This is a genomic window from Salinifilum aidingensis, assembly GCF_054782015.1.
In genome coordinates, this window is the sequence record NZ_BAAGTH010000018.1 from 55793 (window position 1) to 109122 (window position 53330).

The following is a 53330-nucleotide window of genomic DNA, read 5'->3' on the forward strand; positions in this document are numbered from 1 at the left end:
GGGCCTGCGCGTCGAGGACCTCGACCGGGCGCTGCGCGCACCCGGCGCGCCCACCCCGCTGCTGAAGGACGACACCGGAGGCGTGCTCGTCGGCGAGGGCGTCGTCGCACCGATCACCGGGCAGGTCTACTGCGACGACGCGCGGGTGCTGCACGGCACCGCGCTGCGGTTGGTCGTCACCCCGGATCCGGAGGCCGCGGCGCTGCCCGAACCGACCGAGGACCCGATCGGCGAGAACATCGCCCCCATCATGGACGGGGTGCGGGTGTTCGCGGCGCGGCGCGGTCTGCTGCGCCGCCGCACCTCCTCCGCGCGCGGACGCGCCGTGCAGCTGGCGTTCGAGGAGACCACCGTCCGGCACGACGGTGTGGACCACCCGCGTCCGATCAGCAAGTGGGTGTGGCACCGGCACACCGAGGACCTGCTGCTGGCGCGGTGAGCGACCCGCCCGCGGCGGAGGCCCGGCAAGACCGGCCGACCGGACGACCCCTCCCGAACGCCGCCGCGGAGGCCCCGCGCGACCGCCGGCCGGGCCGCACCGTCACCGCACCACCCCTCCCGAACGCCGCGGCGAAGACGCGCGGCCGAGGGGCGGTGCGCGATCTCGGATCCAGCCGCGGTGCGCGACCTCCCCTCCGACCGCCCCGGGTTGTCGGTCCCGGTGGCCCCGTCCGGAGGCGCACCTCCCCGGCCGTTCGCGAAACCACGTGGCAGGAGGACCCGCTCCCCAGTGATCAACTTCGACCGGCACGGCTCCAGTGGATGCCGCGCGCTGCGTTTCGCGCATTTCGCGAGAAATGCGCGAACAACCTGATCGGGCGAGGCGGGGAATCCGGGACCGCTCCTGTCCCCGCCCCTCCGGGCGAGGACACCGCGACGAGGTCGGCACTCCGGCGCAGCGGTGGCCGCCACTGGCGTTTTCACGTCATGTCACCGCCCGATCACACTTCGGCATTGCCCTGATCAACCGGATCGGTCATGGTCGATGCGCCCACCGACCGATCCGACGGAGGCAGCCATGAGGAAGCGCGCCGTGGCCGCAGCGACAGCCCTCCCCATCGCCGCAGCACTGGGCCTGAGCACGACGCAGCCGGCCGTGTCCGAACCCCCCGGCATTCCCGCACCGGACGAGGCCCGGGGCATGCTCTCCGAGCTGCGGGTCGCCCCGGAAGGCCCCATGGACGGCTACGACCGGGACAAGTTCCCGCACTGGAGCTCCGGTCCGGACAACTGCGACACCCGCGAGCAGGTGCTGCGCCGGGACGGAGACGGCGTGGAGACCGGGGACGACTGCTATCCCACGTCCGGCACGTGGACGAGCCCGTACGACGGCCGGACCTGGAGCGAGCCCTCCGACGTCGACATCGACCACGTGGTGCCGCTGGCCGCGGCCTGGCGCTCGGGTGCTGCCGAGTGGACCAACGAGCGGCGCTCCGAGTTCGCCAACGACCTGGACAGCCCGCAGTTGGTGGCGGTGACCGACTCGGTCAACCAGGAGAAGGGCGACGACACGCCGGACGAGTGGATGCCGCCGGAGAACGGCTACCACTGCACCTACGCCTCGATGTGGATCGCCTCGAAGCACAAGTGGCAGCTCACCGTCACCGACGGCGAGAAGAGCGCGCTGGAGGACGCCCTCACCACCTGCTGAGGACCGCCACCTGCTGGGTCCTCCTCATCGAGTCCCCCCACTCGCCGAGGGCCCCCCACTCGCCGAGGGCCATCCACACGCCGAGGGCCCTCCACTCGCCGAAGGCCCTCCACCCGGCGAGGGCCGACATCATTCCCCCGGAGGCGTGCTGATCATTTGTCGCCCACCCGAGTGGGGACAGCTTCCAATTTTCATGAAAATTGCGTTCTCTGGAACGAGTCCAGATAGTCAGCGGGGCTCGACGTCCTCGGGGTCCACGTCCTCCGGGTCCGTGCCCTGGGGTTCCGCGGTGTCTTCGTCCGGGTGCAGCGGAGGCAGCGCGGCCAGGGCCTCGGCCCGGCCGAGGCCGGTGGCCTGGAGCAGATCCACCACGATCGAGCGGACCTGGAGAACGACCACCTGCATCGAGTAGTCGCCCTCCCCCAAGAGCTCCACAGTGGACTTCCGAGCCACCGAGCGGGCCGCTTCCCGCGCCTGCAGCGGATCGCTCCCGCTGGCCAGCTCGTCGCGCAGCAGCGCGACCGCCCCCGCGAGCTCCTCCAGCATGGCGGGCAGCGGACGCGGCACCGGTTCCTCGTCGCGCAGCGCCGCCAGCGCCCGCCGCGCCAGCACGCGCGTGTTCCGCAGCGCCCGGTCGATCGGTGTCGCTGCCACGTCGTAGCGCTCCAGCTCGCCGCGGCGGCGCCAGCGGATCGGCGCGTACCGGGCGATCTCACCGCCCGCCTGCAACGCCGAGCGCATCGCGTCGACGTCCTGCTGGCTCCTGCGCGCCTGGGCCAGCACGTCGGAAGCCATCGCCACGTCCTGCCGCGCGACCGCCCCCCCGACCCCGCGCAGCGCGTCCGCCAGCGCACCGAGCACGACACGCCCGTTGCGGTGCGCCACGTTCAGCGGGTTCGCCGGCAGCAGCAACGCGACGACGAGGCCGACGACACCGCCCACCGCGGCATCGACCATCCGGGTCCACCCGCCGGCGGTCGCCGGCGGGAGCAGCGTGGCCACGAGCACCGAGGACGAGGCCGCCTGCAGCACGATCACGCTGCCGCTGTCCAGCAGGACGGCCGCGCTCATCGCCAGCATCACCACGAGCGCGATCTGCCACGGTCCCGTGCCGATCAGCGAGATGAGCAGGTCCCCGACGCCGACGCCGATGCTCACCCCGACGACGAGCTCCACGGAGCGGCGCATGCGCTGGCCGAGGGAGACGCCGAGGGAGATCACCGCCGCGATGGGCGCGAAGAACGGTTGCGGGTGGCCGACGAGCTGCTTCGCGATGAACCACGCCAGACCGGCGGCGATGCCGGCCTGCACGATGGGCAGGCCGGTGCGCAGCAGGCGGCGCACGCGCCGGCCGAAATCCTCGCGGAGCCGGTCGTGGCCGGCCTGGAAGTTTCCGGTCACGGACCCCATTCTCGATGACGTGGTCAGCTCCACGGCGGGACCACCGGCCCACAGTGATCCCCGCCGCTCCCGCGGTGGCGGAGGGCACCGGACGCCGCGCTGCTCCCCGGACCGCCGTGGCGGCCCCCGCGGAGGGAGCGGCAGCGCCGTCCCCCGCGAGTTCGGCCACCGCACGAGGACTGCGCGCTGCTCCACCGCAGCAGCGCCGGACGCCCGGCGGATGCCGCGGTCACCCGCCGTGGCGGCCCGCGGGGGAAGCAGCGCGGCACCGCGGGCCGACGTCCTCAGACGCCCGTCGCGCTCACCGCTTCGGGGTCGCTGTCGGAGAGCAGCTGGTGGCACCGCTCGAACTCGTCGTCCTCACCGATCGCCCGGGCCGCGCGGGCCAGCGCCGCGATCGCGCGCAGCACGCCCTGGTTCGGCTCGTGCCGCCACGGCACCGGGCCGAAACCCTTCCAGCCGGCCTTGCGCAGCGAGTCGAGCCCGCGGTGGTAACCGGTCCGCGCGTACGCGTACGCCTGGATGTGCTCGCCGTTCGCCAACGCCGCCTCGGCCAGGGCGGCCCAGGCCGCGCTGAAGGTCGGGTGGTGCGCCGCGACGATCGCCGGGTCCGTGCCGGCGTCCAGCTCGGCGCGCGCGTCCGTGTTCTCCTCCAGCAGGGTCTCCGGCGGTTCCAGCAAGTTCCTGCCCTGTGTCATGCGCCCATCCTGCCAGCCGGTCCCCCCGGGGCGTGGCCCGCGGGGCCGCGTCCCGGGGGAGCCTCGCGCACCGGTGTCAGCCGGTGATCCTCCGCCCCGTGGACTTGAGCATCCCGCACGCGTCGGCCACGCGGGAGGCCATGGACCGCTCGGCGGCCTTGAGGTAGCTGCGCGGGTCGTACTTCTTCTTGTCGCCGACCTCGCCGTCCACCTTGAGCACGCCCTCGTAGTTGGTGAACATGTGGTCCGCGATCGGCCGGGTGAAGGCGTACTGGGTGTCGGTGTCCACGTTCATCTTCACCACGCCGTAGGACAGCGCCGCGTGGATCTCCTCCAGCTCGGAACCGGAGCCGCCGTGGAAGACGAGGTCGAAGGGCTTGTCGTCGCCGGACCGGCCGAGCTTGCGGGCGGCCACTTCCTGCCCCTCCTTGAGGATCTCCGGGCGGAGCTTGACGTTGCCCGGCTTGTACACGCCGTGCACGTTGCCGAACGTCGCCGCCAGCAGGTAGCGGCCCTTCTCGCCCGCGCCGAGCGCGTCGACGGTGTGCTCGAAGTCGCCGGGCGCGGTGTAGAGCTTCTCGTTGATGTCGTGGCTGACGCCGTCCTCCTCGCCGCCGACGACGCCGACCTCGATCTCCAGGATGATCCTGGCCTTGGCGGACTCGGCGAGCAGTTCCTCGGCGATGCTCAGGTTCTCGTGCAGCTCGACCGCGGAGCCGTCCCACATGTGGGACTGGAACAGCGGGTTCTGTCCACGCTGGACCCGCTGCTGGCTGGTCCGCAGCAGCGGCCGGACGTAGTCGTCCAGCTTGTCCTTCGGGCAGTGGTCGGTGTGCAGCGCGATGTTCACCGGGTACTCGTCGGCCACGACGTGCGCGTACTCCGCCAGCGCGGTGGCACCGGTGACCATGTCCTTGACCTTGCTGCCGGACGCGAACTCGGCACCGCCGGTGGAGAACTGGATGATGCCGTCGCTCTCCGCTTCGGCGAACCCGCGCAGCGCCGCGTTGAGCGTCTCCGAGGAGGTCACGTTGATGGCCGGGTAGGCGAACTCGCCCGACTTCGCCCGGTCCAGCATCTCCGCGTAGACCTCGGGGGTCGCGATGGGCATCGGTGGTCCTCCTCGCTGAGATGATCGAGTGGCGCGAGCCGCACCGCATCCTGCGCGGGCCGTTCACCCGGAGCGGTCGGAACTCGGCACAGCACTTTCGGCTGACGCACCCCGCCGCGGACCCGGCGCACCGGCCCGGCCGAGGCACGGTTAACACTGCCCCAACCGGGGGTGGGGTGGAAAGCCGGTGATGCGATTCAGAGCCGCGCAAGTCCTGTGGACATGTTCACACGCCCCGCTGGCGGGGCCGGAGCTCGCGCTCCGAGCGCGTCACCGCGCCCAGGAGCCCGTGACGACGTTCCACTCCCGGATCGTCGTGCTCGCGAGAACCCCCGCCGCGGCGTAGGGGTCGGCCTCGAGGACGGCGCGCAGTTCCGCCGCGTCCGCGACCTCGTAGATGAGCATCGCCCCGGTTTCGTCGGCGAACGGCCCGCCGGCGAGCACCACGCCGCGCTCGGCCAGGTCCCGGCAGTACTCCCGGTGCTCGGGACGCACGCGCAGCCGCTCCTCGCGGTCCGCGCCGTACTCCAGCTCGACGACGTACGTGGCCATCTCCGCCTCCCGGTTCCGCCTGTGCCGTCGGGTGCACGCTACCCGGCGGAGTGATCCCCCCGCGATCACCGGGTAACGTGGCCGTGTGCGGGACGACGAGCACGCGGCCGAACGAACCGTGGAGCGGACGCTGAGCAAGCTGCGCGCGCTGGACGCGCCCGCCGAACCGGAGACGGACCGGCCGCTGACCCTCGAGGACCTGTACCACCAGCAGCGCATGCGCATGGTGCGGCTGGCCATCCTGCTGGTCGACGAACCCACCACGGCCGAGGACGTGGTGCAGGAGGCGTTCACCGGCCTGTACCGCAACTGGTCCGGTCTCCGCGATTCCAAGGCGGCCGTGGGGTACCTGCGCACCGCCGTGATCAACGCGAGCCGCTCGGTGCTGCGCAAGCGCAAGACCGCGCGCGAGTACCAGCCGCCGCACCAGACGCACGCGCGTTCGGCCGAGTCGCTGGCCATGCTCACCACCGAGCACCAGTCCGTGGTGACCGCGCTGGGCAAACTGGCGCGGCGGCAGCGCGAAGTGCTCGTCCTGCGCTACTACGACAACCTCTCCGAAGCGGAGATCGCGGAGGCCACCGGTCTGTCCCGCGGTGCGGTGAAGTCGACGGCGAGCCGCGCGCTGAGCGCGCTGCAGAAGGCGATGGAGAGCTGACCGGTCGCTGGTACCCGGCGGGCGCACCGGGGGTGCGGCGTGCCGGCCGCGTGGTGTAGACCAGTACTCGCGAGGGTTCCTCGCTGCGGTTCCACGCGCCCGACCCCGGAGGAGGCACAGCACGGTGCACTCGCGCGACCTGGTCCTCACCGGCGCCCGCGTCGTCACCCCGGACGGCGTGCGCCCGAACGCGTGGGTGCACGTGGCGGGTGAGGAGATCCGCGACGTCGGCACCGGAGCGCCGCCCGCCCCGGCCACGCGGGTGGAGCTCTCCGGCGGATGGCTCGTACCCGGTTTCGTCGACGCGCACTGCCACGGCGGCGGAGGGGGATCGTTCACCACCGCCGACGCCGGGCAGATCCGCACCGCCATCGACGCGCACCGGCGCCACGGGACGACCACGATGCTGGCCAGCCTCGTCTCCGCCCCGATGCCGCGGCTGCGCGAGCAGCTCGCCGCCCTGCGCGAGTTCGTCTCCGGCGGCGAGCTCGCCGGGGCGCACCTGGAGGGCCCGTTCCTCGCCGCGGCCCGGTGCGGCGCCCACGCACCGGCGGTGCTGACCGAACCGGAACCGGAATCCGTCGAGGAGCTCCTGGCGGCCGGCGGTGACGCCCTGCGCACGATCACCCTCGCGCCCGAGCTGCCCGGGGCCGTCGAGGCGATCCGCCGCATCACCGACCGCGGGGTGCGCGCCGCGGTCGGCCACACCGACGCGCGCGGTGAGCACGTCCTGCCCGCGGTGGAGGCCGGTGCCCGCATCGCGACGCACTTGTTCAACGCGATGCCGCCGCTGCACCACCGCGAGCCGGGACCGGTCGGCGAGCTGCTGGCCGACGAGCGGGTCGCCGTCGAGCTGATCTGCGATCTCGTGCACCTGCACCCGGCGGTCGCCCGGTTGGCGGCGAGCGCCGCGGGACCGGCGCGCACCCTGGCCGTCACCGACGCGATCAGCGCCGCCGAGGCCGGCGACGGCACGTTCGACCTGGGCGGGCTGGCGGTCACGGTCGACGGCGGGCAACCCCGGCTGGACGACGGCTCCCTGGCGGGCAGCACGCTCACCATGGACCGCGCGTTCCGCAACCTCGTGCAGCACTGCGGGCTGAGCGCGGCCGATGCCGCGGCGGCCACCGCGTCGAAGCCGGCGGAGGTGCTCGGTCTCGACGCGCGGATCGGGTCGATCGCCCCGGGCAAGCGGGCCGACCTCGTCGTGCTCACCGAGGAGCTGCTGCTGCGGCACGTGATGCGGGCGGGGACGTGGCTAGACTGAGACCGATGGAGCCGGGACCGAGGAGTTCGGAGCGCAACGGGCTGTCGGACGATCACATCGCCGCCGCGCTGCGCGGCTACGCCGGGGGGTCCGCGGGACCCGGCGGGGCGGCGGAGTCCGCCGGGGCGGCGCCCGCGCCCGGCCGCGGGCGGTCGCGGCCCCCGGCCGCGGGGCTGCTGCTGTACGCGCTGCTGCTGGGGCTGGCCGCCGGGGCCTGCTGCGCGGCGGTGACGCTGCTGTAGTCGGTCGCGTCCACTTCGGCCGAAGAGCCGAGGAGAACCTCCGCGATACCGGCCTTTCAGCCGAGGCAGTACCGCCCGCACGGCCGGGCTCCGCGCTCCGCCCACGCGGATGATGGGGATCGTGCCCGTTCCGCAGCCACACCGGCGTCCCGAGTCCTCGCAGCACCCCGACCCCCGCTGGTCTTCCGCCGCGTCACCCCGCCGCTGTTCCGGCGGGGTGACGCAGCCGCTCACGACCGCCGGGACCGGTGACCGCTCCGCCGCGGCCGCGGAGCGGCTGACCGAGCTGGACGTCCTGCGCGCGGTCGCCCTCGCCGGGATCCTGTTCGTCAACATCCCCCCGGTCATGCGGATGACCGGGGTGGTGGACGGCGAAGTGCTGCCGGCGCGGCACGTGCTGGACCTGCTCGTGCAGCAGCGGTTCTTCCCGATCTTCTCGCTGCTGTTCGGGGTGGGCTTCGGCATCTTCCTGAGCCGCTCCGCGGCGCGGGCGGCGCGTCCGCGGGTGCTGCTGCTGCGGCGCCTGCTCGTCCTCGGCGCCCTGCACCAGCTCCTGCAGCCGGGTGAGGCGCTGCTGCCGTACGCGATCGTCGGCCTGGTGGTGCTGCTTCCGCTGAGCTTCGCGCCGCGGTGGGTGAACCTGCTGGGCGGGGCGGTGCTGCTCGGCCTCGCGGTCGTCTTCGGCGGCGGGATCGCGCTGATCCCGGGACTGCTCCTCATCGGTGCCGCGCTCGGTGGCGGAGCCATCGCGCGGGTGCTGCGCTGCGATGTCCGGTATCTGGGCGCGGTGGCCGCGGCAGCGGCCGCGCTGGCGGTCGGCACGAACCTCTGGCAGGAGCAGGCCCCGCTGTCGGCCGGTTTCACCACCTCCTCGGGGGTGGCGGGCTGTGCACGGCGGCGGTCTACGTCACCGGGACGCTGCTGGTGCTGCGCACGCCCGCAGGGGGAGCTGTCACCCGCGCGTGCGCGCCCGTGGGGCGGATGGCGTTGACCAACTACGTCACGGCGACGCTGCTGTTCGTCCCGCTCGGCCACCTGTTGGGGCTGCACGGCGCTGAGCGGTGGGGGCTCATGGCGGCGCTGGCCGCGGGGATCTTCTGCGTCCAGTTCGGGTGGAGCCACCTGTGGCTGCGCCACTTCCGCTACGGCCCGCTGGAGTGGGTGTGGCGGTGCCTCACCTGGTGGCAGGTCGTTCCGCTGCGGACCGGCAGGTGTGCGGAGGTGTCCTCGACGACTGCTCCGGGAGGTCGCGAACGGGCGACAGCCGGGGCGTGATCTCGTCCTGCGAGAGGACCTCCGCGACCGGTGCGGATCCGCACGCCGCACGGCGGGGAGCTCGTCGACCAGGGCGAAGATCCGCACCGGCCACACGTGCCAGGAGAGGGAGACGAACACCGCGATGGTGGCCAGGATGACTGCCGATTTCAGCACGACGAGGGTGCACCACACGCGGTCCGCCACGGCACGGTCCTGGGCAGGCTTGCCGCCTCCGTTTCACCCGGTCGTACCGGTCAGCTGCCGGCCGCGTCTGGTCCCTCGGCGGTTCCGGGCCTGCGCGGTGCCGCGCCGCGCGCGGTGTCCGGTGCGCGTCAGCGCGTTCGGCCGGGGGCGTCAGGCTCGGGAGGGCCACCAGTTCCCCCTCCCGAGCAGCCGCACCATGGCCGGGATCAACAGCGTGCGCACCACGAAGGTGTCCAGCAGCAGTCCGGTTCCGATGGTGAAACCGATCTGCGCGAGGATGTCCACGCTGCCGAAGATCATCGCGAACATGCTCGCGGCGAAGATCACTCCGGCAGTGGTGATCACGCTTCCGGTGGCGACCATGGCGCGCGCCGTCCCGTTCTCCGGGTCGTGCGCGTTCTCCTCGCGGATGCGGGAGATGAGCAGCAGGTTGTAGTCGGCACCGACCGCCACCAGGATCACGAACGTCACCGGGGCGACGCTCCAGCTCAGGTCGGTGCCGATCCAGTGCTGCCACACCAGCACGGAAATCCCCGTGGCCGCGGCGTAGGTGAGCACGATCGACAACATCAGGTAGATCGGGGCGAGAACGCTGCGCAGCAGCAGCACGAGGATCACCAGCACGGTGACCAGCGCGAAGGCGGCGAACAGGGCGAAGTCGTGGTCAACGGCGCGGTGCAGGTCCCGGTTGTTGGAGCCGATGCCCGTTTGCGAGATCCGCGCACCGTCCAGGGAGGTCCCGCGCAGGGCCTGCTCGGCGCTGTCGTTGATCTCGCCGCTGGTGCGCATCGCCGCCCGGCCCATCGGGTTCTCGTCGTAGAGCACCATCAGGCGCGCGGTCCTGCCGTCCTCGGACAGGAACATCTCGTCGGCCGTGGCCATCTCGGAGCCGCGCGCGGTCCGCTCCGGCAGGTAGAAGCCGTTCAACGCCGGATCCGCGGGGTGCGCGCCCATCTTCTTCAGGTGCTCGGCCGCGTCGCCCAGTCCCCGCGCGAGCTCCTCGATGGAGCCGGCGGGACGCGGGGCGTTGCCCGACCGCCCGGTTTCCCCGGACTGCCCGGTGTTCCCCGGTTGCGGGGCCCCCGGCGACTGCTCCGAGCCGATGACGGCGGCGGCGCCGCCCGCCAGCCGGTCAGCCCCCCGGGCGAGCTCGTCGGCTCCGGTCTCGGCCTGGCCGAGCTGCTGCTGGAACTGCTGCTGGCCCGCGGCGAGCCGGTGCATCCCCTCGCTGGCGGCGACGAGTCCCGCGTGCAGTTGCCGTGCCCCCTGCTGCAGGTTCTCCCCTCCGCCGGCGAGGCGCTGCGCCGCGTCGCGGGCGCGGGCGATCCCGGGCAGGAGTTCGTCGCGCTGCGCGGTGAGCACCTCCCGAACACCGTCCCGGGCCTCGGAGCAGGCGGGGTCGACGTCGCAGAGCGGGTCCTGCTCGAGCGCGGCGACCGACTGCTCGAGCCCGCCGACGGCGACCTTCACCTGGTCGTGCGTCATGTCCAGGGTGGTGGCCAGCAGCCGTGCACCCCGGGCCAGCTGGGCAGCGCCGTCGGCGTTGCGCTGCGCCCCGCTCGTACCGTCGTCGATGCCGCCGGAGACGTCCTCGAGCCCCGCCAGCAGCTCGTCGGACTGCTGCCGGGCCCGGTCGATGCCGTCGGCGAGCTCGGCGGCACCACCGGCGAGGTTGTCAGCGCTGCCGGCGAGGCCGTCGACTCCGCTGGTCAGCCGGTCGACGTTCGCCCCGGCCCGTTCGAGCCGGTCGCCGATGCGTCCGGTCTGCTCGCCGGTGGAGGCCGCGGCGATCGGTGTGCCGGACGGACGGGTGACACCGCGGACCGAGGCGACACCGCCCGTCTTGGCCACGTTGGCCGCGGCGGTTTCCAGCGCTGCCAGGTCCTGCGCGTTGCGCAGGTCGTGGTCGGAGTGGATCAGCACGTACTCCGGGAAGAGCTCCTCGTCCGGGAAGTGGCCGGACAGGGCGTCGAATCCCCGGTTGCTGTCGGTCGAGGCCGGCTGCACGGCGCGGGTGTCGAATCCTTCGCGCAGGTCGGCGTAGAACGGTGCGAGCACCCCGAGCAGGGCCAGCCCGGCGAGCAGGACGACGGCGGGGCGCCGCATCACGTGCCGCGCCGTCCCGCGCCACCACCGGCTGTCGGTGCGGTCGCGGGCGCGTTCGAAGCCGCGCGCGGCGACGAAGCCGAGCAGCGCCGGCGTCAGGGTCAGCGCAGCGATCAGCGTGACCGCGAGCGAGACGGCCAGGGCGGGGCCGGTGGTGCGGAAGAAGCTGACGTCGGCCAGCGCCATCCCGGAACAGGCGACGATCACGGTGAAGGCCGAGGCGGTGATCACGTGCCCGATGCGACTCACCGCCCCGGTGACGGCCTCGACGGGACACGCTCCGTCCCGTTTCAGTTCGAGGTACCGGTTGATCACGAACACGTTGTAGTCGGTGCCCGCCCCGAGCACCACCGCGGTCAGGAAGGCCGTGGTGAACGTGGACACGGGGAACAGGTGCAGCCCGCACAGCGCGGTCACCGCCCGCGCGGTGGCCAACGAGATGCCCACCATGGACAGCGCGATGCCGGTGACGACCACTGAGCGGTAGATCAGCAGCAGGATGGTCGTGATCAGCACGACTGCCACACCGGTGATCGCGACCATGCTGCTGTTCATCTCGGCCTGCATGTCGGCCGCGGAGGCGGCGGGGCCGGTCACGTGGACGCGCAGGTCGTCCGGGCGTCCCTGCTCGGCGCGCTGGCGGATGTGCTCGATCTGCTCGGTGGCCCGCGGCGACCCGTTGGCTCCCCGCAACCCCACCGGCACGTACGTGGCCTTGCCGTCCTCGCTGGACAGCGCCGAGGACAACCGGGGCTGGGAGGCCTGGTCCTGCACGGAGACCACAGCGGGGTCGCGGCGCAGGTCCTGCACGAGGTCGGCGCAGTACTGCCGGTCGGCGCGGGTGATGCCACCTTCGTCGACGAACGCGAGGAACACGGTGGTGTTCGCGCCACCGCCGCCGAACTGCTCGTCCATCTGCGGCAGCGCGCGCACCGACGGCGAGTCCGCCGGAATCATCGGGCTCGAGTCCCGCGCCGTGACCTGCTCGATCTGCGGCACGGCCGCGTTGAGCGCGCCGGCCGCGAGCAGCCACAGCAGCACCACGATCCCGCGCCTGCGGACCGTCGCCCGGCCGATCAAACCGAAGAACCCTCGCCCGTCGTTCGTCGTCATCGCGCCGATACCACCGTCGTGATCCCCGTTCCTCGTCGCGGTCGAGTGGCCGGCTTCGCCGCCGGAGCGGCTCGGCGGCCGTGCCGCGTCCACCACCGCACAACCAGAACACTGTTATACAACGCAGTTATAAGGAGCTGTCAAGCGGACCCACCAACGCGCCAGCCGCATTCCCGCTCGGCGGATTCCGCCAGCGGCGGCGGCACGGCGAACAGCGATCGGCCCGCGGAGCTCAACGCCACCACCCGCTCGGCGACGACGCGTCCGCACTTCGCCGGAAGCCGCCGCAGCCCCTCCGCGGTCGAGCAGCAGCCGCGAGGTCGTTCCGACGTCGCGGGACAGCGCGCACGCCGCCGGAAGCCCCGCGATGCCACCTCCGCTCACAGCCACTCGCGCGCCCGAATCGCCCCTCCCGCCCCGATCGGTGCGATGCGTCATCGCCCGCACAGGGAGCTCCGACGGCGCGCGGGCACATCCGGTCGCACATTTCCGCGCGGACGCCTCGACTCCACCGGAGGCGCGCGGGCCTCCCTTGCCAAGCATGTAAAACGTCGTTATATTCATTGCGTCTCGGGGCTCTCGCCCGCATCAGCGCGTCCGGCCCAGCAACGAGGAGGTCGCCGTGACCATCGCCGGCAGAATCAGGGCCTTCAAGGGGAGGACCAGTCCCACGGCGGAACTGTGCGCCGTGGTCCGCGCGGCAGAGACCCGGCGTCCGCGCGGCAGCAGACTGCTCAACGATCCGCACGCCCGATACTTCCTGCACAACTGGCGCTTCCGGTTCGCGCACGCGTTCGGCGCGCTCGGCTTCGGCGTCAGTCGCGCCGACAAGCGCTACACCGGGCTGCTGGCCGAGATCGTGCTGCGGCACCGGCACTGCGACGAGGCCATCGCCGCCGAGCTCGCCGGCGGATGCCGCCAGGTCGTCGTCCTCGGAGCGGGCTACGACACGACGGCGCTGCGCAACGACTTCGCCTCCGGCACGGTGGTCTACGAGGTCGACAAGCCGGACACGCAGGCGGAGAAGATCGGGATCCTGCGCCGGAACGGCCTGCGGTCGAAGCAGTCGGTGCGCTACGTCAGCTGCGACTTCGACGCGGGCGACGACCTCGCCGAACGCCTGCTCAGTTCGGGATTCGACCCGGACGGTCCGTGCGTGGTGCTGTGGATGGGCGTCACCTACTACCTCTCCCGCGAGGGAGTTCTGTCCACACTGGCCAAACTGGGCCGCGTCTCCGCTCCCGGGAGCACCCTCGTGCTCGACTACATCGACCGCTCCGTCGTCGACGGATCACACGCGCACGACGGTGCGCAGCGGGGCAAGGAACTCGTCGCCAGCGGCGGCGAACCGTTCACCTTCGGCCTCGACCGAGCCGACGTCGATCCCTTCTTCACCACCGAAGGCTTCGCTGTGGACCAGCACCACAGCGTTCCCGGATTGCTGGAGATCTACGGCGATACCAACGATTTCTGGCTCACGACGGCGGATTTCATGGGTGTGCTCACGCTTCGGCGCACGGGCGGCGCGGGATGATCCCCTCGTGGTCACCGCCGTCCGCTTCCGCGGCGGAGGTCTCCGGCACGTCCGCGACCGGCTGCAGCCCGCCGACGGCGGGGCCACGGGCCGTGGACGACACCGGAAAAGGCGGGATCAGGCGCGCGGGCGATGCGCAGCGGCCGAGGCGGCGATCCGCTCCGGGTCGTCCCCCAGCCCGCGGAGCAGGTTCTCCCCCATCGCCAGCAGCACCTGGTTCGCCGCATCGCCGAACTGGTGGAAGTGCCCGGACAGTTCGAGCGTCACGTAGCCGTGCAGGATGCTCCACAACTGCGCGGCGACGCGATCCGGGTCCGCGGGGCGGATCCGCCCCGCGTCCACGGCGCGCTCGGCCGCCCCGACGAGGTGGAGGTAGGCCCGCGGCACGTCCTGCCGTTCCGCGGTGGAGCCGCCCTCCTCGGCAGGACCGCCCTCGCCAGGAGCGCTCGGCCCCTCACCGGGTGGGCTCGGCGCGGGCCGGTAGCCGCCGGGAGCGGCGAGGCCGAACATCAGGTCGTACAGGTGCGGGTTGGCGTGCGCGAAGCCCCGGTAGGCGAACGCGAGGCTGGTGATGTCCGCGATCGGGTCGTCGGTGACCGCGACGTCCGCCAGCCGGGCGGACAGCTCGCGAAAACCCTCGTCGGCCACGGCGCGCAGCAGCTGCGGCATGCCGCCGAAGTAGTGGTACACGGCCATCGTGGACGCGCCGATCTCGCGCGCCAAGCGCCGCGCCTGCACCGCCGACGGCCCCTCCGCGGCGAGCAGGTCGACGGCCGCCTCGACCAGACTGCGGCGCACCCTGTCGGCCTTCGACTCCGTCATCACCCTGCCCACCACGCGACTCGCCGCCTTGCGTTAAAACTTTGTTATACCAGAAGGAGGGGGTCCCCGTCCACCGGCGCCCGCGGACGGCAGCGCCGGGCGCTCACCACGCCGTGTCCGGGTCGGCGTGCTGGGACACCCAGGTGTGCATGACGACTCCCGCGGCCACGCCCGCGTTGATCGACCGCGTCGAGCCGAACTGCGCGATCGACACGACCAGGTCGGCCGCCTCCCGCGCGTCCGAACGCAGCCCCGGGCCTTCCTGGCCGAACAGCAGCACGCACTCCCGCGGCAGCGCGGTGCGCTCGATCGGCTGCGCCCCGGCCGAGTTGTCCACGGCCACGACGGCCAAACCGCGCTCCTCGGCGAACCGCCGCAGCTCGGCCACGTCCGGGTGGTGGTGCACGTGCTGGTACCTGTCGGTGACCATCGCCCCGCGCCGGTTCCACCGGCGGCGCCCGACGATGTGCACCGCCTCGGCCAGGAACGCGTTCGCCGTGCGCACCACCGTGCCGATGTTGTGGTCGTGCTGGAAGTTCTCGATGGCCACGTGGAACGGGTGCCGCCGCCGGTCGAGGTCGGCGACGATCGCTTCCCGCCGCCAGTACCGGTACGCGTCGACCACGTTGCGGCGGTCGCCGTGCTCCAGCAGCTCCGGGTCGTAGCGCTCGTCCTCCGGCCACCGCCCCTGCCACGGCCCCACGCCGACCGCCGTGCCCCACTCGGTGGGACCGACCTCACCGGCGCCCAGCGCGTCCTCGCTCATGCCAGTCCGAGATCGGCGAGCCCGAGCAGGGAGCGGTAGGGCAACCCGGCGTCCTCGATGACCTCGCGCGCGCCCGTGTCGCGGTCCACCACGGTGGCCACACCGGCGATGTGCGCACCGGCCTCGCGCAGCGCTCCCACCGCGGTGAGCACGCTCCCGCCGGTGGTGGAGGTGTCCTCGACGGCGAGCACGTGCGCCCCGGTGACGTCCGGCCCCTCGATGCGCCGCTGCAGGCCGTGGGTCTTGGCGTCCTTGCGGACCACGAACGCGTCCAGCGGCTCCCCGTCGGCGTGCATCATCGCCGAGGCCACCGGGTCCGCCCCGAGCGTGAGCCCGCCGACCCGGGTGAACGACCAGTCGGCGGTGAGCTGCCGCAGCAGACCGCCGATCAGGTGGGAGGCGCGGTGGTGCAGCGTCGCCCGCCGCAGGTCCACGTAGTAGTCCGCCTCCTTGCCGGAGGACAGGGTGACCCGGCCGTGCACGACGGCCAGTTCGGTTACCAGGCGCGCGAGCTCGGCTCGCTGCTGCTCATCGACTGCGACCACGAGTTTCCAGGGTAACGCCGGGCAGCAGCGCCCTCGTGCCCGCTCCCCGGACGCTCACGTGCGGTCCGGCGCCGCCCGCTCCACGATCCGCCGCTGCAGCGGGAACGGCACGAGCCTGCCCGCTCCCACGAGCGCCTTGTACTGCCAGCCGGGCACGGAGACGGCCCTGCCGCGGCGCAGGTCCGCCAGGGACTCGTGCACCACCCGGTCGGCCGACAGCCACATCGGCCTCGGCAGGCCCTTCATGTCCAGCCCGGCGCGCTGGTGGAACTCGGTGCGCGTGAACCCGGGGCACACGGCCGCGACCCGCACGCCCGAACGGGCCAGGGACATGGCCAGCCCCTTGGAGAACATCAGCACGTACGCCTTCGTGGCCGCGTAGGTGGAGCCGGAGGCGGGGAAGAACGCGGCGACGCTGGACACGTTGAGCACGTCGCCGCGGCCGCGCTCCCGCATCCCGGGCACGGCGGCGCGGGTCAGGCGCAGCACGGCGGTGACGTTGACGTCGACCTGCGTGCTCAGCTCGGTCGGATCGAGGTCCCAGAAGGCCCCGGAGGTTCCGAATCCGGCGTTGTTCACCAGCAGGTCCACGGGGCGCGCCCGGTCGTCCAGCCGCTTCTCCACCGCGGCGAGGTGCTCCTCCTCGGCGAGGTCGGCGGGCAGCACCTCGACGGCGACGCGGTGCCGCTCCCGCAGCGAGGTGGCGAACTGCTCCAGCCGTTCGGCGTCGCGGGCGACGAGGACCACGTCGTGGCCTTCGGCGGCCAGCCGGCGGGCGTAGGCCCGGCCGATGCCAGCGGTGGCTCCGGTGACGAGTGCGGTCGGCATGCCCACAACCTACCGAACGCCGGCCGCCGCACCGACGCCTCGTGCGAGCGCCGGGGCGGTGGTGCGGACGCGCCGCCGACCCGCGGAGCCCCTCAATTGCCGGCCCCCTCGCCCGGGACGGACTCGACCGGCTCCTCGCCGTCGGTGTCGAACGGGTCCACCAGGTCCGCGACGTCACCGAGGGACTGCAGCAGCTGCTCCAGCCGCTCCGGCACGGCCTCGTCGATGTCCAGCGCCGCCACGACCCAGTCGTTCTCCAGCCACACCACGGTGACGTCCTCGCCGGCGCCGTCCACGGCGCCGGTCAGCTCGGAGGTGAGCAGCGGGCGCGCGGTGGCCACGTCGGTGACGAACGCGTAGCGCTGCCCCACCGGCCCCAGCAGGTCCAGTCCGGACTCCTGCGGCACCGGGACGTCCGGTAGCCACAGCTCCAGCACGGCCGAGACGGGGCGCCGGCACCGCAGCGCGACGAGGGTGGCGACACCGCGGCCGCCCTCCTCCAGGTCGAGGACGTAGACCTGGCGCCGGCCGTCCGAGGTGAACGTGGTGCCGGCGACGATGTCGGTGGCGTACGGCGAGGAGTGCTGCGCGAGCATGCCGCGCTCCCAGCGGGTCGGCAGCACCTGGTCCGCTTCCGCGAACTGCCAGCCGCGCAACGTCGCCCACCGGCGGCGTTCCCTGTTGTTCGCGCCGCGCCGCTTGCGGTCGACGAGCAGCAACGTGCCGCCTGCCGCGACGGCGACGGCGGCGATGACGAACCACAGCCAAGCTGGTATGCCCACACGCGCAGGGTAGCCGGGGCCGCACCGGAGCTGTCGATCACCTGGGCGTTGCGCGCGATCGCCCCCGGGCTGCGCGCCCGGGGCGTGTCGGGCGCGGCCGGCCCGCTGGCCCGCTGTCCCTCCTCCGGCGGACAGGCACCCGCCCGGGCCGGAGCCCGGGTCTCGCACCCGGGGTGGGCATGTCGCGGGAAATGCCCGCCCCGTCCGACGCGCCCGGGCGGATGCGGCACCGGGCGAGCGGGCACCGCAGGACGAGGACCGCTGCCGCGCGGGGTACCAGCGGTGATGGTGTCGCGGATGACCTGGCCGAGACCGGGGCACCAGCGGCGGGGAGGGCTCAGGCCGCCTGCTGCTCGGACGCGCGCTGGACGGTCAGACCGACGCCCTCGTCATCGGTGTCCACACGGACGGTGTCGCCTTCGCGGATCTCGCCGGAGAGCAGCTTCTTCGCCAGGGAGTCCCCGATCGCCGACTGCACCAGGCGCCGCAGCGGCCGCGCGCCGTAGACCGGGTCGAAGCCGTTGAGCGCCAACCAGTCGCGCGCCACCGGCTGCACGTCCAGGGTCAGCCGCCGCTTCGCCAGCCGGTCGCCGAGCATGCGCACCTGGACGTCCACGATGGAGGTGAGCTCCTCGGTGGACAGCGAGTGGAACACGACGACCTCGTCGAGCCGGTTGAGGAACTCGGGCTTGAAGTGCTGGGACACGATCGACCGCACCGCCGCGTCCCGCTCCTGCTCGCTCAGGTTCGGGTCGGCGATGGACTGCGAGCCGAGGTTCGACGTGAGCACGAGGATCGTGTTGCGGAAGTCCACCGTGCGCCCCTGCCCGTCGGTGAGCCGGCCGTCGTCGAGCACCTGCAGCAGCGCGTCGAACACGTCGGCGTGCGCCTTCTCCACCTCGTCGAGCAGCACCACCGAGTAGGGCCGCCGCCGCACCGTCTCGGTGAGCTGGCCGCCCTGCTCGTGACCGACGTATCCCGGAGGTGCGCCGACGAGCCGCGCGACCGAGTGCTTCTCGGAGTACTCGCTCATGTCGATGCGCACCATGGCGCGCTCGTCGTCGAACAGGAACTGCGCCAGCGCCTTGGCCAGCTCGGTCTTGCCGACGCCGGTCGGGCCGAGGAACAGGAACGACCCCGTGGGGCGGTCCGGATCGGACACTCCGGCGCGGGAGCGCCGCACCGCGTCGGAGACGGCGCGCACGGCCTCGGCCTGCCCGACGACGCGTGCGCCGAGCGCGTCCTCCATGCGCAGCAGCTTCGCCGTCTCCCCCTCGAGCAGGCGGCCCGCGGGGATGCCGGTCCACGAGGCGACCACATCGGCGACGTCGTCCGGCGTGACCTCCTCCTGCAGCATCGCGCGGCGCTCGTTCTGCTGCGCCGTGGCCGTTTCGAGTTCCTTCTCCAGGCCGGGGATGCGCCCGTAGCGCAACTCCGCGGCCTTGGCCAGGTCGCCGTCGCGCTCGGCGCGCTCGGACTCGCCGCGCAGCTGCTCCAGCCGCGTCTTCAGGTCGCGCACGGTGTCGATGGACTCCTTCTCGCCCTGCCACCGCGCGGTCAGCGCGGAGAGCTCCTCCCGCTTGTCGGCCAGCTCGGCGCGCAGCGCGTCGAGGCGCTCCCGCGAAGCCGCGTCCTCCTCCTCGGCCAGCGCCATCTCCTCGATCTCGAGGCGGCGCACGGAGCGCTCCACCTCGTCGATCTCCACCGGGCGCGAGTCGATCTCCATGCGCAGCCGGGAGGCCGCTTCGTCGACGAGGTCGATGGCCTTGTCCGGCAGGAACCGCGCGGTGATGTAGCGGTCGGACAGCTCGGCGGCGGAGACCAGGGCGCTGTCGGTGATCCGCACGCCGTGGTGCACCTCGTAGCGCTCCTTGAGGCCGCGCAGGATGGCCACGGCGTCCTCGGGCCCGGGTTCGCCGACGAGCACCTGCTGGAAGCGGCGTTCCAGCGCCGGGTCGGTCTCGACGCGCTCGCGGTACTCGTCGAGCGTGGTCGCGCCGACCATCCGCAGCTCGCCGCGCGCCAGCATCGGTTTGATCATGTTGCCGGCGTCCATCGCGCCCTCGCCGCCCGCGCCGGCGCCGACGATGGTGTGCAGCTCGTCGATGAAGGTGATGACCTCGCCGGCCGATTCGGCGATCTCCTTGAGCACGGCCTTGAGGCGTTCCTCGAACTCCCCGCGGTACTTGGCCCCGGCGACCATCGCGGCCACGTCCAGCGCGACGACCCGCTTGCCGCGCAGCGATTCTGGCACGTCGCCGGCGACGATGCGCTGCGCCAGCCCGTCGACGATGGCGGTCTTGCCCACCCCGGGTTCGCCGATGAGCACCGGGTTGTTCTTGGTGCGCCGGGACAGCACCTGGACCACGCGGCGGATTTCGGAGTCGCGGCCGATGACCGGGTCGAGCTCGCCGTTGCGCGCGCGTTCGGTCACGTCCTGGCCGTACTTGCCGAGGGCCTGGTAGGTGCCCTCCGGGTCGGGGCTGGTGACGCGGGCGGAGCCGCGGACCTCGCCGAAGGCGTCGCGCAGCGCCTCCGGGGTGGCTCCGTGCCGCTTCAGCAGGTCGGCGATGCGTCCGCCGTCGGCGGCGAGCCCGACGAGCAGGTGCTCGGTGGAGACGTACTCGTCACCGAGCTCGGTGGCCAGCCGCTGGGCGTGCGTGAGCGACCTGACCGCGTCGCGGGACAGCTGCGGTGCGGAGACGGTGGACCCGCTCGCCGCGGGCAGCGATCCGGTGATCTGGTCGAGTTCCTGCCGGACGGTGGCCGGGTCGGCGCCGACGGCGGAGAGCAGCGGCGCGGTCAGCCCGTCGGTCTGCGCCAGCAGCGCACCCAGGAGGTGCGCGGGATCCACGTCCGGGTTGCCGGCCATCGTGGCCGCCTGCCCCGCCGAGGAGATCGCCTGCTGGGTCTTCGTGGTCGGGTTGAACGCGTCCATTCCACCACCTCATCACGTCCTCGCGCCGGCCCCCGCGCGGAGCGGCGCTGCGCGCGGGGCCGCCACCCCGGCGGCGCGAGGAGGGTTGAGCCTGTTCCGCTCAACCCAGATTAGCACCGCGCGCAGCGTTCCGGTCACGCACCGTGGAAGCGCGGATAACAGCGGGAAACGAACAGCGCTCATTTGCTCTCGATGCGGTTTCGCCGGTTGCCGTCGTCACACCCGAATGGTGCACTCCCTCAACATGACGGAAGTGTCCGCCGCGCAGACCCTCGCGGAAACCCCGCAGAGCAGCGCCGCGCGCGACCTCGCGCTCGCGGCAGAACCGACCGGGGTTCTCGGCCACATCGAGAACCTCATCAACAACGCGTTCAACCCCATCTCCGATGCCTTCTACAACTTCGTGATGGGTGAGGTCACGGTCTTCGGGATCTCCTTCCCGTGGATCGTGGCGTGGTTGATCCTCGGTGCGACCGTGTTCACGATCAGCTTCGGGTTCATCCAGTTCCGCGCGTTCAAGTTCGCCATCGACCTCGTGCGCGGCAAGTACACCAGCAAGGAAGAGCCCGGCGAGATCCACCACTTCCAGGCGCTGGCCTCCGCCCTGTCCGGAACCGTGGGCCTGGGCAACATCGCCGGTGTCGGTGTGGCGGTCACCATCGGCGGGGCCGGGGCCACCTTCTGGATGATCCTGGCCGGCCTGCTCGCCATGGCCACCAAGTTCGTCGAGTGCACCGTCGGTGTGCGGTACCGCGAAACCGCCCCCGACGGAAGCATCTCCGGCGGGCCGATGCACTACCTGAAGCTCGGGATCGCCGAGCGCATCCCGAACAGCTTCGGCAGGGGCCTCGGCCGCGTGCTGTCCGTGCTCTCCGCGATCATGATCCTGTTCTTCGCGCTGGCCGGCGGCAACATGTTCCAGGCCAACCAGACCTTCGCGCAGATCCAGAACGTCACCGGCGGCGAGGACGGCGTCCTCGGCTCGGACGGCGCCGCCGTCGGCTTCGGCATCGTCCTGGCCATCATCATCGGCGTCGTCATCATCGGCGGCATCAAGTCCGTCGGCGCGGTGACCAGCCGGCTCGTGCCCGCGATGGCGCTGATCTACATCCTCGCCTGCCTGACCGTCATCGTCATCAACTTCAACCTCGTTCCCGGGGCCGTCGCGGAAATCGTCACCGGCGCGTTCAACCCGCAGGCCGGCTTCGGCGGGGCGATCGGCGTGCTCATCGTCGGGTTCCAGCGCAGCGCCTTCTCCAACGAGGCGGGACTGGGCTCGGCACCGATCGCGCACTCGGCGGTGCGCACGAAGTACCCCGCCACCGAGGGCCTGGTGGCGCTGCTCGAGCCGTTCATCGACACGGTCGTCGTGTGCACCATGACCGCGCTGACCATCGTCATCGCGCAGACCCAGTTCTGGAAGGACGCGCAGGCCACCGCCATCGCCACCGGCGAGGACCCGGACGGCGTCATCGTGACCTCGCACTCGTTCGCCACGGTGCTGCCCTGGTTCCCCGTCGTGCTCGCCGTCGCCGTGGCGCTGTTCGCCATCTCCACGATGATCACGTGGGGCTACTACGGGCAGCGGGCGTGGATGTACCTGTTCGGCCGCGGCGCGGCCAGCAAGCAGGTGTTCAACGCCATCTACTGCGTGTTCGTGGTGATCGGCTCGGCGATGACGCTGACCGCCGTGCTGGACTTCGCCGACGCCGTGCTGTTCGCGCTGGCGCTGTTCAACATCCTCGGCCTGTACATCATGATCCCGGTGGTCAAGGAGGAGCTGAACAAGTACCGCGAGAAGGTGCGCAGCGGAGAGGTCAGCCGCGTCGACACCAAGAGCTGAGCGGGCGCTCGCGCCGGGCGGCAGCTCCTCCGCGCCCGGACGAGCACGAGCGGGGCGGTGGTTCGCGCGAACCGCCGCCCCGCTCGTTTCCTCCATCCCCCGATGGCCGAGCGCACCCCCCGAACCGGTGCACTCGACCACGTCGCGCGGCCCGCGGGCGGCCGCCGCGACGGTTCCCGGCGACCGGATCAGTCCCCGGTCGCGCGGAACCCCCTGCGAGCGCCGGCGCTGCTCACTCGGCGAGGACCGCCTGGATGTCGATCTCCACCTTCAGCGTCGTCCCGATCGCGGCGATGCCGGTGCGCAGCGCCTGGTTGTAGTTCAGGTCGAACTCGTCGCGGCGCAACGTGGTCGTGGCCGTGGCCGAGGCGCGCGTACCGCCCCACGGGTCCGGCCCCACGCCGCCGAACCGGGTGTCCAGGGACACCCGCCGGGTCTGGCCGCACAGCGTCAGGTCCCCCTCCAGGTCCCAGCGGCCCTCGCCGCGCGGGTGCAGGCCGACCGAGCGGAACGTGATCCGCGGGTAGCGCTCGACGTCCAGGAAGTCGGGCGCGCGCAGGTGGTCGTCCCGCATCCGGTTGGCCGTGTCCACGCTGGAGGCGTCGATGACGGCCTCCACCTCGGACTGCTCGATCTGCTCGGCGATCCGGACCTGGCCGCTGAAGTCGGTGAACCGGCCGTGCACGCTGCTGATCCCCAGGTGCCGCGCGGTGGCCTGCACCGAGGAGTGCACCGGATCGATCCGCCACAGCCCGGCGGTGGGCAGCTCCAGCCCGCCCGCGCGGCGCAGCTCGATCTGCCCCAGCGCCGCGGAACTGCCCTCCTGCACGAGCGTGGTGCGGGCGACGGGCTCGTAGCCCACGGCGGTCACGATCGCCGTGTAGGCGCCGGGGCGCAGCCCGGGGGCGACCACGGAACCCTCCGCGTCGCCCTGGACCCGCGCCGTCTGCGCGCCGCCGCCGTCGATCACGGTCAGTACCGCTTCGGGTACCGGCCAACCATCCGCCGCGCACACGGTCGCGCTCACCGCTCCGCCCGCGTCGGTGCGGTGCGCACCGGGTTCCGCGGCCCGGTGTTGGCCGTTGTCCATGACGAACTCCCTTTCTCGAAACCGGGTGGGACTGAGGTGGCCGCGCGGATCGATGGTCGCGTGCTCGGCCGCAGCGGTCCGTCAGGCAAGCGGCGCAGCCGCTTCCTCCCCACGCGCGCAGACCGACCCGACGGGGGGTTCTCCGGCGTCGCCTCGCGAGGACGGCCCCGAAGATGCCGCTCCCGTCCGGGGAGGGTGGTCGGGGGCAGCTGGGAGCAGGTGACTCCCCGATGCCGGGGAGCCACCAGCGAGGCCCCGCCGGAGGTTCCTCCCAGCTGCCCCCACCCCCCGCCCTCAACAGCCAATCCGCGGACTCCCTTACTGACCCTCGGGGTAGCCGAGGTCCACGTCGTGATCCACCTGCTCCCCGTGCAGTTGCAGCGAGCTGGCCGCGGGCGGGAACCCGGTGGTGATCACCGTGTACTCGCCTTCCGACAGGTCGGTGAAGCTGTAGCGGCCCTCCGCGTCCGTGGTCGCCGCGGCGACGACGGCGCCGGTGCCGTCGAGCAGCGTCACCCGCGCGTCGGGGACGGCCACCCCCAGCGCGGCCGACCGCACCACGCCGGACATCTGCGAGCCCGACTGCAGCGCCACGTCGCGCTCGGCGCGCTCCCCGTCGGCGAGCTCCACCTGCGCCGCCACCGGCCGGCACCCGGGCGCGGTCGCGGTCAGCGCGTAGGTGCCGCCGACGAGTTCGCCGATCGCGTAGCGCCCGTCCGGTCCGGTGGCGCCGCTGGCCACGACCTCGCCGCGCACGTCGGTGAGCACCACCATCGCGCCGGCGACACCGCGGTATCCGTTGTGGACGGTTCCGGCGAGCTCGGCGGCCCCGCTGAGCTGCACGTCGTGTCGCACCGGCCGGTCGCTGACCACGACCATCGAGGCGCTGGGCTGGTAGTTGCCACCGGAGGCGATGAGCACGTAGGTCCCGCCGTGGGTGACCTGCAGCCGGAACTGCCCGTGGTCGTCGCTGCGGCCCCGCTCGGCCTGCCGCCCGTTGGCGTCGGTGAGCGTGAGCACCACTCCGGCCACCGCACCGCCGGCCGCGTCGCGCACGGTGCCGTGCACGAAGAGCCCGCCGGCGTCCTCGTGCGCACCGCCCGCGGCGGCGAGGCCCGCCCCGGACCCGTTGGTGCCCGCCGCGGTGTGCACCGGGTCGACGTAGCGGCGGGGCCCGAGCCCGTCGGATCCGGTGGTCCCCTCCACCGCGGACATCACCGCGGTGGGCCGCTCAGCGGCCGGTGCGGACGCGGCGTGCCCCGACCCGCGGGCGGTCGCGTCCGCGTGCGCTCCTGCTGTTTCCTGCGCCGCCACGGGCGTCGCCTCCCCTTCGTCCTCGGTGTGGATCTCGTCCTCGGTGTGGATCGTCGTGCGCAGCGGCACTTCCTTGATGAACAGCACCGCGATGAACGTGACCAGCGCGATGCACGCGGAGATGAAGAACAGGTCACCGATCGCGTCGCCGTAGGACGCCTGCACGACCGTCCTGACGGGCTCGGGCAGCGAGCCCACGTCCAGCGTGCTGCTGCCGCCGCCTCCACCGGAGGCCGCTCCCGCCGGAACGCCCAGCGCGGCCATCCGGTCCTGGATGTAGCCGGCGAGCCGGCTGGCCAGCACCGCGCCGAGCACGGAGACACCGGCCGAACCGCCCAGCGTGCGGAAGAACGTGACCACGGAGGTCACCGAGCCCATGTCGCGGCTGGACGTGGCGTTCTGCACCGCCAGCACCAGGTTCTGCATGAGCATGCCGACGCCGATGCCCATCAGCGCGAGGTAGCAGCCCACCAGCACCAGGTCCGTCTCGTGGTCCATGGTGCTGAGCAGGTACATGGCGACGATCATCACCGCGGCCCCGCTGACGAGGAACGGTTTGATCTTGCCGGTGACGCGGGCGATGATCTGCCCGGACGCCGTGGTGGACAAGAACATCCCGAACACCATCGGCAGGGTCATCAACCCGGCGCCGGTCGGGCTGAACCCGCGGGAGAGCTGGAAGTACTGGCTCAGGAAGACGGTGCCGCCGAATATGGCCGTGCCGACGGCGACCATGCCGACGGTGGCCGCGGAGACGGTGCGGTTGCGGAACATCCCCAGCGGCACGATCGGCTCGCGCACCCGGGTCTCGATGACCAGGGCGATCGCGATCGCGACGAGACCGCCCGCGACGAGCCAGGCCGTCTCCGGCGACCACCACGCGAACTGGTCCCCCGCCAGCGACACCCAGATCAGCAGCGCGCTCACACCGCCGACCAGGAACAGGGCGCCGAACCAGTCGACCTTCACGTCGCGCTTGATCACCGGCAGCTTGAGCACCTTGCCCAGCACGACGAACGCGATCACCGCGATGGGGACGGTGACCCAGAAGCACCAGCGCCAGCCGAGCGGCGAGTCCACGATGACGCCGCCGAGCAACGGCCCCGTCACGGTCGCCAGGGCGAAGGTGGCGCCGATGTAGCCGGTGTAGCGGCCGCGTTCGGACGGCGGGACCATCGCCGCGAGCACGACCTGGGCGAGCGCCTGCAGGCCGCCCATGCCGATGCCCTGCACCGCGCGGAAGCCGATGAGCATGCCCATGCTCTGCGAGAAGCCGCCGAGCACCGAGCCGAGCGTGAAGATCACGATGGCCAGCTGGTACAGCAGCTTCTTGCTCACCAGGTCGGAGAGCTTGCCCCACAGCGGCGTGGTGGCGGTGGAGGTCAGCAGCATCGCGCTGACCACCCAGGCGTACTGCCCCTGGCTGCCGTCGAGGTCGGCGGTGATCCGCGGCAGCGCGTTCGACACGATCGTGCTGCTCAGCATCGCCACCAGCAGGGCCAGCAGCAGGCCGACGAGCCCTTGCATGACCTGCCGGTGCGTCATCGGCCGGTCGGCCTCGCCGCCGCCTGCACCGGTCGCGCCCCCGACGTCCGCCTCCGCGGCCGCGCCCGGCGGGCTCTCCTCCCGGAGCGTCGTGCTCGTCATCGCGTCCCTTTCCTTGGTCATGTGCGCGGCGCTGCCCCGGAGCGCCGCGTGGTCCGATCGGTGGCGGCCGCCTACCGCGCGTTCGCGGTGCGCGCCGAACCGCTGCTCCCGGTGTCCGCTGCGGTGGTCGAGCCGGGTTCCGCCGCGGTGGCCGCGTCGATCTCCGAGCCGGGTTCCGCCGCGGTGGCCGCGTCGGCCTCCGAGCCGGATTCCGCCGTGACGTCCGCGTCGGCCTCCGAGCCGGATTCCGCCGTGACGTCCGCGTCGGCCTCCGCACCGAGTTCCGTCGCGGTGTCCGTGCCGTCCGCCTCGGGGGCCGCAGCCTCGGCAGCCTCCGCGCCGGCAGCGGTGTCCGGGTCCGCCGCATCGGCGGTGCCCGCCCGGTAGAGGGCGGAGCGGCGCTCGGGCAGCTCCTCGGCCTCGGGGAAGGAGTGGCGGCGCAGATCGCGCATCGCCGCGTCCATCAGTCCGGCGAGCTCCTCCACGGACTCATCGTCCCAGTGCACGAGGGCGTCCCTGATCCACTGCGCCTTGCTGCGCTCCAGATCGCGCACCACGCCCTCCCCCTCGGCGGTGGCGCGCAGCAGCGAGACGCGCCGGTCGTCCGGGTCCGGACGCCGGGTCAGCAGCCCGGCCTGCTCGAGTTGCGCGACCTGCCTGCTGATGACGGAGGCATCGACGATGCGGTGGTGCGCGAGATCGGAGGCGCGGCACTCGCCCCGGGCGACGAGCTCGGTGAGCAGGCCGCTCGCGGCATAGGGAATGCGGTCGGTGAACTGGTTCTGCATGGCGAACTGCTTCGTCGCCAGCAGCATCCGCAGGGAGTCCAGCAGCTCGCCGCAGGTTTCGATCTTCGGTCCCATGCCATCATTCCTTTAGTTGCTGTAGTCAACTATAAGGAAAACTGGTTGCATCAAGCAACTGACTTGAGCGTGACGCGCAACACCCGACCCCCGCTCGGCAGCCCCGCCCACCGGGTCGCCGCACGAGCACCGCGCACTCTGGACTCGTTCCAGAGAGCGCAATTTTCATGAAAATTGGAACCCATCCCCACACGGGTGGAGCACAAGTTGTCCACAGGGGCCCGGGTTGTCCCCAGGGCCCCGGCATGTCGGCGGGGTCACGATGGGGTGAGAGGGGCCGTCTGCGCGGCCGGAGCGGGGCTGGCCGCGGCCGGTGAGGGTGCGCGGCGGGGTGCTGGGGCTCAGGTGGCGCTGTTGAGCCACCCGAGCAGCCGTGCGAACTCCTGCAGGTCGTGCGTGGACCAGCTGGCGAACACCGCGCGCAGCCGCTCGCTGCCCTGCTCCTGCACCCGGGTCAGACGCTGCCGCCCCTGCGCGGAGAGCTGGATCAACCGGGCGCGGCCGTCGTCGGGATCGGGAACGCGCTCCAGCAGGTCGAGATCCACCAGCGCGGCGATCTGCCGGCTCACCGTCGACTTGTCCAGCCCGGCGCGCCCGGCCACGTCCATGCCGCGCAGACGTCCCGCGTCGGCGACCATCAGCAGCAGCACGTAGGACTCGGCATCCAGCCGCGGGTGCACCTGCGCGGCCACGCTCGCCGCCATCGACCGCGCGCGGCGGAACAGCAGCGCGAGCTCGCGCTCCACCGCCTCGGCGGCCTCGGTGCGCTCCTCCGCCGGCTCCGCGTCCGGGCCCGCTCCTGAGCCCGAACCCGCGTCCGGCTCCGACCCCACGTCCGAGCCCGAACCCGCGTCCGGCCCCGGGGCCGCACCCGGGCCCGAGGAGCCGTGGTGCTCCGACGCCGCGGCGACCGGTCCGGTCTCGTCCTGCTCGATCACGCTCACCTCACCTGCCGCGCGCCGGCAGTCGACCGGCGACTCCTCACGGGCCGCGCACCGCTCGCACCTGAGCGGCGGTGCGGCGCCCTCCGCGAACACCAACGTAATCGCCGTCCCGGCTCACCCGAACGGCGGCACCCGTTCCCCGGCCGATCCGCGCGACCACGGCGCGCCCGATGGTCAACGCGCTGCGTGAGCAGCGCACGTGGGGACGGTCACTGCTGCCCGCCATCCCCGGTGAACCCGGCCGACAGCTCACCCGAAGGTGGCACCATGGCACACAGGTCCGGGTTCACCGGCTAAAGTCCCCCGCTGTCGGGGATCACGTTGCCCGCAGCGGTGTGCCCAGTTCACGCGTGCAGACCGCCAACCTGGAGACGATCGCGCCTCAACCATGTCAGCGAACGCCGTACTGAACCCCGATCCCTCGCCGGACCCCGAACCGTCCTCGGGCGCGGAGCGCATGGTCCGCCTCATCCGGGAGAGCTGGGCCGCCGTCGAACCGCGGTCCGACGAAGTCGCCCGGTTCTTCTACGGCATGCTGTTCAGCCTCTCCCCCGGCACGCGGGAGCTGTTCCCCGTCAACATGGAGGTCCAGCGCAGCCGACTGCTGCGCGCCCTGGTGCACGTCATCCAGATGGTCGACAAGCCGGACGAGCTGCTGCCGTTCCTGCACCAGCTCGGCCGCGACCACCGCAAGTTCGGCGTGGTCACCTCCCACTACGAGGCGCTCGGCACCGCCCTGCTCGCCGCGGTCAAGCGCTACGCCGGCGACGCCTGGGACGACCAGGTCGAGCGGGCCTGGGCCGAGGCGTACACGGTCATGGCCACGGCGATGTCCGAAGCCGCGGCGGCCGACACCGGCCCCGCCTGGTACGACGGCGAGGTCATCCACCACGAACGCCTCACGCACGACCTGGCGATCCTGCGCGTGCGCCCCGACTACCCCGTGCCCTACCTGCCGGGGCAGTACGTCAGCGTCGAAGCCCCGCAGCGGCCGCGGCTGTGGCGCTACCTCACGCCCGCGAACGCGCCGCAGGACGACGGCTCGATGGAGTTCCACGTGCGCGCCGTGGACGGCGGCTGGACCTCGCGCGCGCTGGTGTGGCACGCGAACCCGGGCGACCGGTGGCGCATCGGTTCGCCGATGGGGCAGCTGTCCGTCGACCGCGGGACCGACGAGAAGGTCCTGATGATCGCCGGCGGCACCGGCCTGGCGCCGATGCGCGCGATCATCGACGAGCTGGCCCAGTACGGCACGAACCCGCGCGTGCACCTGTTCTACGGCGGGCGCACCCGCGAGGACCTCTACGACCTGGACAACCTCTGGAAGACCGCGGCGAGCAACCCGTGGCTGACGATCACCCCGGTCGTGGAGGACGGTTCGGCGCTGCCCGGCGCCGAGCACGGCACGCTCGCCGACGTGGTCGGCCAGCACGGCGACTGGGGCGGTTGGAAAGTCCTCACCAGCGGTTCACCGGCGATGATCCGCGCGACCATCTCGCGCCTGCTCGTCGCGGGCACGCCGCTGGAGAACATCCACTACGACCCGTTCACCATGGACTGAGGGCCCCGCGCTCGCCTTTCGCGGCCGACCAGCGGAGGTTCGGCGGCAGGCGGAGCCCGGGTCAGCCGCCGGTGCGGTCGCCCTTGCGGCGGTCGCGCTTCGGCCGGTCCCCGCCGTCGCCCTGCGCGCGCTCGCGCTGGGGCTTCCACACCACCAGCGCGGTCTCCTGCCGCACCGGCACGAGGTCCCGGCGGTAGGAGGCGTGCACCTGGGCCGCCGCCTGCTCGGCGGCGGCGTAGGCGGCGGCGACCTCCTCGGTCAGCTCGCGGACCTGCTCGCGCAGCGCATCGGCCTCGTTCTCCAGCTCGATGATGCGCTTGATGCCCGCGAGGTTGACGCCCTCCTCCTGGGAGAGGCGCTGCACCTCGCGCAGCAGCGCGATGTCGCGCGGCGAGTACCGGCGCCCGCCGGCGGGGGTCCGGCCGGGGGAAACCAGGCCGAGCCGGTCGTAGCTGCGCAGGGTCTGCGCGTGCATCCCGCACAGCTCGGCTGCCACCGAGATCACGAACATCGGCGTGTCCTCGGTGGCTCCCGCGGGAAAGCCCGCCGGCATGCCTGGTTCGCTTCCCCCGACCATGGCTACCTCCCGAGCAGCTCGTCCAGCTCCCGACGCGGTTCGTGGTCGGACGTCGCCTCCGCGTACGCCTCCAGCGCCTCGGTCGCCTTCTTGTCCAACTTGGACGGAACGGCCACCTGCACGGTCACCAGCAGATCACCGGTGCTGCCGTTCTTGCGTTGCACCCCTTTGCCGCGCACCCGCAGCACGCGGCCGCTGTTCGTGCCCGCCGGAACCTTCACCGAGACCTTCCCGTCCAGCGTCGGCACCGTCAGCTTCGCGCCCATCACCAGCTCCGGGAAGGTGACCGGCGCGGTCAGCGTCAGGTCGTCCCCGGAGCGCCCGAAGACCTTGTCCGGGTTCACGTGCACCACGACGAACAGGTCACCGGCGGCGGCACCGTTCCTGCCCGGTTCGCCCTGGCCGGACAGCCGGATGCGCTGCCCGTCGGTCACCCCGGTCGGGATCCGCACCGTCAGCGTGCGGCTGCGGGTGCTGACGCCCTCGCCCCGGCACTCGGTGCACGGGTCGTCGATGTGCTGCCCGCGACCGCGGCAGTCGGGGCACGGCTCGCTGAACGCGAACGCGCCCTGGCTGCGCGTGACCAGGCCGGCCCCCTGGCACGTGGTGCAGGTGCGGATCCGGGTGCCGGGTTTGGCACCGCGGCCGCGGCACGTGCTGCAGGTCGCGGGGCTGGACAGCCGCAGCGGCACCTCGGCGCCCCGCACCGACTCGGCGAAGTCGATGCGCACCTCGGTCTCCACGTCGGTGCCGCGCCGCGGCTGGTTCGCCGTGGTCGCACCGCCCTCGCGGCGGTTGCCGAACAACCCGCCGAACAGGTCACCGAGTCCGCCGGAACCGCCGGAACCACCGCCGAACAGGTCGCCGATGTCGAACCCGGCGCCGCCCGCGCCGGACGGCCCGCCGAAACCACCGGGAGCACCGGACCCGCCGAACCCGCCGGGAGCGCCGAACCCGCCGCCGCCCCCGGCGAACAGCCGGCGCGCCTCGTCGTACTGCTTGCGCTTCTCCGGGTCCGACAGCACCCCGTAGGCCTCGGAGACGGCCTTGAACTTCGCCTCCGCCTTCGGGTCGTTCGGGTTGGCGTCCGGGTGGTTCTCCCGGGCGAGCTTCCGGTAGGACTTCTTGATCTCGTCGGTGGAGGCGTCCGAGGAGACGCCCAGCTCGGCGTAGAAGTCCTTGTCGAGCCACTCCCTAGCGCTCACCGGGCGCCCCTCCCTTCCGCGACGTCATCAGTCCTGCTGGGCCGACTCACCGCCGGCGGTCTCTTCGGCCGGCTCCGCCTGCTCGTCCGAACCCGGCTCGTAGTCGGTCACCGCGACCATCGCGGGCCGCAGCACGCGCTCGCCGAACCGGTAGCCGCGCCGCAGGACGGTGCTCACGGTCGGACCGGAGACCTCGGAGGAGGTGGCGTGCTGCACCGCCTCGTGCATGTTCGGGTCGAACTCCTCGCCCTCCGTGCCGAAGTCCTCCAGGCCCGCCGACCGCAGCGAATCGACCAGCTTGTCCGCGACTGCCTTGAACGCCCCGGTGAGGTCACCGTGGGCATCGGCGCGTTCGATGTCGTCCAGAACCGTGAGCAGGTCCTCGGCCACCCCGGCCTTGGCCGACTGGATCACCGCCTCGCGATCGCGTTCCACCCGCTTGCGGTAGTTCGCGTACTCGGCCGTGACCCGCTGGATGTCGGCGGTCAGGTCGTCGACCTGCTTGCGCAGGTCGCCCTGCTCCCCGTCCGCGGCCTCGGACGCGTCCGAGGCCGGTTCCGCCGGGAGGTCGCCCTCCAGCGTTCCGGAAATGCTCTCCGCCACCTGCGGCTCCTCTCCGGCGCCGTCCGGGGCGCGGCGCTCGCCCGTGTCCGGGTCGAAACGCCGCTTGTCCCGGACGACCACCGGTTCCTGCTCTTCGTCGTTGCGCGCCATCTCCGGCTTGTCCGTCACTTCTTCTGGTCCTCGTCGTCGACGACCTCGGCGTCCACCACTTCCTCGTCCGAGGAGCCGGTCTGCTCGGAACCGGTACTACCAGTCGAAGCACCCGTCGCACCAGAGCCGTCACCGGTCTCGCCGCTGCCCGCGTCGGCGTACAGCGCCTGGCCCAGCGACTGGGACTCGGTGGCCAGCTTCTCGACGGCGGACTTGATCTCGGAGACGTCCTCGCCCTTGAGGGCCTCGTTCACCTCGTTGATCGCGGTGCGGACCTTCTCCTTGGACTCCTCCGGCAGCTTCTCGTCGTTGTCGGAGATGACCTTCTCGGTCTGGTGGACCAGCGACTCCGCCTGGTTGCGGGTCTCGGCCTCCTCGCGGCGCTTGCGGTCCTCCTCGGCGTGGGCCTCGGCGTCCTTGACCATCTGGTCGATGTCGTCCTTCGGCAGCGCCGAGCCGCCGCTGATGGTCATCGACTGCTCCTTGCCGGTGCCCTGGTCCTTCGCCGAGACGTGGACGATGCCGTTGGCGTCGATGTCGAAGGTGACCTCGATCTGCGGCACACCGCGCGGCGCCGGCGGCAGGCCGGTCAGCTCGAAGGTGCCGAGCTTCTTGTTGTGCGCGGTCATCTCGCGCTCGCCCTGGAAGACCTGGATCTGCACCGACGGCTGGTTGTCGTCGGCGGTGGTGAAGGTCTCCGAGCGCTTCGTCGGGATCGTGGTGTTCCGCTCGATCAGCTTGGTCATGATGCCGCCCTTGGTCTCGATGCCCAGGGACAGCGGCGTCACGTCCAGCAGCAGCACGTCCTTGACGTCACCGCGCAGCACGCCGGCCTGCAGGGCCGCGCCCACGGAGACGACCTCGTCCGGGTTGACGCCCTTGTGCGGGTCCTTGCCGCCGGCCATGTCCTTGACCAGGTCGGCCACGGCGGGCATCCGGGTGGAGCCGCCGACGAGCACGACGTGGTCGATCTCGCTGACGTTGATGCCGGCGTCGCGGATGACGGCCTCGAACGGCTTGCGGCACCGGTCCAGCAGGTCCTCGGTGATCCGCTGGAACTCGGCCCGGGAGAGGGTCTCGTCCATGAACAGCGGGTTCTTGTCCGCGTCCACGGTGATGTAGGGCAGGTTGATGCTGGCCTGCGCGGAGCTGGTCAGCTCGATCTTGGCCTTCTCCGCGGCCTCCCGGATGCGCTGCATCGCCATCCGGTCGTTGGTCAGGTCGATGCCGTTGGACTTCTTGAACTTGTCCACCAGCCACTCGACGATGCGCTCGTCCCAGTCGTCACCGCCCAGGCGGTTGTCACCGCTGGTGGCGCGGACCTCGACGACGCCCTCGCCGACCTCGAGCAGGGACACGTCGAACGTGCCGCCGCCGAGGTCGAAGACCAGGATGGTCTCCTCCTTCTCGTTCTTGTCCAGCCCGTAGGCCAGCGCGGCCGAGGTCGGCTCGTTGACGATGCGCAGCACCTCGAGGCCGGCGATCTGCCCGGCCTCCTTGGTGGCCTGCCGCTGGGAGTCGGAGAAGTAGGCCGGAACGGTGATGACCGCTTCGGTGACGTCCTCGCCCAGGTAGGACTCGGCGTCGCGCTTGAGCTTCTGCAGCACGCGCGCGCTGATCTCCTGCGGGGTGTACGCCTTGTCGTCGATGTCCACGGACCAGTCCGTGCCCATGTGGCGCTTCACCGACCGGATGGTGCGGTCGACGTTGGTGACCGCCTGGTTCTTCGCCGGCTGGCCGGTGAGGAGCTCACCGTTCTTCGCGAACGCCACGATCGAAGGCGTGGTCCGCGAGCCCTCGGAGTTGGCGATGACCGTCGACTCGCCGCCCTCCAGGACGGAAACGACGGAGTTGGTCGTTCCGAGGTCGATACCGACCGCTCGCCCCATGTCTGCGTTCCTCCTGCTTCATACCTGTGCGCCCAGGGGCCCACAAACCCTTGAGCCTTGCCTACTCAAGTCGTACCGGCGCACCGCGTCCGCCGTCAAATCGACTTTGAGCGACCGGGGCTCAATCTTCCTGATCGAGCAACGTCTGACCAGGGAGGATTGTTCCCGCGGGCAAGCAGGGGAGAGGCGCGGCGCTCCGGCGGGGCCGGGGTGCCGCTACTGCGCGGAGGGGCGGACGGTGATCGCCCCGGACCCGGTGCTCAGCTCCAGCAGCCGGGAGGAGCGCGGGTCCTGCGGCACGGCCACGGAGGTTCGGCCGCTGCCGGTCTCGGCCCGCACGTCGTAGCCCCGGTGCGGCACCGCGAGGTCGATGGCGCCGCTGCTCACGTCCACCCGCACGCGCCGCGGGTCGAGCAGGTCGAGCCGGGCCGCGCCGGAACCGCTGCGCGCGGTGACCTCCGCACCGGCCAGCCGCCGCCCTTCGACGTCGCCGCTGCTCGTCTCCAGGTGCACCCGGCCGCGTGCGTCGGCGAGGCGGACGTCCCCGGAGCCGCTGCGCGCGGTGACCCGCTCGCCGCGCAGGTCGTTGGCGTCGATGCCGCCGCTGCTGGTCTCGGCCTCCACCGGTCCGGCCACGTCGGTCAGCCGGACCTCCCCGGAACCGCTGCTGGCGGTGACGCCGCCGGCGACGTCGGAGGCGTCGATCGAACCGGAGCCCACGCGGGCGTCGACGTCGCGCACGCCGCGCAGGTGGAGGTCGCCGGAGCCGAGCTCGCCGCGCACGGCAGCGCGCTCCGGCAGGACGACCCGGTAGTCGACCCCGCACCACGTGCCGCAGTCCGCGTCGAGCACGAGCGTGCTGCCCTCGACGCGGAACCGCGGGTGCCCGGACGGGTCCGCGAACGGCCAGTACCAACCGCGCTCGGACTGCTCGACGGAGGCCTCGGCCTGCGCCGAGCGCGTGATCGCGACCGAGCCGCTGCCACCGGCGAGGCGCACGGCCTCGATGCCCCGCAGCGGGTACCGCTGCGTGCGCTCGTCCCGGGACAGCAGGTCGTAGCCCAGCACCCCCAGGCCCAGCAGCACGAGCACCACACCGGCGATCGCGAGTCCCGTTCGCATCTCGCACTCCTCCGTCCTGCGCCGTCACCGGCGAGCCTAGGGCCGCGGGCACCCCGCGCACCTCCGGGACATCCCGGGGTGTTCCCGGAGAGCCGGTCCCCGGGGTCGGGGCCGGGCCCGTGGCCGGATCCCCGGCAGGCCGAGGAGTGCTACCCGAGCGGTTCCGCGGCGTCCCGGAAGGCGGCGAGCGCCTGCTCGTCGAAGAGCACGAAGCGGACCTGCTCCACCTCGCTCGGGGTTTCCCGCACGGTGCGCAGCGCGATCCCGGCGGCTTCGCCGAGCGGGTAGCGGTAGATGCCGGTGGAGACGGCCGGGAAGGCGATGCTGCGCGCGCCGAGCTCGTCGGCCACGCGCAGCGATTCGCGGAAGCACGAGGCCAGTAGCTCGGAGCGGTCCACCGAGGCCGCGTAGGTGGGGCCGACGGTGTGGATCACCCAGCGGGCGGGCAGGTTCCCCGCGGTGGTCCCCACGGCCTGCCCGACCGGCAGGCCGTCCGGCAGGCGCTCGGCCCGCAGCTGCTCGCACTCGCGCAGGATCTCCGGACCACCGCGGCGGTGGATCGCCCCGTCGACGCCCCCGCCGCCGAGCAGGGAGCTGTTGGCGGCGTTGACGACCGCGTCCACCTGCTGTTCGGTGATGTCGCCCTGGAGGATCGTGATGCGCATGCGCACAGTGTGCCGCCGCCGGAGCGCCGCCGCGCGGGCGCCCGGCGCGCGCGGCAGCGCGGTGCTCCACCGGGGCGCGCGGTGCTCAGCTCAGCTCGGCACCCGGCCGCATCAGCCGGCGCAGCGCGGGCTCGACCTCGGCCACCGTCGGCGGCTCGTCGGCGAGCAGGGCCTGGATGAGCAGGCCGTCGACGGCCCACAGCAGCGCCCGCTCACCGGCCTCGTCGACGTCCCCGGCGAGGTACCCGGCGGTCGCCTCGATCCACCGCCGCGCGGCCGGGCGCAGCGCGGGGCGGCGCGCGGCGAGCAGGTACAGCTCGTACTCGGCGATGGTCTGCTCCCGGTTGTCGCGCACCATCGCGACGAGCAGTTCGGCGACCACGCGCGGCCAGTCCTCGCGGGACCGGGCGCGGGAGAGCCGCTCGAGCTCGGCGAGCAGGTCGTCGACGCAGTCCAGCAGCGCGGCCACGAGCAGCTCGTCGATGCCGTTGAAGTAGTAGGCCACCGACGCGGGCGGCACGCCCGCTTCGCGCGCGGCGTTGCGGTGGCTCACGGCGGCGACGCCCTCGCGCGCGAGGAGCCGGCGGGTGGCGTCGATGATCCCGCGGCGGCGGCGCTGCCCCTTGGCCAGGCGCCCGTCGGTGGCCGCACCTGCCTGGTCGGACCGCTCGGCGGGGCCGGTGCTCATCGCGATCCCCCGAGCTCGAGCGCGATGACACCGCTGATGACCAGCAGCACGCCGAGCAGCTGCACGCCCGTGAAGTTCTCCCCGAGGAAGACCGCGCCGATGACGGCGACCAGCGCCACGCCCGCACCGGCCCAGATCGCGTAGACGACACCCACGGGGAGCCCGAGCTTGAGGACCTGGCCGAGGATCGTGAACGCGGCCAGGTAACCGACGATCACCAGCACCGAGGGGACGAGCCTGCTGAAGCCCTCGGAGAGCTTCAGCGAGACCGTGCCGAGGACTTCGGACAGGATCGCTCCGATGAGCAGCAGATACGCCACGACGCCTCCCGGGCTCCCACGAGCAACAAGTTGAACGACTGCACTACTTTTTCAGCCTACGGGACCGCCCGCGGCGGTGGAATCCTCCCGGCGGCGGTGGTCGCGCCCGCGTTGCCGACCCCGCGTGTTCGCCCCGTCACAGCGGGATCCACACTGAGAGTGGCGAATATCGCACGAGAGGACGTTCCGGGCGTCCGCTCCCGGACGGAGGTGCGCACGAGAGCCGCTCATCGCGGGGCCGACCCGGCAGGCGTCCGGGTTCCCGCGGGGTGTCGCTGCCGGTCCGGGATCGACCGGGTGGTCGGCACACCCGCCGCGGCGCCTGGCCACGGGAACCGCCGTCGCGCACAATTCCCGTCCGGTGCGCGCTCACCCGCGCGCCCCTCTGGTTACCACCTAGTAACAACACGTACGCTCCTCGAACACGCGAGTTCCCGACTCCGCGACTGATCCCGAAGCGACAACAACCGTTGAACAGGAGGCCGCGAGCATGGGTGTGCTTCAGCTCGTCCTGGGCCTGGTCTGTCTTGCCGTGACCGCGGTCGCGGCGGTCATGATCGTCAGGACGGTGATGCGGATGGTCGCCTCCATCCGGCTGGGCCAGCCGGATCCGACGCGCAAGGGCCCGGTCGGCGCACGGCTCAGGACCCTTATCACCGAGTTCCTGGGTCACACCCGCATGCTCAAGCGCGGGCACGTCGGGGTGGCGCACTGGTTCGTCATGCTCGGCTTCCTGGGCTTGAGCCTGACCGTGCTCGAGGCCTACTTCGAGGTGTTCGACCCGACCTTCGAGTTCCCGTGGTTGGGCTCGTTCGGGCCGTGGAACCTGGTGGTGGAGATCCTCGGTGTGACCACGGTGCTCGGCGGGCTGTGGCTGATCGGGGTGCGCCAGCTCAACCACCCGCGCCGGGCGGGGCGGGTCTCCCGGTTCGCCGGGTCGAACTTCTGGCAGGCCTACTTCGTCGAGGCCGTGGTGGTGCTCGAGGGCGTGGGCATCATGGGACTGCGCGCGTTCAAGGACTCCTCGGAGCTGCTGCACGCGCCGGTGTGGTCGGCGCCGGTGACCACGCTGCTGGGGGCGGTGCTGCCGGCGAGCACGGCGGCGATCACGGTCTTCGCCGCGTTCAAGGTCCTCTCGGCGATGATCTGGGTCCTCGTCATCGCGGCCAACATCACCATGGGCGTGGCCTGGCACCGGTTGACCGCGTTCTTCAACATCTACTTCAAGCGCGAGGACGACGGGGACGTGGCCCTGGGTGCGCTGAAGCCGATGATGTCCGGTGGCAAGGAGCTGGACTTCGAAGAGGCCGATCCGGACGAGGACGTGTTCGGCGCCGGCCAGGTCGAGGACTTCTCGTGGAAGGGCTGGCTGGACTTCACCACCTGCACCGAGTGCGGCCGGTGCCAGGACCAGTGCCCGGCGTGGAACACGGGCAAGCCGCTGTCGCCGAAGCTGCTGATCACGTCGCTGCGCGAGCACGCCTACGCCAAGGCGCCGTACCTGCAGGCCGGTGGCAAGAAGGACATGGCCGGCGACGAGGTCGGCATCACCGGCGAGGGCGCCGAGCAGAAGATGGGTTCCATCGACGCGTTGGCGCTGGCCGAGGCCGAGCGCCCGCTGGTCGGCGGTGCCGAGGAGATGGGCGTGATCGACCCCGAGGTGTTGTGGGCCTGCACCGGCTGCGGTGCCTGCGTGGAGCAGTGCCCGGTCGACATCGAGCACGTCGACCACATCGTCGACATGCGCCGCTACCAGGTGATGATCGAGTCGAACTTCCCCTCCGAGCTCGGCGGGATGTTCAAGAACCTGGAGAACAAGGGCAACCCGTGGGGGCAGAACAACTCCGACCGGATGGGCTGGGCGCAGGAGTTGGACTTCGAGGTGCCGGTGGTCGACGGCGAGCTGCCCGCCGAGGCGGAGTACCTGTTCTGGGTGGGCTGCGCCGGCGCGTTCGAGGACCGCGCGAAGAAGACGACCCAGGCGGTGGCCGAGCTGCTGCACCGCGCCGGGGTGGGCTACGCCGTGCTCGGGTCGGAGGAGAACTGCACCGGCGATCCGGCGCGGCGCTCCGGCAACGAGTTCGTCTTCCAGATGCTGGCCCAGCAGAACGTCGAGGTGCTCAACTCGGTGTTCGACGGCCGCGAGCCGAGCAAGCGCAAGATCGTGGTGACCTGCGCGCACTGCTTCAACAGCCTCGCCAACGAGTACGGCCAGCTCGGTGGCGACTACGAGGTCGTGCACCACACGCAATTGCTCAACCGGCTCGTGCGGGAGAAGCGGCTGACCCCGGTGGCGCCGGTCGCCGAGGACGTCACCTACCACGACCCCTGCTACATCGGCCGGCACAACAAGGTCTACACCCCTCCGCGGGAGCTGGTCACCGCCACCGGCGCCAACTTCCAGGAGATGCCGCGGCACGCCGACCGGGCCATGTGCTGCGGCGCCGGCGGCGCGCGGATGTGGATGGAGGAGCGCGTCGGCAAGCGCATCAACGAGGAGCGCGTGGACGAGGCGCTGGGCACCGGCTCGACGAAGATCGCCACCGGCTGCCCGTTCTGCAAGGTGATGCTCAGCGACGGGGTGACCACCCGGCAGAACGAGCAGGTCGCCTCCGAGGACACGCAGGTCACCGACGTGGCCCAACTGCTGCTGCAAGCCGTCCGCCGCGGCGACGAACAGGGCGGGGACGCCGCTCCGGCCGACGGGGCGGTCGCCGGCAACAGCACGGAGAGCTGAGGACTCGCGCCCGCGCAGCAAAAGACGCGGGGTGCCCGGCCGGGCCGGGCACCCCGCGTCGTCTTCGCGGTCCCCGCTGTCCTTCGGGCCCCGCGTGCGCCCGGGCGCTGCGTGCTCCCGGGGCGCTGTCCCCGCACAGCTCTGCGTCTGCGCACCCTTGCTGCCTCGCGGCCCCCGCTGCCCAGCGGTCCGGAAGCCGGAGCCGACCCCGGACAGGGCGGCCGGGCGGTCGGCCTCACGGCATCACTGCGGCAGCGGAGCGAGCTGCTGGGTGTCGGCCTCCGCCTGCTGCTGGGCCGGCTCCTGCTGCTGAGCGGGCTCCTGCTGCTGGGCCGGCTCCTGCTGCTGAGCGGGCTCCTGCTGCTGGGCCGGCTCCTGCTGCTGAGCGGGCTCCTGCTGCTGGGCCGGCTCCTGCTGCCCGGCGGGGACCTGCTGCGCAGCGGGAACGGCGCTCAACGGCGCCACCTGCTCCATCTGCTCGAACAGCGCGGCCGTCTGCTCCGGGGTGAGTTCGACGGTCGTCGTCTGCCCGGAGGTCGGATCACTGCTCGGCTGCGGCTCGGCGAAGGCGGCCGGTCCGGCAACGGCCCCGAGGCCCAGCGCGAGCGCGGCCACGGCGGCGGTCCTGCCGATGTGCGAACGGTTCATCGATTTCCCTTCGACCACGGTCGGTTGCTGCGGTGGCGGGCGTTCCGCCGCCCCCAGTCCTAGAACCGCCGCGGTCGGGCCGCATGCGCAGCGGCCCACGCTCACCCCGCCCGGTTACCGGAGGCCCTCGTCCGGCGGTCCGCCGGAGGCGGGTGCCGGTGGGGGTGCACACGCGTGCGGGGCGCCCGGAACCGGGCGCCCCGCACGTCGCTCGGGCCGATCCGCGGACCCGCTCAACCGCTCATCTCCTCCAGGGTGCGCCCCTTCGTCTCCTTCAGGTAGCGCACGACCAGGAAGGTCGACACGAGCGCGAAGACCGCGTACAGGTAGTACGTCATCGGCAGGTTCCAGTCCCGCATGCTCGGGAAGGACACGGTGACCAGCCAGTTCGCGATCCAGTTCGTCGCCGTCGCGAGCGCCAGCGCGGCCGCGCGGATGCGCACGGGGAACATCTCGCCGAGCAGCACCCACATCACCACGCCCCACGAGCTGGCGAAGAAGAACACGAACGCGCTGCTCGCGACGAGCGCCGTCGCGCCCCACGCGGCGGGCATGGTCGCGTCCTCACCGGCGACCTGGGCGTGGGTGAACGCGAACCCGGTGATCGCGAGCGCCACGGTCATGCCGAGCGAGCCGATCACCAGCAGCGGCTTGCGGCCGATCCGGTCGATGAAGGCGATCGCCACGAGCGTGCCGATGATGTTCACGATCGACTGCATCAGGGCCAGCAGCAGCGAGTTGCTCTCGTCGATGCCGACGGACTGCCACAGCGACGAGGAGTAGTAGAAGATGACGTTGATGCCGACGAACTGCTGCAGCGCGGCGATCGCCATGCCGATCCACACGATCGGCAGCAGCCCGGCCCGACCGCGCAGGTCGCTCAGCCGCGGCTTGCGCTCGCTGCCGAGCGCCCCGGCGATCTCGTCGATCTTGGCGTCCGGATCGCCGCCCTCGACCGTGCTCAGCACCTCGCGGGCCTTCTCCCGCTTGCCGACGCGCACGAGGTAGCGCGGCGATTCGGGGATCATCGACCCCAGTACCAGGTAGATCAGCGCGGGCACGACCTCGATGCCGAGCATCCACTGCCAGGCGTCGAGCGGACCGAGCGCACCGGAGGCGCTGCCGCCGGCCAGCGAGGCGATCCCGTAGTTCACCAGCTGCGAGATGGCGATGCCGAGCACGATCGCCAGCTGCTGCAGCGAGGTGAGACGCCCCCGGTAGCTCGGCGGGGCCACCTCGGAGATGTAGGCGGGACCGATCACGGAGGCGATGCCGACGGCGATGCCGCCGACCACCCGCCAGGTGGCGAGATCCCACACGGTGAACGGCAGGGCGGAGCCGATGCCGCTGATCATGAACAGTGCGGCGGCCAGCTGCATCACCCGGATGCGGCCGATGCGGTCGGCCAGCCCTCCGGCGATGCCGGCACCGACGGCCGACCCGATGAGGGCCGCGGCGACGGTGAAACCGGTGACGGCGGCGCTGACCCCGAAGTGGGCCTGGATCGCGTCGACGCCGCCGTTGATGACCGACGTGTCGTAACCGAACAGGAAACCGCCGAGGGCCGCCACCCCGGCGATCGTGAACACGTGCCCCAGGTGCTCGGTCCCGGCGCCTGAGGCACCCGATTTCGTGATGGACATCGAGCCCTCCTCCAACCCGTTCGCCGATCCGCCCCGTTGCGGGATCGTTTCAGTGCGGCGGGCCCGCATAATTTAATGTCTGAAGCACATCTGAACTTCCCCCGTAGTCAGTGAGACTCATCACTCACCCTTTTGGAGCAGGCGAGCGGAGATCGACACGCCCTCTCGTCACGCTGCGTCGATACCGAATCGTGACAGTCGAGGGGGTGAAGCATCGCGGCAACGCTGCGTGCGCGCGGCGTGCGAACGCTCAGCGGCGCGTGTCGACCTGCTGGAAGTTCAGGTACGCCCGCGACGGCGTCGGCCCGCGCTGCCCCTGGTAGCGCGAACCGGCCTCGCGCGAGCCGTACGGCGTCGCCGCGGGGCTGGACAGGCGGAACAGGCACAGCTGGCCGATCTTCATCCCCGGCCACAGCGAGATGGGCAGGTTCGCCACGTTCGACAGCTCCAGCGTGATGTGCCCGCTGAAACCGGGATCGATGAAGCCCGCGGTGGAGTGCGTCAGCAGCCCCAGCCGGCCGAGCGAGGACTTGCCCTCCAGGCGCCCGGCGAGGTCCGTGGGCAGCCGCACCGTCTCGAACGTGGAGCCGAGCACGAACTCGCCCGGGTGCAGCACGAACGGGTCCTCGTCGGTGTTCTCCACCAGCGAGGTGAGCTCGTCCTGCTGGCGCGACGGGTCGATGTGCGTGTACTTCGTGTTGTCGAAGACGCGGAAGAACCGGTCCAGGCGGACGTCGATGCTGGACGGTTGGATCAGCGCGGCCTCGAACGGGTCCAGCTCCAGGCGTTGCGCATCGATCTCTTCACGCAGGTCTCGGTCGCTCAACAACACACGAGCAGCGTATCCGGATCCCCCCAGTGGATCTTCGGCGCCCGCCGTGCTAACGTGTATGTGCCGCGGAGGCGGTGCGGATGTAGTTCAATGGTCAGAACATCAGCTTCCCAAGCTGAGAATGCGGGTTCGATTCCCGTCATCCGCTCCAACAGCGCTACCGCAGCGCAGCGAGGGCCTTCCCGCTCCGGCGGGGAGGCCCTTTCGCTGTCCAGCGGTCCCCGCGCGCAACGAGCGTGCAACGAGCCGACGCGCGCGCTGCCGACCGACGGAGGTCGACGCCCCGGCGGGGCCGGCATCGTCGCCGCGCCCCCTTCACCGCTCCCCCCGTTGACCGGTCCCCGCGCAGATCGAGCGCCCCTCGCCGTAGCCGGTGACCACGTCGCAACCCCGGTCCGCCACCCCCCGGCCCGCGGCTCGGGCCTGCCTCGTCGGTCCGGCGGTACCAATACCCCTGGAAACCGTGCTCCAGCGGCTCAGGTTCGCCGATGCCCTCGTTGCCGTTGCGCTCGATGAGCGCGTTGATCCGCTCGAGCACCCCGCGGCCCCGGGTTTGCCACCGCACGTACTCTTCCCAGGCGTTCTCACCCCGGACCAACCCAGCTGCGCGCGACGTGCCCTGCCGCTGCCCACCACCCGCTTCGGCGTAGCCTGGCGGCGATGCAGCGCACGGTCTGGCCCTTCGTGCACCGCCCCCGCTGGTGGTGGCGGTGGCGCATCGCCGGATTCCTGGCGTTCTTCGCGGCGCTGACCTTCACGAGCCTGATCTGGGACGGCCCGCTCGCCGGGGAGCTCGCCGTGCTCCTCGCCGGCGGTGCCGCGCACGTCGCCCTCCTCGTCGCCTCCGATCGCCGCCTGCGTCGGGAGCAGCCGACCGCGCAGCGGTGAACACCTGCCGGGCGAGAATCAGCGCGGAACATGACACGCAGCACGATTCGTGCATCTGATTGCTGCGCATCCCGACCGTGACGTGCACTCAGGCACCGCTGCGCGCCGCGCGCACGTGCCACGCACCCGCGCCGTCACCGAAAGCCGACTCCGAGGAGAACGCGCATCCATGGCGCAAGAACCGGACCCCAGCAGGCACGACAACACCTCCCAGGCCGTTGCCGCGGCCCTGCTCGCGATCCTGGGGCTCGTGCCGCACGGGGCCTGGATCGGCGCCAACGTCGAGTCGTTGTACTACAGCGGGTCCTTCGGGGAGTGGCTGCGCAGGACGGATCTGATGGACGTGCTCGGGGGCGCGGGCAACCTCCTGGTCGTGGTGGCGCTGGGCTGGGGAGCCGTCGCGCTGCTGCTGCGCAGGGGGGTCGGGCGCCGGCTGGTGGCCGCGGGTGCGGCGGGGGCGATCGCGATGGTCCTCGGCGAGATCGTGCACCTGCTGATTCAGATCGCGCACGGCGAGGACGCCGACACCAAGGCATTCCAGCGCATGGGGGTGGCGTTCCTGTGCTTCGCGCTGCCCGGCCCGATCCTCACGCTCGGGCTCGTCCTCTCGCCGGGCACGCGTGAGTGGGTGCGCAGGAGGGAACGCGCCACCGACTGACCTGCGCCCCCGCGGACGGGCGGGCGCGGAACCGGACGGCCCGCGACGCGGAGTCCTGGCCCGATGGCGGCGGTTGACGAGCGCCACCACGCGCAGGAACCCGCCACGCGGATCGGGCGCGCTGCACCGGAGAACCCGCGATCCCTGCCCGCCGCTGCCTCGCACCGCCCCGCGGACCTCATCCAGCCGCCTCGCGGCGACCGAGGGCGACGTAGCAGTTGCTGCTGCGGACCTCCGCCTCGCTCGGCTCGCGCTCGGGTCGCCAGCGCGGTGCCGGCACGAGCCCCGGTTCCACCAAGGAGCACCCCGGCAGCAGCGCGCGGATTTCGGCGGGCGTGCGCGCCCGTCCCGGCGTGGCGGCCCGCTCGGAGGCCGCGACCATCGCGGCGAGCTGCTCCTCGCTCCAGCCGATGCGGGAGGCGTGGCTGATCGCCAGGAAGCTGCCGGGGACCGTCGCCCGGTGGTAGGCGGCGAGCACCTCGCGCACCCGCTCGTCCTCGGCCACGAACGAGAGCGCCTCGACCGCGAGCACTGCCACCGGCCGGGTGAAGTCGATCAGCTCGCGCACGCCGGGCGCGCCGAGCACCGCGTCCGGGTCGCACAGGTCCGCGCAGGTGACGCTCACCCGTTCCGCGCTGCCCCCGAGCAGGCGCCGGGCGTGGTGCACGGCGAGCGGTTCGACGTCGACGTAGGCGACGCGCGCGTGCGGGGCGTGCCGCTGCGCGGTCTCGTGCACGTTGCCCACGGTGGGGATGCCGGAGCCGAGGTCGAGGAACTGGTCGACGCCCTCCTCGCGCACCAGGTGCTGCACCGCCCGGGTGAGGAACGAACGGGTCGCCTGGATGAAGAACGGCCCGTCCGGAACGACCTCGCTCAACCCGTCGACGGCCTCCCGGTCGATCGCGAAGTTCGCCGACCCGCCGAGCATGTAGTCGTTCATGCGCGCCAGGCTCGGCAGGTGCAGCCGCGCGTCCTTCGACCGCGGGTCGTCGGCGAGTTCCACCATGCGGCTGATCATGCCCTCCGCCGCACCTCCGCGTACAGGGCTCACCAGGAACGATCTACGGGGGTGTGCGCATTCTCCCGCGGGGCGCACCGGGTGGTGCGGCCGAGACCGGATCCGGGGTCGCGGCGCCCTCGCGCGCGCCCAGCGGATCGCGCAGCGCGACGTGCGCCGACCACGCGTCCGGCGGCGCCCGCGTGCTCGCGGCCGCGCGGAAGGCCATCGCCAACGGCGGGGGCGCGGCCTCGTGCAGCTGCGCACCGCGCCCGGGGCGTTCGACGAGCACGCGGTACGCGCCCGCGCGGGCCGCGTGCACCGCGGTGTGCGTGAGAGCGACGTCCCCGCCGCGCAGGTACCGGTACCTGGCGTCGACGGGGAACCCCTCGTGCACCGCGGAGCCGGTGTCGATGAGCGCGTCGTCTTCGGAACCGATGACGTGCCACTCCGTGTCCCCCGCCCACGCGCGGTCGAGGCGGTTGGGGCTGGAGTGCAGCACGTCGACGAGTTCGGAGCCGGGGGCCTGCTGGCGGAGCTGGTCGTGCACGCAGAACTCCGGGCGCAGGTCGCAGGACAGCCCGCCGTGGGGCGTACCGAGGGTGGTCACCGCGCCCACCCGCAGCTTGCCGTTCGGATACCCGGCCCACCCCCGGGCCGAGCCGAGCAGGGCCACGCGCGTGATGATCCCGCCCATCGAGTGGGCCACGAGGTCGACCGGCTCGCCCGCACGGGTGTGCGTGCGGTGGAGGAACTGCGCGAACGTGGCCGCGATGCGCGTGATGCTGGTGTCCGTGGAGACCTGCATGTCTTCGCCGACGGTGACGTCGCAGTCCGTGTCACCGGCGTAGAAGCCGACGGTGCGCAGCGGTCCGCGCCACCCGCGCTCGCGGAACTCCCGCTGCGCCCGGCCCCAGTAGGCCTCGCAGTCCACGGCGCCCTCCGGTGCGTAGCCGTGGACGAAGTAGACGGGGTTCCCGGTGTTCCGCCGCTCCGGTTCGGCGCCCGGCAGCCCGGCATCCTGCCCACCCGGTTCGGCGCTGGAGATCCGCTCGGGGCGGTTGTCCGCGGTGTGCTGCACCACGACGCCGGTCGTCACGATCAGGACCGCAGTGATCGCCAGCAGCACGCCCCGTCCCGGTCGACCGGGTCCGGCCATCGGTCCCGCCTTTCCCTCGCTTCTCCCGCAGCAGCTGCGCGCGGTGGGCACGAGCAAAACGACAGCACAGCTCACAGCGGCGCGCGCGGCGCGAAGCCTCGGATGCACTTCGACCGGGTGATGGATTCACCGGCGTGGCGACTGGACGATCAGCGCGCGAAGCACCGCGCCATTCCCGCGCTCCCCCTCACCACGCCCCGCCTTCCCGGCACCCGCGTCCTCCGCCGCCCCCGCCGACCGAACGCGTCCGCGACCGGCAACGGGCTCACCAGGGGTGCGCCCGTTTCTCGGGCGGGTTCATGGGGTGTGGTGCTCGACAGGCGGGGTGGGTGTTCAGGCGGGGAAGCCGCTCGGCCGCCGCGACGCGGGCACCGGGCGGGCCCTGCGGCGCGGACGGCCGCCGCCGAGGAGGGCAGCCGTCGCCGGGGGCGAACGGGCGCCGGAGGAGGACAACCGCCGCCGAGGCGGACGGCCGTGGAGCGGCCGTCCCCGCTGGGCACGCGCGTGCACCGGAGTTCGCCGCCACCACCTTGGCAACGGTTACTGCCAAGTAATACCCTTCTTGTTACCCACGAGTAAGAATCTGGGGCGAGCTGGCCCGCCCACGCACGTGCGAGAGGGAGCCTTCCATGGGGCACTACAAGAGCAACATCCGCGACCTCGAGTTCAATCTGTTCGAGGTACTCCAGGTGCACGAACGGCTCGGCGAGGGCGCCTTCGAGCAGTCCGACGAGGACACGGTGCGGGGCGTGCTGGAGGAGCTGAACACGCTCGCCACCGGACCGCTCGCCGAGTCCTTCGAGGAGGGCGACCGGACGGGCGCCGCGTTCGACCCGAGCACCGGCTCGGTGACGCTGCCGGAGGCGTTCAAGAAGAGCTACCAGCAGATCAACGAGGGCGAGTGGTGGCGGCTGAGCCTGCCGGACGAACTCGGCGGCTACGGCATCCCGCCGTCGGTGCAGTGGGCCGCGGCCGAGCTCCTCCTCGGGTCCAACCCGGCCATCTTCATGTACATGGCCGGTCCGAGCTTCGCGACGATCCTCCACCGCAACGGCACCGAGGAGCAGCGGCACTGGGCCCAGCTCATGATCGACCGCGGCTGGGGCGCGACCATGGTGCTCACCGAGCCGGACGCCGGCTCGGACGTCGGCGCCGGCCGCACCAAGGCGGTCCAGCAGGAGGACGGCAGCTGGCACCTCGAGGGCGTCAAGCGGTTCATCACCTCCGCCGACCAGGACATGACCGAGAACATCATGCACCTGGTGCTGGCCCGCCCCGAAGGCCCCGACGTCGAGTCGAAGCCGGGCACGAAGGGCCTGAGCCTGTTCCTCGTGCCGAAGCACCTGTTCGACTCGGACACCGGCGAGCCCGGCGCGCGCAACGGCGCCTACGTCACCAACGTCGAGCACAAGATGGGTCTGAACGTCTCCGCGACGTGCGAGCTCACCTTCGGCCAGCACGACGTGCCCGCCAAGGGTTGGCTGCTCGGCGAGGTGCACCAGGGCATCGCGCAGATGTTCCAGGTCATCGAGTACGCGCGGATGATGGTCGGCACCAAGGCCATCGGCACGTTGTCCACCGGCTACCTCAACGCCCTCGAGTACGCCAAGGAGCGCGTGCAGGGCCCGGACCTGACCCGCGCCGCCGACAAGACCGCCCCGCGCGTGACCACGACGCAGCACCCCGACGTGCGGCGCATCCTCATGCTGCAGAAGTCCTACGCGGAGGCGCTGCGGGCGCTGTACCTGTACACCGCCACGTACCAGGACGAGGTCGCCCAGGCCAAGCACGCCGGCGCGGACCCCGGTGAGGCCGACGCGGTCAACGACCTGCTGCTGCCGATCGTCAAGGGCGTCGGCTCCGAGCGCGCCTACGAGATGCTCACGCTGTCGCTGCAGACCCTCGGCGGTTCCGGGTACCTGCAGGACTACCCGATCGAGCAGTACATCCGCGACGCGAAGATCGACAGCCTCTACGAGGGCACCACGGCGATCCAGGCGCAGGACTTCTTCTTCCGCAAGATCGTCAAGGACAACGGCGCGGCGGTCGGCAAGGTCGCCGAGCAGATCCAGCAGTCGCTGCAGCCCGGCGGCGAGGACGACCCGTTCGCCGCGGAGCGGCGCCTGCTCGGCACCGCGCTCGAGGACGCCCAGGGCATGCTCGGCGCGATGATCGGCTACCTGACCTCCGCGCAGGAGGACACCGGCGAGGTCTACAAGGTGGGCCAGCACGCGGTCACCCTGCTCATGTCCATGGGCGACGTGGTGCTCGGCTGGCTGCTGCTGCGCCACGCCGAGGTGGCCCAGCGCGCGCTGCAGGCCGGCGCCGCGGCGAAGGACGCCCCGTTCTACGAGGGCAAGATCGCCTCGGCGCGGTTCTTCGCCAAGAACGTGCTGCCCGAGCTCACCGCGCGCCGCAAGGTCGTGGAGGCCGCCGACAACTCGCTGATGGAGCTGGACGAAGCGGCGTTCTGATCGGTCCGCCCGCTCCGCTCGCACCGCGCCGAAGGGTGCCGCCCCCTGCCCCGGGGCGGCACCCTTTTCGCGTTCCTCGAGGCCCTGGCCTGCATCGATGCCGGAAGAACGCGTTGAGAGCCGAGTCACTCCGGTTTGTCCTTGCTCTCGTCAAAAGTTAGCCTAGCGAAATAGGTGTTCGTTTCGACCTCCGCACAGCACGAGGAGCTACGTCCATGAGCGGCGGGCACAGCACGCGATTGCTCGACATGTTCACAGGCCAGCCCAAGGCCGTCTGGGTCACCGCGTTCGCAGCCGTGATCGCGTTCGCGGGGATCGGGCTCGTCGACCCGATCATGCTGTCCATCGCCGACGCGCTGGACGCGGGCCAGGAGCAGGTCCCCCTGCTGTTCGCCTCCTACCTGGGCGTGCAGGTCGTGGCGATGCTCGTCACCGGCGCGTTCAGCGCCAGGTACGGGCCGAAGCGCACCGTCGTCACCGGACTCACCCTCATCGTCGCCGCCACCCTGCTGTGCGCGCTCGCCGGCACGATCGGCCAGCTCATCGCCCTGCGCGCCGTCTGGGGCCTGGGCAACGCCTTCTTCATCGCCACCGCGCTGTCCGTGATCGTCGGCGCGGCCAGCGGCGGGCAGCAGGCGGCCGTCCTGCTCTACGAAGCAGCGCTCGGCATCGGCATGTCCGCCGGTCCGCTGCTCGGCGCGCTGCTCGGCCACCTCTCCTGGCGCGGCCCCTTCGCAGGAACGTGCGTGCTCATGGCCGCCGCGCTGATCCTCTCCGCCGCATTCCTGCCGAAGGACGGCCCGCGCAGCCAGCGCACCCCCGTGGGCGTGCTCGACCCGCTGCGCGCCCTGAAGCACCCCGGGCTGCTGCGCACCTCGCTCGGCTCGGTGTTCTACACCGCCTCGTTCTTCATCGTGCTCGCCTGGTCCCCGTTCGTCCTGCAGTACGGCGCGATCGCCGTCGGACTCGTCTTCTTCGGCTGGGGCCTGTGCGTCGCCGTCGCCGGTGTCGCCCTGGCACCGCGCCTGGCCGCCCGCCTCGGGGAAGTCGGCGCCACGCTGTTCGCCGTGGTCCTCTACGCCGTGCTGCTCGGCATCATGGCCCTCGGACCGCGCCCCGTGGTCGTGCTCGCCATCATCCTCAGCGGCATCGCCTCCGGGCTGCTGAACACCCTGTTCACCGGATCGGCCATGAGCATCAGCGACGCACCCCGGCCCGTGGCCAGCGCCGGGTACAACTTCTGCCGCTGGCTCGGCGGCGCCGCGGCCGCCACCCTCGTCGGCCACATCGCCACCTGGTTCGGCTCGCAGCGGGCGCCCTACACCGTCGGTGCCGCCCTGTGCGTCATCTCCGCGGTGCTGCTCGCCTTCGAACTGCGCAGCCAGCAGGCCAACAAGCGGCAGGTGCCCGCCGAAGCCGCGCTCGTCGGCGAGGAGTTCTGACGAGAACCCCAACGACGAGGACCCCAGCACGGACGAGGGCCGGGACCGGTGCGGTCCCGGCCCTCGTCGTCCGACGCGCGGCGGAACCCCGCCAGCCGGTGGGACCCGGCGGACGGCGACCGGACCAGCGGGCTGCACCGACCGGCCGCAACGCGCGGGCGAATCCGACGAAAGCATCGATTCACCCCCGAGCGCGTGCGAGCATGTGCGCCGATACACACCCCCGGCACCGAATCGGCCGACCGCGTTCGCGCGCAGTTCACCTCGGCGTCCTCCGCAACTCGGTCCGCGCTCCTACCCTTCCCGCCGGTTCCCGACGAAACGCGTGGAGGTCCGTTGTCTCCCGAAATGCACCCCGCCACCACGGGCCGCGGCATTCCCCTCCCCCTGCTGACGCACTTCTCCGCCAAGCGTTCCGCCACGACGTGCCGGTACCGCTGCGGCGACCAGTGCGCCCACGAACCCCCCAACACCTCTGAGAACGGCTACTTCGGTGACGTCGTCGACGGCATCGTCAGCCGCCGCGGCGCGCTCAGGGGCGCCGGCGTGGTCGCCCTCGGCGCCGGCGGGATGGCCGTGCTCGGCAGCACCGCGCAGGCCGCCCCCGCAGCCGCAGCCCCGACCACCGGCCCCGAACCGATGGGGCTCCGCTTCGAACCGGTCGCCGGCAACCAGCGCGACGCGGTCACCATCCCCGACGAGCACCGGCAGAACGTCGTGATCCGCTGGGGCGACCCGGTCCTGCCCGGCGCGCCCGAGTTCGACTTCCACGACCAGAGCCCCGAAGCCCAGGAGAAGCAGTTCGGCTACAACAACGACTTCGCCGAAATCGTCGAGGTCGATGGCCAGCAGCTGCTCGTGGTCAACCACGAGTACACCACCGAACCGCACATGTTCCCGTCCTACGACGAGGAGAACCCCACCGAGCAGCAGGTGCGGATCTCCTGGGCCGCGCACGGGCTGTCCGTCGTCGCCGTCGAGGACGACGGCAGCGGCGGGCTGCGGCCGGTGGAAAGCAGCCGCAACCGCCGGATCACGCTCAACACCGAGTTCGAGGTGCGCGGCCCCGCCGCCGGCAGCGAACTCCTGCGCACCAACGCCGACCCCACCGGCACGAAGGTCCGCGGCACGCAGAACAACTGCGCCGGCGGCAAGACCCCGTGGGGCACGGTCCTCTCCGGTGAGGAGAACTTCCACCAGTACTTCGGCCACGCGGACGAGGTCAGCGACCCCGAGCGGCGGGAGCGCCTCGAGCGCTACGGCATCGGCACCGGCGAGAGCGACCGCAAGTGGGAGCGCTTCGACCAGCGCTGGGACGTGCGCGCGGAACCGAACGAGCCCAACCGCTTCGGCTGGATCGTCGAAATCGACCCGCACGACCCGGACTCCACCCCGGTCAAGCACACCGCGCTCGGCCGCTTCAAGCACGAGAGCGCCACCATCCGGATCAGCCAGGACCGGCGCGTCGTCGCGTACTCCGGCGACGACGAGCGGTTCGAGTACATCTACAAGTTCGTCTCCAGTGGACGCGTGAAGCCCGGCACCAGCCGGCACGCCCGGCGGCACAACATGGGGCTGCTCGACGAGGGCACGCTCTACGTCGGCACGTTCACCGGCGACAGCCCCGACTCCGAGATCGACGGTTCCGGAAAGCTGCCCTCCGACGGGGAATTCGACGGCAGCGGCACCTGGATCCCGCTGGCCACCGGCGACGAGTCGCACGTGCCCGGGTTCACCGCCGAGGAGGTCTACGTCTTCACCCGCATGGCCGCGGACGCGGTGGGTGCGACGAAGATGGACCGCCCCGAGGACATCGAACCGAACCCGCACAACGGGCGCGTCTACTGCGCGCTGACGAACAACAGCAACCGCGGGGCCGAGGGGCACGCCGGATCGGACGAGCCGAACCCGCGCACCGGCAACAAGCACGGGCACGTCCTGGAGATCGACGGGGACCCGACCGGGACGCGGTTCGCGTGGCGGCTGCTGCTCGTCTGCGGCGACCCCGAGGACCCGAACACGTACTTCGGCGGGTTCGACAAGTCCCGCGTCAGCCCGATCTCATGCCCGGACAACGTGGCCTTCGACCCGTACGGCAACCTGTGGATCTCCACCGACGGCAACGAGCTCGGCTCGAACGACGGGCTGTTCGGCGTCGCCCTGGAGGGTCCTTATCGCGGGCTGACCAAGCAGTTCCTCACGGTGCCCGTCGGGGCGGAGACCTGCGGACCGGTGGTGCGGGAGGAGTTCGTCCTCGTCTGCGTGCAGCACCCCGGTGAGAACGACGAGGACGAGCCCTCGTCGCACTGGCCTGGTGGTGGCACTTCCCGAGCGCGGCCCGCGGTCGTGACCGTCACGCGCGCCGACGCCGGCAGGATCGGCGCCTGACCCGGTCCTGACCCGGTCCTGGCCCGTCGTCGGTCGGTGTGCACCGTTGGCCGGTGCCGCAGCACCCGCTGCGGCACCGGCCCCGGCCCGCCGCAGCCGGCCACTCGCCGAACCGTTCGGGACTGCCGAACGGCTGCCGCGGTGACCCACCGCCGGGCCGGTGCGAGCTCAGCAGTCCGGAATGCCGCGCTGCCCTGGCAGGGGCAGCCAGGGCGGAGGAGGCACGAACACCACCATGCGGTGCTCGCCAGCTCCGGAACTGGACCACCGGGCGGCTGCGCCCCGCACGCGCCGCCCGCCACCCGACCACTCGGGCCGGAACACGCGGGAAGGGTCCCGCCAGGCACGCGGGGAGGTGGCCGACCCCACCCCACACACAAAGAGAGGGGTGCGGACGCGACCCCCACCCCAGGAGGCACACCCACACCCCACACAGCCCACACACACAAAGAGGGGTGAGGTCGGAACCCGCACCCCGCACGGGAAAACCCCCTGGTTCCCCCGGGCGGACGGGCTCAACAACCCCACCCCTCTTTTTCTTTTCGTG

General features: G+C 72.1%; 45 protein-coding genes and 1 tRNA gene (1 of these 46 cut by a window edge). 17 read left to right on the forward strand and 29 right to left on the reverse strand.

The window, feature by feature from the left end; all coding sequences use genetic code 11:
- A protein-coding gene (locus tag ACYVJE_RS20700; protein ID WP_461145764.1) for a hypothetical protein crosses the window boundary here: on the forward strand, positions 1-439 show its 3' portion. It extends 263 nt beyond the left edge of the window; 439 of the gene's 702 nt are visible here — the last part of the coding sequence; its start codon lies beyond the left edge, outside the window; its stop codon occupies positions 437-439.
- Positions 440-1018: 579 nt separating this feature from the next.
- Positions 1019-1651, forward strand: a complete 633-nt coding sequence (locus ACYVJE_RS20705; protein WP_459157645.1) for an HNH endonuclease family protein — start codon at positions 1019-1021, stop codon at positions 1649-1651.
- Positions 1652-1879: 228 nt separating this feature from the next.
- Here the strand turns inward: ACYVJE_RS20705 and ACYVJE_RS20710 are convergent, their stop codons facing one another.
- The 4 genes from ACYVJE_RS20710 to ACYVJE_RS20725 form a co-directional block, all read right to left on the reverse strand.
- Entirely contained in the window at positions 1880-3052 is a 1173-nt protein-coding gene (locus ACYVJE_RS20710) for an FUSC family protein (protein WP_459157646.1), read from the reverse strand.
- 284 nt (positions 3053-3336) lie between these two features.
- Entirely contained in the window at positions 3337-3750 is a 414-nt protein-coding gene (locus ACYVJE_RS20715) for a DUF3151 domain-containing protein (RefSeq protein WP_461145765.1), read from the reverse strand.
- Positions 3751-3826: 76 nt separating this feature from the next.
- Positions 3827-4861, reverse strand: coding sequence for a class II fructose-bisphosphate aldolase (gene fbaA / locus ACYVJE_RS20720; protein ID WP_459157648.1), 1035 nt, complete (start codon positions 4859-4861; stop codon positions 3827-3829).
- Between the two features lie 270 nt (positions 4862-5131).
- Positions 5132-5413, reverse strand: a complete 282-nt coding sequence (locus ACYVJE_RS20725) for a YciI family protein (protein ID WP_461145766.1) — start codon at positions 5411-5413, stop codon at positions 5132-5134.
- Between the two features lie 85 nt (positions 5414-5498).
- Between ACYVJE_RS20725 and ACYVJE_RS20730 the strand changes: the two genes are divergently transcribed.
- The 5 genes from ACYVJE_RS20730 (at position 5499) to ACYVJE_RS20750 (ending at position 8855) form a co-directional block, all read left to right on the forward strand.
- Positions 5499-6071, forward strand: coding sequence for a SigE family RNA polymerase sigma factor (locus tag ACYVJE_RS20730; RefSeq protein ID WP_461145767.1), 573 nt, complete (start codon positions 5499-5501; stop codon positions 6069-6071).
- A 124-nt stretch (positions 6072-6195) separates the two neighbouring features.
- The gene (gene nagA, locus ACYVJE_RS20735) at positions 6196-7338 is read left to right on the forward strand and encodes an N-acetylglucosamine-6-phosphate deacetylase (RefSeq protein ID WP_461145768.1); all 1143 of its coding nucleotides are present in this window, start codon (positions 6196-6198) and stop codon (positions 7336-7338) included.
- Between the two features lie 5 nt (positions 7339-7343).
- Positions 7344-7580 carry a hypothetical protein gene (locus tag ACYVJE_RS20740; RefSeq protein ID WP_459157652.1) on the forward strand — a complete coding sequence of 79 codons (237 nt, stop codon included), beginning with the start codon at positions 7344-7346 and terminating at the stop codon, positions 7578-7580.
- A 217-nt stretch (positions 7581-7797) separates the two neighbouring features.
- Positions 7798-8571, forward strand: coding sequence for a hypothetical protein (locus ACYVJE_RS20745; RefSeq protein ID WP_461145769.1), 774 nt, complete (start codon positions 7798-7800; stop codon positions 8569-8571).
- The gene (locus ACYVJE_RS20750) at positions 8505-8855 is read left to right on the forward strand and encodes a DUF418 domain-containing protein (protein ID WP_461145770.1); all 351 of its coding nucleotides are present in this window, start codon (positions 8505-8507) and stop codon (positions 8853-8855) included. The genes ACYVJE_RS20745 and ACYVJE_RS20750 overlap by 67 nt, the downstream gene beginning before the upstream one ends.
- A gap of 336 nt (positions 8856-9191) precedes the next feature.
- On the opposite strand, the gene ACYVJE_RS20755 is transcribed toward ACYVJE_RS20750, so the two are convergent.
- Positions 9192-12260 (reverse strand): MMPL family transporter, encoded by a 3069-nt coding sequence (locus ACYVJE_RS20755; protein ID WP_461145771.1) that lies wholly within the window; start codon positions 12258-12260, stop codon positions 9192-9194.
- Positions 12261-12882: 622 nt separating this feature from the next.
- Here ACYVJE_RS20755 and ACYVJE_RS20760 point away from each other — a divergent pair.
- On the forward strand, positions 12883-13794 hold the full coding sequence (locus ACYVJE_RS20760; protein ID WP_461145772.1) for a class I SAM-dependent methyltransferase: 912 nt from the start codon (positions 12883-12885) through the stop codon (positions 13792-13794).
- A 117-nt stretch (positions 13795-13911) separates the two neighbouring features.
- Here the strand turns inward: ACYVJE_RS20760 and ACYVJE_RS20765 are convergent, their stop codons facing one another.
- The 6 genes from ACYVJE_RS20765 to clpB all read right to left on the reverse strand — a co-directional run bounded on the left by ACYVJE_RS20765 (position 13912) and on the right by clpB (position 20475).
- Positions 13912-14616, reverse strand: coding sequence for a TetR/AcrR family transcriptional regulator (locus ACYVJE_RS20765; protein WP_461145773.1), 705 nt, complete (start codon positions 14614-14616; stop codon positions 13912-13914).
- A 103-nt stretch (positions 14617-14719) separates the two neighbouring features.
- Entirely contained in the window at positions 14720-15382 is a 663-nt protein-coding gene (locus ACYVJE_RS20770) for a TrmH family RNA methyltransferase (RefSeq protein ID WP_461145774.1), read from the reverse strand.
- Positions 15379-15927, reverse strand: a complete 549-nt coding sequence (pyrE, locus tag ACYVJE_RS20775; protein WP_459157659.1) for an orotate phosphoribosyltransferase — start codon at positions 15925-15927, stop codon at positions 15379-15381. Before pyrE ends, ACYVJE_RS20770 begins: the two co-directional genes overlap by 4 nt.
- Positions 15928-15981: 54 nt before the next feature.
- Positions 15982-16755, reverse strand: a complete 774-nt coding sequence (locus tag ACYVJE_RS20780; protein ID WP_461145775.1) for an SDR family NAD(P)-dependent oxidoreductase — start codon at positions 16753-16755, stop codon at positions 15982-15984.
- A 92-nt stretch (positions 16756-16847) separates the two neighbouring features.
- Positions 16848-17537 carry a type III secretion system chaperone family protein gene (locus ACYVJE_RS20785; protein WP_459157661.1) on the reverse strand — a complete coding sequence of 230 codons (690 nt, stop codon included), beginning with the start codon at positions 17535-17537 and terminating at the stop codon, positions 16848-16850.
- A gap of 337 nt (positions 17538-17874) precedes the next feature.
- A complete protein-coding gene (clpB, locus tag ACYVJE_RS20790) occupies positions 17875-20475 on the reverse strand; it encodes an ATP-dependent chaperone ClpB (RefSeq protein WP_461145776.1) in 2601 nt (866 codons plus the stop codon).
- A 244-nt stretch (positions 20476-20719) separates the two neighbouring features.
- Between clpB and ACYVJE_RS20795 the strand changes: the two genes are divergently transcribed.
- Positions 20720-22318 carry an alanine/glycine:cation symporter family protein gene (locus ACYVJE_RS20795; RefSeq protein ID WP_461145777.1) on the forward strand — a complete coding sequence of 533 codons (1599 nt, stop codon included), beginning with the start codon at positions 20720-20722 and terminating at the stop codon, positions 22316-22318.
- Between the two features lie 232 nt (positions 22319-22550).
- On the opposite strand, the gene ACYVJE_RS20800 is transcribed toward ACYVJE_RS20795, so the two are convergent.
- The 4 genes from ACYVJE_RS20800 to ACYVJE_RS20815 form a co-directional block, all read right to left on the reverse strand.
- Positions 22551-23408 carry a YceI family protein gene (locus tag ACYVJE_RS20800; protein WP_459157664.1) on the reverse strand — a complete coding sequence of 286 codons (858 nt, stop codon included), beginning with the start codon at positions 23406-23408 and terminating at the stop codon, positions 22551-22553.
- A gap of 318 nt (positions 23409-23726) precedes the next feature.
- Positions 23727-26369: an MFS transporter gene (locus ACYVJE_RS20805; RefSeq protein ID WP_461145778.1), complete on the reverse strand. Its 2643-nt coding sequence runs from the start codon at positions 26367-26369 to the stop codon at positions 23727-23729.
- Positions 26370-26440: 71 nt separating this feature from the next.
- A complete protein-coding gene (locus tag ACYVJE_RS20810; RefSeq protein ID WP_461145779.1) occupies positions 26441-27232 on the reverse strand; it encodes a MarR family winged helix-turn-helix transcriptional regulator in 792 nt (263 codons plus the stop codon).
- A 341-nt stretch (positions 27233-27573) separates the two neighbouring features.
- Positions 27574-28170: a MarR family winged helix-turn-helix transcriptional regulator gene (locus ACYVJE_RS20815; protein ID WP_461145780.1), complete on the reverse strand. Its 597-nt coding sequence runs from the start codon at positions 28168-28170 to the stop codon at positions 27574-27576.
- A 463-nt stretch (positions 28171-28633) separates the two neighbouring features.
- Between ACYVJE_RS20815 and ACYVJE_RS20820 the strand changes: the two genes are divergently transcribed.
- Positions 28634-29737, forward strand: coding sequence for an FAD-binding oxidoreductase (locus ACYVJE_RS20820; RefSeq protein WP_461145797.1), 1104 nt, complete (start codon positions 28634-28636; stop codon positions 29735-29737).
- Between the two features lie 61 nt (positions 29738-29798).
- Here the strand turns inward: ACYVJE_RS20820 and ACYVJE_RS20825 are convergent, their stop codons facing one another.
- The 8 genes from ACYVJE_RS20825 to ACYVJE_RS20860 all read right to left on the reverse strand — a co-directional run bounded on the left by ACYVJE_RS20825 (position 29799) and on the right by ACYVJE_RS20860 (position 36917).
- Complete coding sequence (locus tag ACYVJE_RS20825) at positions 29799-30314, reverse strand: heat shock protein transcriptional repressor HspR (RefSeq protein ID WP_461145781.1); 516 nt, start codon at positions 30312-30314, stop codon at positions 29799-29801.
- Positions 30315-30316: 2 nt separating this feature from the next.
- Positions 30317-31519: a molecular chaperone DnaJ gene (gene dnaJ, locus ACYVJE_RS20830; RefSeq protein WP_459157669.1), complete on the reverse strand. Its 1203-nt coding sequence runs from the start codon at positions 31517-31519 to the stop codon at positions 30317-30319.
- 27 nt (positions 31520-31546) lie between these two features.
- On the reverse strand, positions 31547-32251 hold the full coding sequence (gene grpE / locus ACYVJE_RS20835) for a nucleotide exchange factor GrpE (protein WP_461145782.1): 705 nt from the start codon (positions 32249-32251) through the stop codon (positions 31547-31549).
- On the reverse strand, positions 32248-34122 hold the full coding sequence (gene dnaK, locus ACYVJE_RS20840) for a molecular chaperone DnaK (RefSeq protein ID WP_461145783.1): 1875 nt from the start codon (positions 34120-34122) through the stop codon (positions 32248-32250). Before dnaK ends, grpE begins: the two co-directional genes overlap by 4 nt.
- 216 nt (positions 34123-34338) lie before the next feature.
- Positions 34339-35244: a DUF4097 family beta strand repeat-containing protein gene (locus ACYVJE_RS20845; RefSeq protein WP_461145784.1), complete on the reverse strand. Its 906-nt coding sequence runs from the start codon at positions 35242-35244 to the stop codon at positions 34339-34341.
- A gap of 149 nt (positions 35245-35393) precedes the next feature.
- Positions 35394-35909 carry an O-acetyl-ADP-ribose deacetylase gene (locus ACYVJE_RS20850; protein ID WP_459157673.1) on the reverse strand — a complete coding sequence of 172 codons (516 nt, stop codon included), beginning with the start codon at positions 35907-35909 and terminating at the stop codon, positions 35394-35396.
- Between the two features lie 85 nt (positions 35910-35994).
- Entirely contained in the window at positions 35995-36597 is a 603-nt protein-coding gene (locus ACYVJE_RS20855) for a TetR/AcrR family transcriptional regulator (protein ID WP_461145785.1), read from the reverse strand.
- Entirely contained in the window at positions 36594-36917 is a 324-nt protein-coding gene (locus ACYVJE_RS20860; protein WP_461145786.1) for a DMT family transporter, read from the reverse strand. The genes ACYVJE_RS20855 and ACYVJE_RS20860 overlap by 4 nt, the downstream gene beginning before the upstream one ends.
- Positions 36918-37407: 490 nt before the next feature.
- On the opposite strand from ACYVJE_RS20860, the gene ACYVJE_RS20865 reads away from it, so the two are divergent.
- Complete coding sequence (locus ACYVJE_RS20865) at positions 37408-39654, forward strand: (Fe-S)-binding protein (protein WP_461145787.1); 2247 nt, start codon at positions 37408-37410, stop codon at positions 39652-39654.
- Between the two features lie 243 nt (positions 39655-39897).
- Here the strand turns inward: ACYVJE_RS20865 and ACYVJE_RS20870 are convergent, their stop codons facing one another.
- The 3 genes from ACYVJE_RS20870 to dcd all read right to left on the reverse strand — a co-directional run bounded on the left by ACYVJE_RS20870 (position 39898) and on the right by dcd (position 42777).
- The gene (locus tag ACYVJE_RS20870) at positions 39898-40302 is read right to left on the reverse strand and encodes a hypothetical protein (protein ID WP_461145788.1); all 405 of its coding nucleotides are present in this window, start codon (positions 40300-40302) and stop codon (positions 39898-39900) included.
- A 233-nt stretch (positions 40303-40535) separates the two neighbouring features.
- Positions 40536-41945 (reverse strand): sugar porter family MFS transporter, encoded by a 1410-nt coding sequence (locus tag ACYVJE_RS20875; RefSeq protein WP_461145789.1) that lies wholly within the window; start codon positions 41943-41945, stop codon positions 40536-40538.
- 250 nt (positions 41946-42195) lie between these two features.
- Complete coding sequence (dcd, locus tag ACYVJE_RS20880; RefSeq protein WP_461145790.1) at positions 42196-42777, reverse strand: dCTP deaminase; 582 nt, start codon at positions 42775-42777, stop codon at positions 42196-42198.
- A 76-nt stretch (positions 42778-42853) separates the two neighbouring features.
- Between dcd and ACYVJE_RS20885 the strand changes: the two genes are divergently transcribed.
- Positions 42854-42928 (forward strand) — tRNA-Gly (locus ACYVJE_RS20885).
- A gap of 6 nt (positions 42929-42934) precedes the next feature.
- Here the strand turns inward: ACYVJE_RS20885 and ACYVJE_RS20890 are convergent.
- Positions 42935-43375, reverse strand: a complete 441-nt coding sequence (locus tag ACYVJE_RS20890) for a type II toxin-antitoxin system YoeB family toxin (RefSeq protein ID WP_461145791.1) — start codon at positions 43373-43375, stop codon at positions 42935-42937.
- 62 nt (positions 43376-43437) lie between these two features.
- Between ACYVJE_RS20890 and ACYVJE_RS20895 the strand changes: the two genes are divergently transcribed.
- Complete coding sequence (locus tag ACYVJE_RS20895) at positions 43438-43665, forward strand: hypothetical protein (protein WP_461145792.1); 228 nt, start codon at positions 43438-43440, stop codon at positions 43663-43665.
- Positions 43666-43834: 169 nt separating this feature from the next.
- Positions 43835-44323: a hypothetical protein gene (locus ACYVJE_RS20900; protein ID WP_461145793.1), complete on the forward strand. Its 489-nt coding sequence runs from the start codon at positions 43835-43837 to the stop codon at positions 44321-44323.
- 178 nt (positions 44324-44501) lie between these two features.
- On the opposite strand, the gene ACYVJE_RS20905 is transcribed toward ACYVJE_RS20900, so the two are convergent.
- Together ACYVJE_RS20905 and ACYVJE_RS20910 are read right to left on the reverse strand one after the other, a co-directional pair.
- Positions 44502-45341 (reverse strand): SAM-dependent methyltransferase, encoded by an 840-nt coding sequence (locus ACYVJE_RS20905; protein ID WP_461145794.1) that lies wholly within the window; start codon positions 45339-45341, stop codon positions 44502-44504.
- Between the two features lie 43 nt (positions 45342-45384).
- Positions 45385-46479, reverse strand: a complete 1095-nt coding sequence (locus tag ACYVJE_RS20910; protein WP_461145795.1) for an esterase/lipase family protein — start codon at positions 46477-46479, stop codon at positions 45385-45387.
- A 629-nt stretch (positions 46480-47108) separates the two neighbouring features.
- Here ACYVJE_RS20910 and ACYVJE_RS20915 point away from each other — a divergent pair.
- The 3 genes from ACYVJE_RS20915 (at position 47109) to ACYVJE_RS20925 (ending at position 52783) form a co-directional block, all read left to right on the forward strand.
- On the forward strand, positions 47109-48953 hold the full coding sequence (locus ACYVJE_RS20915) for an acyl-CoA dehydrogenase (protein WP_461145796.1): 1845 nt from the start codon (positions 47109-47111) through the stop codon (positions 48951-48953).
- A gap of 215 nt (positions 48954-49168) precedes the next feature.
- Positions 49169-50395: an MFS transporter gene (locus tag ACYVJE_RS20920; protein ID WP_459157686.1), complete on the forward strand. Its 1227-nt coding sequence runs from the start codon at positions 49169-49171 to the stop codon at positions 50393-50395.
- Between the two features lie 348 nt (positions 50396-50743).
- The gene (locus ACYVJE_RS20925) at positions 50744-52783 is read left to right on the forward strand and encodes a PhoX family protein (RefSeq protein WP_461145798.1); all 2040 of its coding nucleotides are present in this window, start codon (positions 50744-50746) and stop codon (positions 52781-52783) included.
- Positions 52784-53330: the final 547 nt, after the last annotated feature.

Bases quoted from the DNA above. Each gene is read 5' to 3' on its own strand.
- ACYVJE_RS20705 (WP_459157645.1), top strand. From the start codon at position 1,019: ATGAGGAAGCGCGCCGTGGCCGCAGCGACAGCCCTCCCCATCGCCGCA.
- ACYVJE_RS20715 (WP_461145765.1), bottom strand. From the start codon at position 3,750: ATGACACAGGGCAGGAACTTGCTGGAACCGCCGGAGACCCTGCTGGAG.
- fbaA (WP_459157648.1), bottom strand. From the start codon at position 4,861: ATGCCCATCGCGACCCCCGAGGTCTACGCGGAGATGCTGGACCGGGCG.
- ACYVJE_RS20725 (WP_461145766.1), bottom strand. From the start codon at position 5,413: ATGGCCACGTACGTCGTCGAGCTGGAGTACGGCGCGGACCGCGAGGAG.
- ACYVJE_RS20740 (WP_459157652.1), top strand. From the start codon at position 7,344: ATGGAGCCGGGACCGAGGAGTTCGGAGCGCAACGGGCTGTCGGACGAT.
- ACYVJE_RS20755 (WP_461145771.1), bottom strand. From the start codon at position 12,260: ATGACGACGAACGACGGGCGAGGGTTCTTCGGTTTGATCGGCCGGGCG.
- ACYVJE_RS20765 (WP_461145773.1), bottom strand. From the start codon at position 14,616: ATGACGGAGTCGAAGGCCGACAGGGTGCGCCGCAGTCTGGTCGAGGCG.
- ACYVJE_RS20770 (WP_461145774.1), bottom strand. From the start codon at position 15,382: ATGAGCGAGGACGCGCTGGGCGCCGGTGAGGTCGGTCCCACCGAGTGG.
- ACYVJE_RS20780 (WP_461145775.1), bottom strand. From the start codon at position 16,755: ATGCCGACCGCACTCGTCACCGGAGCCACCGCTGGCATCGGCCGGGCC.
- clpB (WP_461145776.1), bottom strand. From the start codon at position 20,475: ATGGACGCGTTCAACCCGACCACGAAGACCCAGCAGGCGATCTCCTCG.
- ACYVJE_RS20795 (WP_461145777.1), top strand. From the start codon at position 20,720: ATGACGGAAGTGTCCGCCGCGCAGACCCTCGCGGAAACCCCGCAGAGC.
- ACYVJE_RS20800 (WP_459157664.1), bottom strand. From the start codon at position 23,408: ATGGACAACGGCCAACACCGGGCCGCGGAACCCGGTGCGCACCGCACC.
- ACYVJE_RS20805 (WP_461145778.1), bottom strand. From the start codon at position 26,369: ATGACGAGCACGACGCTCCGGGAGGAGAGCCCGCCGGGCGCGGCCGCG.
- ACYVJE_RS20810 (WP_461145779.1), bottom strand. From the start codon at position 27,232: ATGGGACCGAAGATCGAAACCTGCGGCGAGCTGCTGGACTCCCTGCGG.
- ACYVJE_RS20820 (WP_461145797.1), top strand. From the start codon at position 28,634: ATGGTCCGCCTCATCCGGGAGAGCTGGGCCGCCGTCGAACCGCGGTCC.
- ACYVJE_RS20825 (WP_461145781.1), bottom strand. From the start codon at position 30,314: ATGGTCGGGGGAAGCGAACCAGGCATGCCGGCGGGCTTTCCCGCGGGA.
- dnaK (WP_461145783.1), bottom strand. From the start codon at position 34,122: ATGGGGCGAGCGGTCGGTATCGACCTCGGAACGACCAACTCCGTCGTT.
- ACYVJE_RS20845 (WP_461145784.1), bottom strand. From the start codon at position 35,244: ATGCGAACGGGACTCGCGATCGCCGGTGTGGTGCTCGTGCTGCTGGGC.
- ACYVJE_RS20850 (WP_459157673.1), bottom strand. From the start codon at position 35,909: ATGCGCATCACGATCCTCCAGGGCGACATCACCGAACAGCAGGTGGAC.
- ACYVJE_RS20855 (WP_461145785.1), bottom strand. From the start codon at position 36,597: ATGAGCACCGGCCCCGCCGAGCGGTCCGACCAGGCAGGTGCGGCCACC.
- ACYVJE_RS20865 (WP_461145787.1), top strand. From the start codon at position 37,408: ATGGGTGTGCTTCAGCTCGTCCTGGGCCTGGTCTGTCTTGCCGTGACC.
- ACYVJE_RS20870 (WP_461145788.1), bottom strand. From the start codon at position 40,302: ATGAACCGTTCGCACATCGGCAGGACCGCCGCCGTGGCCGCGCTCGCG.
- ACYVJE_RS20875 (WP_461145789.1), bottom strand. From the start codon at position 41,945: ATGTCCATCACGAAATCGGGTGCCTCAGGCGCCGGGACCGAGCACCTG.
- ACYVJE_RS20895 (WP_461145792.1), top strand. From the start codon at position 43,438: ATGCAGCGCACGGTCTGGCCCTTCGTGCACCGCCCCCGCTGGTGGTGG.
- ACYVJE_RS20900 (WP_461145793.1), top strand. From the start codon at position 43,835: ATGGCGCAAGAACCGGACCCCAGCAGGCACGACAACACCTCCCAGGCC.
- ACYVJE_RS20905 (WP_461145794.1), bottom strand. From the start codon at position 45,341: ATGATCAGCCGCATGGTGGAACTCGCCGACGACCCGCGGTCGAAGGAC.
- ACYVJE_RS20910 (WP_461145795.1), bottom strand. From the start codon at position 46,479: ATGGCCGGACCCGGTCGACCGGGACGGGGCGTGCTGCTGGCGATCACT.
- ACYVJE_RS20915 (WP_461145796.1), top strand. From the start codon at position 47,109: ATGGGGCACTACAAGAGCAACATCCGCGACCTCGAGTTCAATCTGTTC.
- ACYVJE_RS20920 (WP_459157686.1), top strand. From the start codon at position 49,169: ATGAGCGGCGGGCACAGCACGCGATTGCTCGACATGTTCACAGGCCAG.
- ACYVJE_RS20925 (WP_461145798.1), top strand. From the start codon at position 50,744: ATGCACCCCGCCACCACGGGCCGCGGCATTCCCCTCCCCCTGCTGACG.